Genomic DNA, 50,331 nt, shown 5'->3' with positions numbered 1-50,331 from the left:
GAACACGGAAGTTAAGCTCTCTAGCGCCGATGGTAGTTGGGACCTTGTCCCTGTGAGAGTAGGACGTCGCCAAGCAAAAACCTAAGTCGATTCGACTTAGGTTTTTTTGTGTTTATTTTTATTTACCAAATGTCATAATCCATAAATTGAATGACGCTAAAGAAGAGAAAAGAATGGAATAGAGGCTGTTTAAAGTACTAGCAATGATTTTTTGTTTTCTAGGTTTTCCGAGTGTTCCTAAAATAATCGTTATGATAGGAAACGTTATTTCTACCACAAGTATATATTTAAAAAAGTGGGATGATATAAATAAGTATTCAATCATTACAGCAAAGACTGCGATAAAAAGGAATAAATACGAAAAAAGTGTAGTTCGTTTTTTCATTATTGTCTTCCTTATAAATAAAATGAATATAAATGATATGCTTTATATTAAAGCATACGGAATAAGTATACAAACCGTTACGTGTACAATAGATCTCTAGAAATATAAATTCTAATTTCTTATCCTTCTTGCATATAGTTACAATTATTCTTTTGAATATAACTAAAACACGAACGTTATTGGTGAGTAATAAAAAAACATTCGATTATTTATTGACATTGTTTATGAAATATTGTTAATATAGCCATAGAAAGAATAATATATAAGACCTCATATAATCGCGGGGATATGGCCTGCAAGTCTCTACCTAACGACCGTTATTCGTTAGACTATGAGGGAAAGTCACTCGGTATTTTTCTATTCACAAGGGATACGTATGCCTGAGTAGAGCACTTTCTCTCATAGTAAAAGAGAAACTGTTCTATTTCAGGCTTTTTTTATTTGAATCGGGGGGATTCTAATATGAAATCACTAGTTGGAGTCATAATGGGAAGCACGTCAGACTGGGAAACAATGAAATATGCTTGTGACATTTTAGATGAATTAAATATACCGTATGAGAAAAAAGTTGTATCTGCTCATCGGACTCCGGATTATATGTTTGAATATGCAGAGACGGCTCGTGAACGTGGGTTGAAAGTTATTATTGCTGGAGCTGGTGGAGCAGCGCATTTACCAGGGATGGTTGCAGCGAAGACGAATCTTCCTGTAATCGGAGTTCCAGTTCAATCAAAAGCGTTAAACGGCTTAGATTCATTATTATCCATCGTCCAAATGCCAGGAGGGGTTCCAGTTGCAACTGTTGCAATTGGTAAGGCTGGTTCAACAAATGCTGGTTTACTTGCTGCACAAATACTTGGATCATTCCATGATGATATACATGATGCATTAGAATTGAGAAGAGAAGCAATTAAAAAAGATGTGCGCGAAGGTAGTGAGCTAGTATGACGAGAATCATTTTACCTGGAAAAACAATCGGCATTATTGGAGGCGGCCAGCTAGGAAGAATGATGGCATTGGCAGCTAAGGAGATGGGATATAAAATTGCTGTTTTAGATCCTACAAAAAATTCACCATGTGCACAAGTTGCTGATATTGAAATTGTTGCACCATATGACGATTTAAAAGCAATTCAGCATTTAGCGGAGATCAGTGATGTTGTCACATATGAATTTGAGAATATTGATTATAGATGTTTAAAATGGCTTGAAAAACATGCTTACTTACCGCAAGGCAGTCAGTTGTTAAGTAAAACACAAAATCGTTTTACAGAAAAGAATGCGATTGAGAAAGCTGGGCTACCAGTAGCAACGTATAGAATAGTTCAAAATCAAGATCAGCTTACTGAAGCAATCACTGAGTTATCATATCCTTCCGTCTTGAAAACGACGACAGGCGGATATGATGGGAAAGGTCAAGTTGTTTTAAGAAGTGAGGCTGACGTTGATAAAGCGCGAGAGCTTGCGAATGCAGCAGAGTGTATTTTAGAGAAATGGGTGCCTTTTGAAAAAGAAGTATCAGTTATTGTGATTCGTAGTGTAAGTGGTGAAACGAAAGTATTTCCGGTAGCGGAAAATATTCATGTAAATAACATTTTGCATGAATCTATCGTTCCAGCTCGCATTACAGAAGAACTTTCTCAAAAAGCAATTGCTTATGCAAAAGTGCTCGCGGATGAACTAGAACTTGTGGGAACACTAGCGGTAGAGATGTTTGCTACAGCTGATGGTGAGATTTATATTAATGAATTAGCACCAAGACCTCACAATTCAGGACACTATACACAGGATGCATGTGAAACGAGTCAATTCGGTCAACATATTCGAGCAATCTGTAATTTACCTCTTGGAGAAACAAATTTGTTAAAACCAGTTGTCATGGTAAACATTTTAGGCGAACATATAGAAGGGGTCCTAAGACAAGTGAATAGATTAACCGGGTGCTATTTACACTTGTATGGAAAAGAAGAAGCAAAAGCGCAGCGAAAAATGGGGCATGTTAATATTTTAAATGATAATATTGAAGTCGCTCTAGAAAAAGCGAAGAGTTTGCATATTTGGGACCATCAAGAACAACTGTTGGAGGGAAAAAGATGATTAGTCGTTATACACGCCCAGAAATGGGTGCAATTTGGACGGAAGAGAACAAATTTAAAGCATGGTTAGAAGTTGAGATTTTAGCTTGTGAAGCATGGGCTGAGCTTGGCGATATTCCAAAAGAAGATGTTAAAAAAATCCGTGAGCATGCATCATTTGATATTGATCGTATTTATGAAATTGAAAAAGAGACACGTCATGACGTAGTTGCATTCACTCGTGCTGTATCAGAAACACCAACATTAGGTGAGGAACGTAAATGGGTTCATTACGGTTTAACATCTACAGACGTAGTAGATACAGCGCTATCTTACATCTTAAAACAAGCGAATGAAATCATATTAAAAGACTTAGAAAACTTTGTAAGCATTTTAGCTAACAAAGCGAAAGAGCATAAATACACGATCATGATGGGAAGAACACACGGTGTTCATGCAGAACCAACAACATTTGGTTTAAAACTTGGTCTTTGGTATGAAGAAATGAAACGTAACGTAGAGCGTTTCAAACAAGCTGCTGATACAGTTCGCGTTGGTAAATTATCTGGTGCGGTTGGTACATACGCAAATATCGATCCATTCGTAGAAAAGTATGTTTGTGAAAACTTAGGATTAGAAGCAGCACCAATTTCAACACAAACATTGCAACGTGATCGCCATGCTCATTACATGTCAACACTTGCACTAATCGCAACATCTATCGAAAAGATGGCAGTTGAGATTCGTGGTTTACAAAAGAGTGAAACACGTGAAGTTGAAGAGGCTTTTGCAAAAGGCCAAAAAGGCTCTTCTGCAATGCCACATAAACGTAATCCAATCGGATCAGAAAATATGACTGGTTTAGCTCGTGTTATCCGCGGTTATATGATGACAGCGTATGAGAATGTTCCATTATGGCATGAGCGTGATATTTCTCACTCTTCGGCAGAACGCGTAATTTTACCAGATGCTACAATCGCATTAAATTACATGTTAAATCGTTTCGGTAATATCGTTAAAAACTTAACTGTATACCCAGAGAATATGAAACGCAATATGACAAGAACATACGGCTTAATTTATTCTCAGCGTGTAATGCTTACATTAATCGACAAAGGTATGGTACGTGAAGAAGCTTATGATATCGTACAGCCTAAAGCGATGGAAGCTTGGGAAACACAAGTACAATTTAAAGAGCTTGTAGAAGCTGATGAGCGTATTACGAGCAAGTTATCACAAGAAGAAATTAATGAATGCTTCAACTATGAGCATCATATGCAACACGTTGATACAATCTTTGAACGCCTTGGGTTAAACGAAGCGTAAAATTTCATATGGCACAGAATAGAGTCATTCTGTGCCATTCTTTATAAAAACATTATTCACATTTTTCAAACTACAGGGGGCTTGCGAAATGCAAAAGCTAGAATTGCTGTATGAAGGTAAGGCAAAAAGAATTTATCGTACAGAATCAGCAGATATGGTTTGGGTAGAGTACAAAGATAGTGCGACTGCTTTCAATGGGGAGAAAAAAGAGACGATTACAGGAAAAGGTCGTTTGAACAATGAGATTACAACTTTATTGTTCAGAAAGTTACAAGAAGTAGGAATAAAAACACATTTTGTAGAGAAGTTATCTGAAACAGAGCAACTTGTTAAAAAAGTGAGTATTATTCCTCTAGAAGTTGTCACAAGAAATGTAATTGCAGGAAGTCTTTCAAAACGATTAGGAATGGAAGAGGGAACTGTACTTGCAGAACCGATCGTAGAATTTTACTTCAAAGATGATGATTTAGGAGATCCGCTTGTAACGGAAGATCATATTCGTGTATTAAACGTTGCATCACCAGAGCAAGTAAGCGTATTACGAGATATGGCTCTACAAATCAATCAAGTGTTGATTGATCATTTCGCAAGCTGTCGTGTAAGACTAGTAGATTTCAAATTAGAGTTTGGTGTAACAGATGAAGGAAAAATCATTTTAGCAGATGAAATTTCACCAGATACTTGCCGTTTATGGGATGAAACGAGCAATGAAAAATTTGATAAAGACGTATTCCGTCGTGACCTTGGAAATTTAACAGAAGCTTATGAAGAGATTTTAAAACGTTTAGGGGGAATTTCACATGTATAAAGTTAAGGTATATGTAACGTTAAGAGAAAGCGTATTAGATCCACAAGGAACAGCAGTAAAAGGGGCACTTCATAGTCTTTCGTTCACAGAAGTACAAGACGTTCGAATTGGAAAATATATGGAATTAACAATTGATAAATCAGTATCTGACCTTGACGCAAAGGTAAAAGAAATGTGTGAAAAACTATTAACAAACGTTGTAATGGAAGACTTCCGTTATGAAGTTGAGGAGGTTGTCGCACAGTGAAATTTGCAGTCATAGTATTCCCAGGTTCGAACTGTGATGTCGATATGTTCCATGCAATTAAAGATGAGCTTGGTGAAGAAGTAGATTACGTTTGGCACGATAGAGAGAATTTAGATGAATATGATGCAATTTTACTACCTGGTGGATTCTCTTACGGTGACTATTTACGTTGTGGTGCTATTTCTCGCTTCGCGAATGCAATGAAAGCAGTGCAAAAAGCTGCTGAGCAAGGAAAGCCGATTTTAGGTGTATGTAATGGATTCCAGATTCTTGTTGAATCAGGATTACTACCAGGAGCGTTAATGAGAAACGAAAACTTAAAATTTATGTGCCGAACAGTTCAGCTGCGTGTTGAAAATAATGAAACGATGTTTACATCACAATATGAAAAAGATGAAGTAATCAATATTCCAATCGCGCATGGTGAGGGGAATTACTATTGTGATGAAGAGACTCTTAAACAATTAGAAGAGAATAATCAAATCGCATTCCGTTACGTAGAAAATCCGAATGGAAGCGTTTCAGATATTGCTGGTATTGTAAATGAAAAAGGAAATGTACTTGGTATGATGCCACACCCAGAGCGTGCTGTAGATGAATTACTTGGCGGTGCTGAAGGGTTAAAAGTCTTTCAATCTATCTTAAAACAGTGGAGGGAAACATATGTCGTTAATGCTTGAACCAAATCCAACACAAATTAAAGAAGAGCGCATATATGCGGAAATGGGGCTAACAGACGAAGAGTTTGCCATGGTTGAAAAGATTTTAGGCCGTCTGCCAAATTATACAGAAACAGGATTATTCTCTGTTATGTGGTCTGAACATTGCAGTTATAAAAATTCAAAACCAGTACTTCGAAAATTCCCAACAACAGGTGAGCGCGTTCTGCAAGGACCTGGGGAAGGTGCTGGAATTGTAGATATCGGTGATAATCAAGCGGTTGTATTTAAAATGGAAAGTCATAACCATCCTTCTGCTATTGAACCATATCAAGGAGCAGCAACAGGCGTTGGTGGTATTATCCGTGACGTATTCTCTATGGGAGCACGCCCGGTAGCTCTATTAAACTCACTTCGCTTCGGTGAATTACAGTCACCACGTGTGAAATATTTATTCGAAGAAGTAGTAGCAGGGATTGCAGGATACGGTAACTGTATCGGCATTCCGACTGTTGGCGGCGAAGTACAATTTGATCCATGTTATGAAGGAAATCCACTTGTAAATGCAATGTGCGTAGGCTTAATTAATCATGAAGATATTAAAAAGGGGCAAGCGCACGGTGCTGGAAACACAGTAATGTACGTAGGAGCATCAACTGGTCGTGACGGTATTCACGGTGCAACATTCGCATCTGAAGAGTTATCTGAAAGCTCAGAAGCGAAGCGTCCAGCAGTTCAAGTAGGAGATCCATTTATGGAAAAACTTCTTATTGAAGCTTGCTTAGAACTTATTCAGTCGGATGCACTTGTTGGAATTCAAGATATGGGTGCAGCTGGTTTAACATCATCTTCTGCAGAAATGGCAAGTAAAGCAGGTATGGGTATTGAAATGTACTTAGATGATGTACCACAACGTGAAACAGGAATGACACCATATGAAATGATGCTATCTGAATCACAAGAACGTATGCTAATCGTTGTGAAAAAGGGTAGAGAGCAAGAAATAGTAGATTTATTTGAGAAGTATGGTCTTGCAGCCGTTACGATGGGGAAAGTAACGGAAGACAAAATGCTTCGCTTATTCCATAAAGGTGAAAAGGTAGCTGAAGTACCAGCAGATGCTCTTGCAGAAGAAGCACCAATTTATCATAAGCCATCAAAAGAAGCAGCATACTTTGCTGAATTCCAGGCAATGAAAATGGAAACACCAAAAGTAGAAAATTATAAAGAAACGTTATTCGCTCTATTACAACAACCGACGATTGCAAGTAAAGAGTGGGTTTATGATCAATATGATTATCAAGTTCGCACAAGCACAGTTGTTACACCAGGTTCAGATGCAGCAGTTGTACGTGTACGCGGTACAGAAAAAGGATTAGCAATGACGACAGATTGTAACTCTCGCTACATTTATTTAGATCCAGAAGTGGGCGGTAAAATTGCAGTAGCAGAGGCAGCACGTAATATCGTATGTTCTGGGGGAGAGCCACTTGCAATTACAGATTGCTTAAACTTCGGTAATCCAGAAAAACCAGAAATCTTCTGGCAAATTGAGAAATCAGTAGATGGTATGAGTGAAGCTTGTCGCACATTACAAACGCCAGTTATCGGCGGAAACGTATCAATGTATAACGAACGTAGTGGTGAAGCTGTATACCCAACACCGACAGTTGGGATGGTTGGACTTGTACACGATTTAAAACATGTAACAACACAAGAGTTTAAGCAAGCTGGCGATTTAGTTTATATCATCGGAGAGACGAAAGCTGAGTTTGGTGGAAGTGAATTACAGAAAATGATTCACGGCAAAATTTTCGGTCAATCACCAAGCATCGATCTAGACGTAGAATTAAAACGTCAAAAACAAGTATTAGCAGCAATTCAAGCTGGCCTTGTTCAATCTGCTCATGATGTTGCAGAAGGTGGTTTAGCAGTTGCAATTACTGAGAGTGCAATTGGTGCAAATGGTTTAGGTGCTACTGTGAAATTAGACGGAGAAGCAACAGCGGCATTATTTGCTGAATCACAATCTCGCTTCGTTATAACTGTAAAACGTGAAAATAAAGAAGCGTTTGAGACGGCGGTAGAAGCAATTCAAGTTGGAGAAGTGACAAATACAAATGAAGTAACAATTCATAATGAAGAAAATGAAGTATTACTTACAGCAAATGTAGATGAAATGAGAAAGGCTTGGAAAGGGGCAATCCCATGCTTGCTGAAATAAAGGGGTTAAATGAAGAATGTGGCGTTTTCGGAATTTGGGGGCATGAAAATGCAGCACAAGTTTCGTACTACGGATTGCATAGTTTACAGCACCGTGGACAAGAAGGCGCAGGCATCGTCGTAAATAATGGTGAGAAAATCGTCGGTCACAAGGGGTTAGGTTTAATATCGGAAGTATTTTCAAGAGGTGAGCTAGAAGGCTTAAACGGAAAATCAGCAATTGGACACGTACGATATGCGACAGCTGGCGGAAGTGAAGTTGCTAATGTTCAACCATTATTATTCCGTTTTTCTGATCATAGTATGGCATTAGCTCATAACGGAAATTTAATTAACGCAAAGATGCTTCGTCGTGAATTAGAGGCAGAGGGAAGTATTTTCCAAACAAGTTCAGATACAGAGGTACTTTTACATCTCATTAAACGTAGTACGAAAGATTCTTTAATTGAAAGTGTAAAAGAGGCTCTAAATAAAGTGAAAGGTGCGTTTGCATATCTTTTACTAACTGGAAATGAAATGATCGTTGCGCTAGACCCGAATGGATTCCGTCCTCTTTCAATTGGAAAGATGGGAGATGCTTACGTTGTAGCATCAGAAACATGTGCTTTCGATGTAGTAGGTGCAACATACATTCGTGATGTAGAACCAGGTGAATTACTTATCATCAATGATGAAGGAATTCATGTAGATTGTTTTACAAATGAAGTAGATCATGCAATTTGTAGTATGGAGTACATTTACTTTGCACGTCCGGATTCTAATATTGCAGGTATTAACGTCCATGCAGCACGTAAAAACATGGGAAAACGTTTGGCGGCAGAAGCTCCTATTGAAGCTGATGTTGTTACTGGTGTACCAGACTCTAGTATTTCAGCGGCAATTGGTTATGCGGAGGCGACAGGAATTCCATATGAGTTAGGATTAATTAAAAATCGTTACGTTGGACGTACGTTTATTCAACCTTCTCAAGAACTGCGTGAGCAAGGGGTTAAGATGAAGCTTTCAGCAGTAAGAGGCGTAGTTGAAGGAAAACGAGTTGTGATGATTGACGATTCTATCGTAAGAGGAACGACGAGTAAACGAATTGTTCGTATGCTTCGCGAGGCTGGAGCGACAGAAGTCCATGTAAGAATTGCTTCACCACCTCTTAAGTATCCATGTTTCTATGGCATTGATATTCAAACGAGAAAAGAATTAATCGCAGCAAATAATTCAATAGAAGAAATCCGTCAAATCATCGGAGCAGATTCTTTAACGTTTTTAAGTGAAGATGGATTAGTAGATGCAATTGGACGTCCATATGAAGGGAAATACGGCGGTCTATGTATGGCGTACTTCAATGGAGATTATCCAACAGCTCTTTATGATTATGAGCAAGAGCTTTTAGAAAGTATGAAATAAGAAGAAAAAAGCTTCTACTTCTTTTGATGTAGAAGCTAGCTTCTTTCTTAAAATGGCCCGCCCTGAATAGGGAGAAATTAAAAGACGAGGTGTAGATAACGATGGCGAATGCATATAAGCAAGCAGGAGTAGATATTGAAGCTGGATATGAAGCGGTATCTCGCATGAAAAAACACGTACAAACAACAATGAGAAAAGAAGTACTAGGCGGTCTAGGCGGTTTTGGAGGTATGTTTGATTTATCAAAATTTGCATTAGAAGAACCTGTATTAGTATCTGGAACAGATGGCGTGGGAACAAAATTGATGCTCGCTTTTATGGCAGATAAACATGACACAATTGGTATTGATGCAGTAGCAATGTGTGTAAATGATATTGTTGTCCAAGGAGCAGAGCCGCTTTTCTTCCTTGATTATATTGCTTGTGGTAAAGCTGAACCTAGTAAAATTGAAAACATCGTCAAAGGTATATCAGAGGGCTGTCGCCAAGCTGGTTGTGCATTAATTGGTGGAGAAACAGCTGAAATGCCAGGAATGTATTCTATGGAAGAATACGATTTAGCTGGTTTTACAGTTGGAATTGTTGATAAAAAGAAAATTGTAACAGGTGAAAAAATTGAAGGTGGTCAAGTATTAATTGGCTTAGCATCTAGCGGTATTCATAGTAATGGTTATTCTTTAGTACGAAAAGTATTACTAGAAGATGGAGAACTATCTTTAGATCGCATTTACGGACGCTTAGAACTACCTCTTGGTGAAGAATTATTAAAACCAACGAAAATTTATGTCAAACCTATTTTAGAACTATTGAAGAAATATGAAGTATACGGTATGGCGCATATTACAGGTGGCGGATTCATTGAAAATATTCCACGTATGTTACCAGAAGGAATCGGTGCAGAAATTGAATTAGGATCTTGGAAAATTCAACCGATCTTCAGTTTACTTCAAGAAGTGGGAAAACTAGAAGAGAAAGAAATGTTCAATATTTTTAACATGGGTATTGGTATGGTAGTAGCGGTGAAGGAAGAAGAGGCAAAAGATATCGTTCGTCTTCTTGAAGAGCAAGGAGAAACAGCTCGTATTATTGGACGTACTGTACAAGGAACTGGCGTTACCTTCAATGGGGGCACGGCACTATGAGTAGATTAGCAGTTTTTGCTTCTGGAAGCGGCTCTAACTTTCAATCTCTCGTTAATGCGGTAGAAGAAAAAAGATTGGATGCAGAAATTAGTTTATTAGTATGTGATAAACCAGAAGCACGTGCTGTTGGACGGGCACATTATCATCATATTCCGTGTTTCGCCTTTTCAGCGAAAGCATATGAGTCAAAAGAAGCATTTGAAAAAGAAATATTAAAGAAGCTAGAAGAGTATGAGATTGATTATGTTATTTTAGCTGGATATATGCGTTTAATTGGGCCGACTTTATTAGGAGCGTACGGTGGGAAGATTATTAATATTCATCCGTCACTATTACCGAGTTTTCCTGGTAAAGATGCTGTCGGTCAAGCGTTAGAAGCAGGTGTGAAAGTAACTGGAGTAACAATTCATTATGTAGATGCAGGTATGGATACAGGTCCAATTATTGCGCAAGAAGCAGTAGTTGTTTCTGAAGGGGATACGAGAGAAAGCTTACAAAAGAAAATTCAACAAGTTGAACATAAATTATACGTAAATACAGTGAATCAAATTGTTCAGTCTGCGAAAGAAACAACTGTTAACTAACATACAACCAGGGGTGAAGGATAAATGAAAAAGCGTGCATTAGTAAGTGTTTCAGATAAAACAGGAGTAGTAGAATTTGTTAAAGGTTTACTAGAACAAGGGATTGAAGTTATTTCAACAGGTGGTACGAAAAAATTACTAGAAGAAAACGGCTTACAAGTAATCGGTATTTCTGAAGTAACTGGTTTCCCGGAAATTATGGATGGACGTGTAAAAACATTACACCCAAATATTCATGGTGGTCTATTAGCGGTTCGTGATAATGAAACGCATGTAGCGCAAATGAATGAGTTAGGTATGCAGCCAATTGATTTTGTTGTTGTTAACTTATACCCATTTAAAGAAACAATCGCTAAGCCTGATGTAACATTTGCTGATGCAATTGAAAATATTGATATCGGTGGTCCAACAATGATTCGCTCTGCTGCGAAAAATCATAAATTTGTATCGGTAATTGTAGATCCAGTAGATTACGATGTTGTATTAGCAGAACTGAAAGAGAACGGTGAAGTAAAAGAAGAAACAAAACGTAAATTAGCAGCGAAAGTATTCCGTCATACAGCGGCATATGATGCGTTAATCTCTAACTACTTAACAGAGCAAATGGGTGAAGAAAGCCCAGAAACATTAACAGTGACATTTGAGAAAAAACAAGATTTACGCTATGGAGAAAATCCACATCAAAAAGCAACCTTCTATAAAGCACCATTCGCTGTAACTTCTTCTGTTGCATACGCAGAACAATTACACGGTAAAGAATTATCTTACAACAATATTAATGATGCAGATGCAGCACTTAGTATTGTAAAAGAATTTACAGAGCCAGCAGTAGTAGCAGTAAAACATATGAATCCATGTGGTGTTGGAGTGGGTACTGATATTCATGAAGCATACACACGCGCTTATGAAGCAGATCCAGTATCAATTTTTGGTGGAATTATTGCAGCAAATCGTGAAATTGATAAAGCTACAGCAGAAAAGTTACACGAAATTTTCTTAGAAATCATTATTGCACCTTCTTTCTCAAAAGAAGCTTTAGAAGTATTGCAAAGTAAGAAAAACTTACGTCTACTAACTGTAAATATTGAAAAAGCGACAAGTGCAAGCAAAAAACTAACTTCTGTACAAGGTGGTCTTCTCGTTCAAGAGGAAGATACGTTATCATTAGATGAAAGTACAATTTCAATTCCGACAAAACGTGAACCATCAGAGCAAGAGTGGAAAGATTTAAAACTAGCTTGGAAAGTTGTAAAACATGTGAAATCAAACGCAATTGTTTTAGCGAATGATAACATGACAGTTGGTGTAGGCGCGGGACAGATGAACCGTGTAGGTTCTGCAAAAATCGCAATTACACAAGCTGGCGAAAAGGCACAAGGTAGCGCACTTGCATCTGATGCTTTCTTCCCAATGCCAGATACAGTAGAAGAAGCAGCAAAAGCAGGGATTACAGCAATCATTCAACCAGGCGGATCAATCCGTGACGAAGATTCTATCAAAGTTGCGGATAAGTATGGGATTACGATGGTGTTCACTGGCGTACGTCATTTCAAACACTAATAGAGGATATTTAAAAAGTCCGGTCAAGATAACTGTCGCATGTCGTCGTTGCATTGCCAGTGCGGTACTCATGTAGGAAAGCTACATTCCGTGTCCTCCTGTCAAATGCGCCTCGACCTGCTCGGTTCTCTTGATCCTCTCTTTTAAACTTTTATTGATATGGATATTTAAAAGGTCCGGTCAAGATAACTGTCGCATGTCGTCGTTGCTCTTGATCCTCCCTTTTAAACTTTGATTGATATGAAAACAAACTAGGAGCAGAGCTTCTAGTTTGTACTTATTTAAGTATTGGGGGATGAAATATGAATGTTTTAGTAATTGGCCGCGGTGGGCGTGAGCATGCTTTAGCTTGGAAGTTTGCGCAATCTGAAAAGGTGGAAAAGGTATATGTAGCACCTGGTAATGAAGGTATGCGCGATGTTGCAACACCAGTTGATATTGATGAAAATGATTTTGATGCATTAGTTTTATTTGCTAAAGAGAATAAGGTTGAATTAACTTTCGTTGGACCAGAAATTCCGCTTATGAATGGAATTGTTGATCGATTTAACGAAGAGGGACTTCGTGTGTTTGGCCCAAATAAGGCGGCTGCTGTTATTGAAGGTAGTAAGGCTTTTACGAAAGAATTGATGAAAAAATATGATATTCCAACTGCGGCATATGAAACTTTTACAAACTATGAAGAAGCAGTACAGTATATTCAAAAAGTTGGTGCGCCAATCGTTATTAAAGCTGACGGCCTAGCTGCTGGTAAAGGTGTAACGGTAGCAATGACGCTTGAAGAAGCATTACAAGCTGTGAAAGAGATGCTACAAGATGTGAAGTTCGGCGAAGCGAGCAAGAAGGTCGTTATTGAAGAGTTTTTAGATGGACAAGAATTTTCATTAATGGCATTTGTAAATGGAACAACTGTGCATCCGATGGTAATTGCGCAAGATCATAAACGAGCTTTTGATGGTGATAAAGGTCCAAATACAGGCGGAATGGGTGCGTATTCTCCAGTACCACAAATTTCGGAATCAGCAGTTCAAGAGGCGATAAAAACAGTATTACATCCAACTGCTAAAGCGATGATTGCAGAAAATCGATCGTTTACAGGGATTTTATATGCGGGACTTATTTTAACAAATGATGGCCCAAAGGTAATTGAATTTAATGCACGCTTTGGTGATCCTGAAACGGAAGTAGTATTACCTCGCTTAGAAAATGATTTAGTTGATGTATGTAACGCTGTATTAAATGAAAGTGAATTAACGTTACAGTGGTCAGAGGAAGCGGTAATTGGTGTTGTACTTGCTTCGAAAGGGTATCCGGAAGCATATAAAAAAGGTGACATTATTAAAGGATTAGATGCACTGAACGATGTAATTGTTTTCCATTCAGGTACAGCGATGAAGCATGGTGACTTTGTAACAAATGGTGGCCGTGTACTATTTGTTGCTTGTAAGGCGGACAGTTTACAAGCGGCGAAAGATAAGGTGTATAAAGAAATCGGTAAAATTGAGAGTGATGGTCTATTTTACCGAAGTGATATAGGATATCGTGCAATTGGTCATGAGGTGACGAGAAGCTAATATGTAAAAATCCCGCTGATTTCTCAGCGGGATTTTTTATGCATCTTTATCTTTTTTCAATTTTCCTTTTTGCTTTGCCATTTCTCGAAGTAAATACTCGATGTGTGCATTGACGCTACGAAACTCATCATTCGCCCATTTTTCGATGACTGCGTGTAATTCAGGATCAATACGTAATGGAAAGCTTTTCTTTTTAGCCATAATGATTTACAACCCTTTAGTATAGGCTTCCTGTATTAATAACTGGTTGCGCACCTTTATCTGAAACGATGGCAACTAATAAGTTGTTCACCATATTTGCTTTACGCTCGTCATCTAATTCAAGTACGCCTTCCTCATCTAACATATGGATTGAATCTTTCGCCATCTTCACAGCACCTTCAACAATCTCTTTTCTAGCAGCTAATACTGCTTTTGCTTGTTGACGTTGTAGCATTGCATGGGCAATTTCTGTTGCGTAAGCTAAATGTGTTAAACGAGTTTCTAATACTTCTACGCCAGCGATTTGAAGGCGCGCTTCTAACTCACGTTTTAATTCTTCAGAGATTTCTTCAGTATTTCCGCGTAACGTGATGCAAGTTTCATCTTGGAAATTGTCATAAGGATATTTTGTTGCGACGTGGCGGATTGCTGTTTCACTTTGAATTTCTACAAATCGATCGTAATGTTCAACACCGAACATTGCTTTTGCAGAATCAACTACTTTATATACGATAACGGCTGCAATTTCAATTGGATTTCCCTCAATATCGTTTACTTTTAACTTCTTACTATTAAAGTTTTCAACACGTAACGATACAGTTTGACGGAATGCGAATGGAATTGTTAAAAATAAACCGTTTTGACGAATTGTTCCTAAATAATTACCGAAAAACGTAATAACTTTTGCTTGGTTTGGTTGAACAATACCAATACCTGTAGCAAGAACGGCGGCTAAAATAATAGTTAATGCCGCTCCTATGAAAATTTCTTGTACAAGGAAAAATACACCGATAGCGGCTAAAATTAAAATCCCGATAATACCGAGAAAACCATTTACATAAAAAACTTGTTTTTCTTTCATATGATCGCCTCCTGATATATAAATGATATCACTTTTATATCATTTTATGCAAGGGCTTTACACCTAATTTTCTGAAATTATTGATTAGGTATTTCTTATGTATATTTTGAGGTTTGAAATGAGAATGTATGTTCTATTTTGTGGTAAAATAAAGAAGACTTAACCGCCCACTGCAGCAGCTAAGTCCCTTTGAGAGCATCTTGCATCGTGACAAATGATTCAAAGCGGTTTTGCCAGGATTATATCTTCAATCGCTGACTCAATCTCTTTGTCAGAAGTGTCATAACTTCCATTTGACTTTGGTTTGTCGTGATTGGAAGTTTGGTTCACTTCTTCTTTAGCATGTCCCTTTTCGGAAAAATTCATGCTAGGCATTTTAAATGCCCCCATATTCATGTATTTTCCGAATTTCCACATTTCAACAACGGGGCAGAAGCGAACAATTCCCTCTGCGATTTTCATTGCACCAATCCATAGCAAGACGTTAGACCAAGTGCACCACGGCTTGCGTACAAGTTTAGCACTACTACAGCCGAAGAGGATAAGTCCGAGTGTAATTCGAATTAGGGCATTTATTGTACCGATGTTTTGCTTCATTAGAAAAACACTCCTTTTTATGAAAGTTGAAATAGATAATACTATTTCTCTTATTAGTATCCCGTGTGATTTTGGGGATATGTAATCCAACATTTGACGTTGAAAAAGATGTTGGAATGTGCGTGTGTGTAAGTAGCTTTTTTTGTTATAATGAAAGAATGCACAAAAGGAAGTTCAAAATTAAATCCTCTCGTTTGAAAAACTATGGAAGAGGGAATTCCAAACTTAATTCTCCGTTTTAAACAAATATTTAAGATGAAGTTAAAAAAATCCTGATGAAAATAAACTGTTATTTTGAACAGAAATATATATAACTAGAGAAAAGAAAGGGTGTTTTCATGTACGATATTTCCGGGTGGAAACATGTATTTAAGCTTGATCCAAATAAGGAGTTAAGTGACGAACATTTAGAAATGATTTGTGAGTCTGGAACAGATGCTGTTATTGTAGGCGGAAGTGATGGAGTTACAATTGATAATGTATTACACATGCTAGTTAGCATTCGTAGATATGCAGTTCATTGTGTGTTAGAGGTTTCTGATGTGGAAGCAATTACACCAGGATTTGATTTTTATTATATCCCAAGCGTTTTAAATAGCCGAAAGGTAGAATGGGTAACAGGTGTTCATCACGAGGCTTTGAAAGAATTTGGGGATATTATGGACTGGGACGAAATTTTCATGGAAGGGTATTGTGTTTTAAATCCGGAAGCGAAAGTAGCTCAGCTTACAGATGCGAAATGTGATGTAACAGAAGATGATGTAATTGCATACGCGCGTTTAGCAGACAAGCTATTACGTTTACCGATATTTTATTTAGAATATAGCGGTACGTATGGAGACGTTGAACTTGTTAAAAATGTAAAAGCAGAATTAAAACAAGCGAAGTTATATTATGGCGGCGGTATTTCTAATGCTGAACAAGCGAAGGAAATGGCACAATACGCTGATACAGTAGTGGTTGGGAATATTATTTATGATGATATAAAATCCGCGCTAAAAACAGTTAAAGCAGTAAAAGGAGAGTAGGTGCAGGCGTATATGAGTAAGACAGATAAGTTATTAAATGGTTTAAATCCGCAGCAACAAAAAGCAGTACAAACAACGAACGGACCACTTCTATTAATGGCAGGTGCAGGTAGTGGTAAAACACGTGTGTTAACACATCGTATTGCGTATTTACTTGGTGAAAAAGGTGTAGCGCCATGGAATGTACTAGCTATTACCTTTACAAATAAAGCGGCGCGTGAAATGCGCGAGCGTATTGATACACTTGTCGGACCAGAAGCAGAAGATATTTGGATTTCTACGTTCCACTCTATGTGTGTACGTATTTTACGACGTGATATCGATCGTATTGGTATTAATCGTAACTTTACAATCTTAGATTCAGGCGATCAGTTAACTGTAGTCAAAAAAATTATGAAAGAGCGCAATATTGATCCGAAGAAATTTGAGCCGCGCTCTATTTTAGCTGGTATTAGTAATGCGAAAAATGAATTGTTATCTGCAGATAAATATGCGAAAAAAATTACAATCGCTGATCCATATGAAAAATTAACGAGCGATGTATATACAGAATATCAAAAACGTCTTCTGAAAAATAACTCATTAGACTTTGATGATTTAATTATGACAACGATTCAGCTATTTGAACGTGTTCCAGAAGTACTAGAGTTTTATCAGCGTAAGTTCCAATATATTCACGTGGATGAGTATCAAGATACGAACAAAGCGCAGTACCTTCTTGTAAAACATTTAGCAGCACGTTTTAAAAATTTATGTGTTGTAGGTGACTCAGATCAGTCTATTTACCGCTGGCGCGGGGCTGACATTTCTAACATTTTGTCATTCGAAAAAGACTATGAGAATGCGCAAGTTATTCTGTTAGAACAAAACTATCGTTCGTCACAAAATATTTTAAATGCAGCGAATGCTGTTATTGAAAAAAATTCAAACCGTAAACCGAAAAAATTATGGACAGACAATCAAGTTGGAAGCAAAATCTCATATTACCGTGCTGCGACGGAAAAAGACGAAGCATACTTTGTTGCGAAAAAAATTCGTGATGATATTCAAATGGGAAAACGAAAATATACTGATTTTGCAGTGTTATATCGTACAAATGCGCAGTCTCGTATGGTCGAGGAGATTTTCCTGAAATCTAATATTCCTTACAAAATTGTCGGCGGTACGAAGTTCTACGATCGTAAAGAGATTAAAGACATTTTGGCGTATTTACGTTTAATTGGGAATCCAGATGATGAGATTAGTTTCGCGCGTATTATAAACATGCCAAAGCGCGGGATTGGTGCGACTTCTATCGATAAAATTATTAATTACGGTGTACAAAATGGAATTTCATTAACGGCTGTATTCGATGAGATTGAGCATGTTGGAGTAAGTGCAAAAATTACAAAGGCAGTAAAAGAATTCGCAGGTTTATTACACAACTGGGTAAATATGCAAGAGTATTTATCTGTTACAGAGTTGGTAGAGGAAGTTATTGAAAAAACAGGCTATCGCGATATGTTGAAAAACGAGCGTACTTTAGAAGCGGAAGGTCGTCTAGAGAACTTAGATGAGTTTTTATCTGTTACGCAAACATTTGAATCTCAAAGCGAAGATAAGAGCCTCGTTGCATTCTTAACAGACTTAGCGCTTGTTGCTGATATTGATCGTGTCGATGAAGATCCAACTGCGGGTGAGGAAGTTATTTTAATGACGATGCACTCAGCGAAAGGGTTAGAGTTCCCAGTTGTCTTTATTGTTGGGTTAGAGGAAGGAATATTCCCACATACTCGTTCTCTAATGGAAGAAGATGAAATGCAAGAAGAGCGTCGCCTTGCTTATGTAGGTATTACTCGTGCAGAAGAAGAGTTATATTTATCCAATGCACAAATGCGTACTTTATTTGGTAGAACAAGTATGAACGCTGCTTCTCGATTTATTACAGAAATCCCGGCAGAGCTAGTAGAATCGTTAAATGAAACAGCGCCAAAGCGTGAAACTTCGTTTGGTGCAAAAGGCAGAACGACAAGTACAAGTAGAATGACAACTACAACCACAACACGCTCTCGTTCAGCTTTCGCGCGTCCTGCAGCTAAGACGACAGGCGGCGAGCAAATTGGCTGGGCAGTAGGCGATAAAGCTTCCCACCAAAAATGGGGAGTCGGTACAGTTGTCAGTGTAAAAGGTGAAGGTGATGCAAAAGAATTAGATATTGCGTTCCCAAGCCCAATTGGTGTTAAACGTTTGTTAGCAAAATTTGCACCTGTGACGAAACAATAGGAAAGGAATGAGGATATGTCAAAAGAGATAGCAAAACAACGTATAGAAGAACTGCGTGATTTGTTAAATACATTTAATTATCAGTATCACGTATTAGACAATCCTTCTGTTTCTGATGCGGAGTATGACCGTAATATGCAGGAGCTTATAAAATTAGAAGCAGAGAATCCAGAGTTTATGAGTGAAGACTCTCCCTCCATTCGCGTTGGGGGAACTGTTCTAGATATATTTGAAAAAGTAACACATAAGTCACCGATGTTAAGTTTAGGAAATGCATTTAACGAAGGAGATTTACGTGATTTCGACCGACGAGTACGCCAAGGAATTGATGATGCGAATGTAAGATATATATGCGAATTAAAAATTGACGGACTTGCTGTTTCACTTCATTATGAAAAAGGACGCTTCATTCAAGGGGCAACACGTGGTGATGGTGTAACAGGTGAAGATATTACTCAAAATTTAAAAACGATTAAAGCGATCCCGCTCCGTTTAAATGAAGAAGTAACATTAGAAGCACGAGGCGAAGCTTATATGCCGAAGCGTTCATTCGTTAAGTTAAATGAAGAAAAAGAACAAAATGGTGAAGATGTATTTGCGAATCCGCGTAATGCGGCAGCAGGTTCAATACGCCAACTTGATCCAAAAATTGCAGCGAAGCGTAACTTATCTATGTTTGTGTACGGTCTTGCGAATGTAGAAGAAAAAACAATTCCATCACATAGTGAATCGCTTGATTTCTTAGGTGAACTTGGATTCAAAACAAATCCAAATCGTCGTACATGTGAAACAATCGAAGAAGTTATAGCTTATGTAGAAGAATGGCAAGAAAAACGCCCGCATCTTGATTATGAGATCGATGGAATCGTTATAAAAGTGGATGATGTTGCTCTTCAAGAAAGTTTAGGAACTACAGCAAAGAGTCCAAGATGGGCGATTGCTTATAAATTCCCGGCTGAAGAAGTTGTAACAAGATTAACAGGCATTGAATTAAGTGTTGGTCGCACAGGGGTTGTAACACCGACTGCAGAGCTAGAGGCAGTGCGAGTGGCTGGTACTATCGTTCGTCGTGCCTCTTTACATAACGAAGATTTAATTCGTGAAAAAGACATTCGAATTGGTGACTATGTTGTTGTGAAGAAGGCCGGAGATATTATTCCTGAAGTTGTGAACGTTATTTTTGATAAGCGTACTGGTGAGGAAGAAGAATATCATATGCCAACGCATTGCCCAGCATGTGAGAGTGAACTAGTTCGTTTAGAAGAAGAGGTAGCACTTCGCTGTATAAATCCAACTTGTCCGGCTCAAATTCGAGAAGGATTAATCCATTTCGTTTCAAGAAATGCAATGAATATTGATGGACTTGGAGAACGTGTCATTACACAACTCTTTGATGCTGATTATATTCGTACATTCGCTGATTTATATTCGTTGACGAAAGAGCAATTATTGCAGTTAGAACGATTCGGTGAAAAATCAGCAACGAATTTAGTACAAGCAATTGAGAATTCTAAAGACAACTCATTAGAGCGATTATTATTCGGTCTTGGTATTCGCCATGTCGGAGCGAAAGCAGCCCGTACATTTGCAGAGCATTTTGAAACGATGGATGCGCTTGTGAAAGCAACGGAAGAAGAACTAAAAGCAATTAATGAGATTGGCGAAAAAATGGCTCAATCTGTCGTGACGTATTTTGATAATGAAGACGTATTAGAGTTATTACAACAATTTAAAGAGTATGGCGTGAATATGGCATACAAAGGTATAAAAATGGCTGATTTACAAAATGTTGAATCTTACTTCGCAGGAAAAACTGTCGTTTTAACAGGTAAATTAGAAGTTATGGGACGTAGTGAAGCGAAGAAGAAGATTGAGGCATTAGGTGGAAAAGTCACAGGAAGTGTTAGTAAAAGTACGGATTTAGTTGTTGCAGGTGAAGCGGCAGGTTCGAAATTAGCACAAGCAGAGAAGCATAATGTTGAGGTTTGGAATGAAGAGAGGTTCTTACAAGAGCTAAATAAGTAAGAGGTGCAAACTTACCATGAAAAAAATAGCATTAGCGGTATTAAGCCTTGGCCTACTCGTAAGTGGGTGTAGTGCAGGTGCCGATAAAGATGAAAAAGTGGTTGAGAAATCGGGGAAAGCAAAAGAGCAAGCAATCGTTCCGAAGTACGCTATTTCGGATGAATACTATAAGGCGACTATTCCATTTCAAGCAGGAGCTGCACGTGGTTTAGTTGTACAAGGAGTAAGTAATCGTCTTGATATAGATGAATTTGAAACAGGATTAATGCGTATTGCAAAAGAATCCTTTAGTACGAAAGATCATTTCTTTAAAGGTGGAGATGTTCTAGATACTCAAAATGTGCAGATGCTTGTTAAAAGAAAGCGTACAGATGCTGAACAAAAGGAACTAGAGGACAAATTAAAAAAAGATGCAGTTAAATTTCCAAACATTGGGTTAAACCCAGCGTTAGGTGGAGGATCTGAATCATTAGAGGCAAAAAATAAAAAAAATCCAATATATATTTCAAATATTTTAGAGCATGATTATTATGTGAAAAAAGGCGAAACAGATGAGCGCAAAGGCATAGTAGTTGGTTTAGCGATGAACTCGGTTCATTATTACGAGGAAGAGCATGGTTATCCGCGTGAGGCTAAAATTGAGCAAGAAAAAATGGTAGCTGAAGGGAAAAAAATGGCGCAAGAAGTCTTGAAATTTATGCATCAAAAACAGCCTGAAACAAAAAACCTTCCGATAACATTTGCAATTTATCGTCAGGCTCCAAAGGCTTCACTCGTGCCAGGTAACTTTGTTTCTTATGCGAATGTTGAAAAAGGCAGTGAAACGGTTGAGGATTGGAAACAAATTAATGAGAAATATTATTTGTTCCCATCTGAACAAGCGAAAACAGATAATAAACGTGAAGATCTGGCGAGAGTATCGAACTTTAAATCAAAACTAAGCGATTATTTCCAAGGCGACTACACAGCTGTTATCGGTACTGGTATGTATAGAGATGATGAATTAAGAGAAATAAAGCTTGATATTCCTGTCCAGTTTAATGGGAAAGCAGAAATAATTGGTTTTACACAATATGTAGCTGGGCTTGTTATGGAATACTTCCCGAATTATATGAAAGTACAAGTAACGATTAAATCTGTAGAACGTCCAGAAGCGATTATTATACGTGAAGCGAAGCAAGATGAACCATTTGTGAAAATTTTAGATTAAATAGGAGGGCTGTTCCTTTATGGAACGGCTTTTTTTCTTGAGGAATTTTGTTATAATTTAAAATGTTATAAATAATGGGGGGTAAGGGGTAAAGCACATGGACGAATTAAGTTTTCAAGTCATTATTTTATTAATTGCATTCGGCTTTTTAGCAGCTTTTATTGATTCAGTTGTTGGCGGTGGAGGATTAATTTCGCTTCCAGCACTTATGTTTGTTGGTTTACCACCAGCTTCGGCAATTGCAACGAATAAATTAGCTGCAACGATGGGGACGTTTACGAGTGCAGTTTATTTTATTCGATCAGGAAAGGTCGATTTTAAAATTGTAGGAAAGTTAATCCCGTTAACTGTTATAGGAGCGGTCGCAGGCGCTTTAGTAGTAAAGTTTATTCCGCCGGATATTTTACGTCCGTTAGTGCTTGTGATGTTGGTGTTTATTGCCATTTATATTATTGCAAAAAAGGATTGGGGAAGTGTATCTACCTATAAGAAGATGACGAAAAGAAAAACATTAATATTTTTCTTTGTTATTTTAATGATAGGGTTTTACGATGGATTTTTTGGACCAGGGACAGGATCCTTTTTAATTTTTGCATTTTTATTAGTTGGTTTGGATTTTATTCAAGCGGCAGCATCTGGAAAACTTTTGAACTTTGTTAGTAATATCGTATCTTTAATTACTTTTTTATTTTTAGACGTAATTCATTTTGAATACGGTATTATTATGGGATTGTCGATGATTTTTGGCGCTTATTTTGGATCGAAGTTTGCAGTTCAAAAAGGTGTTGGATATGTAAGAACTTTATTTTTGTTAGTAACTATTTTATTGATTGGAAAAAACATTTTGGAATATACTCATATTTTGTAGAGTTATACGTATGTATAACTCTATTTTTTTATTATATTTTAAAAATTAATTAATTTTTAAAATATAAGTCTAGGAATATTTGAATAAATCTAAATTATCGTGTAGAATAATGTTGTAAAATGTAAAAGTTTTTCTAAGGGGAGGCTAAAAAGAATGGTAGTAGCATACAAACATGAGCCATTTACAGATTTTTCAGTGGAGGCTAACAAATTAGCGTTTGAAGAAGGTTTAAAGAAAGTAGAATCTTATCTTGGACAAGACTATCCATTAATTATTGGGGGAGAAAAAATCACTACAGAAGACAAAATTGTTTCTGTAAACCCTGCAAATAAAGAGGAACTTGTTGGTCGCGTTTCAAAAGCAAGCCGTGAGTTAGCTGAAAAAGCAATGCAAGTAGCGGATGAAACATTCCAAACTTGGAGAAAATCAAAGCCAGAAATGCGTGCAGACATTTTATTCCGTGCTGCAGCAATCGTTCGTCGCAGAAAGCATGAATTCTCTGCTATTCTTGTAAAAGAAGCAGGTAAACCATGGAATGAGGCAGATGCTGATACAGCAGAAGCAATCGACTTTATGGAATATTATGGTCGTCAAATGTTAAAATTAAAAGACGGAATTCCAGTAGAAAGCCGTCCAATTGAATATAATCGTTTCTCTTACATTCCATTAGGAGTAGGTGTTATCATTTCTCCTTGGAACTTCCCATTCGCAATTATGGCAGGTATGACAACAGCTGCTTTAGTTTCTGGTAACACAGTATTACTAAAACCAGCTAGTACAACTCCTGTAGTAGCAGCGAAATTCATGGAAGTGTTAGAAGAAGCTGGCTTACCAGCTGGCGTAGTAAACTTCGTTCCAGGTAATGGTTCTGAAGTTGGTGACTACTTAGTAGATCACCCTCGTACACGTTTCGTGAGCTTCACTGGATCTCGTGATGTAGGTATCCGTATTTATGAGCGTGCAGCGAAAGTAAACCCAGGCCAAATTTGGTTAAAACGCGTTATCGCTGAAATGGGTGGTAAAGATACAATCGTTGTTGATAAAGAAGCAGATCTTGAATTAGCAGCTAAATCTATCGTAGCATCAGCATTCGGATTCTCAGGACAAAAATGTTCTGCATGTTCTCGTGCAGTAATCCATGAAGATGTATACGATTACGTATTAAATCGTGCTGTTGAATTAACGAAAGAATTAACAGTTGCTAATCCAGCTGTTTTAGGTACAAACATGGGTCCTGTTAATGACCAAGCTGCATTTGATAAAGTGATGAGCTATGTTGCAATTGGTAAAGAAGAAGGTAGAATCTTAACAGGTGGCGAAGGAGACGATTCTAAAGGCTGGTTCATCCAACCAACAATCGTTGCTGACGTTGCAGAAGATGCTCGCTTAATGAAAGAAGAAATCTTCGGACCAGTAGTAGCATTCTGTAAAGCAAAAGACTTTGATCATGCACTTGCAATTGCAAACAATACAGAATACGGTTTAACAGGTGCTGTTGTTACTAATAACCGTGACCATATTGAAAAAGCACGTGAAGAATTCCATGTGGGTAACTTATACTTCAACCGTGGATGTACTGGTGCAATCGTAGGTTACCAACCATTCGGTGGCTTTAACATGTCTGGTACAGACTCTAAAGCTGGTGGCCCTGACTACTTAGCACTTCACATGCAAGCAAAAACTACTTCTGAAACTTTATAAGAAATAGTAGAAGAGATCTTCGCAGTCTGCGAAGATCTCTTTTTTTTTTTTTTTTGAAAAAATTTCTATATATGGATTAAGATAGATATAAGTAGAGAAACTAATAATGTAATAAGGTTTACTTCAGTAAATAAGGTATATTATATTTGTTGAATAGATTCTCTTTAAAGACAAGAAAAGTAGGTGAACAAAGTGGGAAAATATCAATTGGATTACAAAAGTCAGGTATCTGTGGCAAAGTTTCATGAAAAACAGACGCCTGCCAAATTTGATAAAAAGCAGCAAATTGAAAAATTGCGTGCGGAGTATTTGAAAAAGAAGCAAAAACAAACAGATAAATAATATGTTACGTTTTTGATAGGAGAAACTAGTTTCAATTACCATATATTACCATTCGGTAATTAGAACTAGCTAAATCCTATTAATATCGGGATAAACATGTAAATAGAAACAAAACAACGAGAAAAGTTGACTTATTAGTCATATTTTTTAGTATTCATTTTAAGGATTTCCTGTATAATACAATTTGAAAGAAAATCTATGGTTTGACAAGAAACACTCTTTTCGGTTTTGCTCACTGAAGGGAGTGTTTTTTTGTAGCCACAAACTCCTCTGTACTCATTACAGTTGCGTATACTCCATTTAAACTAGCCAAAATTGTGTTATGAATATAAACGGCTGGTATAGTAGCATTCTTAAAAGAAAGATCTTTTGTAGCACAAGCATCATGTATAACGGTACATGGAAAGCCGAAATCAAAAGCAGCCCTTACGGTAGCATCAATACACATATGAGTCATCATCCCGCATATGACGACGTGCTCAATGTCTAAACGTTGTAATTGTTCTAGAAGATCAGTTTCGCGAAAACTATTTGGATAATGTTTGAGTATAACGGTTTCTTCTCTAAGTGGACGTACGCTTTCATGAATATGTACACCCTCTGTATTGGGCAGGAAAAAAGTAGCGTCATCTTTTATTGCTACATGTTGGATATGAAAAATAGGTTCGTTTTTCGTTCTAAAGAGTTGTAGCAGCTGACGAGCATATTTGCTTGCTTCTATTGGATTACGCAATTCCATCTTTCCGTGTTGAAAATAATCATTTTGAATATCAACGAGTAAAAGAGCTGTTTTCATATATTTATCTTCCTCCGGTTTCATATTCAAATAATGGTATTCAATTTATAGAGGTGATTCTCCTTTTAAAAAAATATGAAGGAGAAGAATTTTACATAACTTTAAAAAGCAATATTATATTGTGATTTTTTATTTGGAAATTTTAATAGATAAATAATTGATATTTTTCTAAAAAATGTATTGACTCTTATTATTCTGAGTTCTATAATGAGAATTAATTAAACGACAATTAAATCGATACATTCTTATCCAGAGAGGTGGAGGGACTGGCCCTACGATACCTCAGCAACGGTTTTTTTAATACCGTGCTAACTCCAGCAAGCCTTATAAAAGGCTTGGAAGATGAGAAGATGTGACCGAGTACATATAAGTGCTCTCCTTCTTATCTTTACGGTTGATAAGAAGGAGAGCACTTTTTATTTTACCTCGAAAGCTCTACTTCAAGTTTTTACAGCATATAGGAGGGGGAAAAATGATTTCTTTTAACAACGTAAGTAAAGTATATGAATCAGGTGGGCAATCTGTTCATGCGGTGGAGGATGTAACATTATCAGTTGAGAAGGGCGAAATTTTTGGCATTATCGGTTTTAGTGGCGCTGGAAAGAGTACGTTATTACGCCTAGTAAATATGTTAGAGAGACCAACGGCGGGAACGATTTCAATAGATGATAAAGATATTACATCACTATCGACGAAAGAATTACGGAAGCTAAGACAAAGAATCGGGATGATTTTTCAAAGTTTTAATTTATTTAATTCAAGAACAGTGTTTGGGAATATTGCTTATCCATTAAGGTTAGCGAAAGTACCAAAAAATGAGATAAAAGAAAGAGTAAATGAACTGCTAAAGTTTGTAGGATTAGAAGATAAAGCAAACTATTATCCAGAGCAACTATCAGGCGGACAAAAGCAGCGTGTTGGCATTGCAAGAGCACTTGCAACATCGCCAGACATTCTTATATGTGATGAGGCAACATCAGCTTTAGATCCAGAAACAACGACAGAAATTTTGAACTTATTAAAGAAAGTAAATCGAGAATACAATGTAACAATTCTTCTTATTACACATGAAATGCATGTTGTGAAAGAAATTTGTCACCGTGTAGCTGTAATGGAGAAGGGAAAGGTTATTGAAGAAGGAAAACTGTTTGATGTTTTCACACAACCAAAAACAAAGACAACTCAAAACTTTGTACGCTCCATTATTAATGATCATTTACCGGAAAGTGTTCTAGGGAAAATTCAAAATGGTGGACAGATTTATCGCTTAACATTTACTGGGGAAGAGACAGGGCAGCCGGTACTATCATATATCGCGAAAAACTATAACGTCGATGTAAACGTACTGTATGGAAATATTATTGAACTCCAAAATGTGCTATTTGGAAATCTTCTTGTAGAATTGCAAGGTGAACAGAAGGAAATTCAAAAAGCATTACAACATCTAAGACTGCAAGTGCAGCTGAAGGAGGTAGAAGCTCATGCGAGTTGATTGGAGTATATTTTGGCCTCGCATAGTAGATGCGACGGGGGATACCCTCTTAATGGTAATCGTAACCCTTATATTTGCTACAATTCTTGGTATACCCCTAGGTTTACTGTTGTATGTAACGAGGAAAGGAAACTTTTTAGAAAATAAATGGGTCTTTTCTATTCTTAATATCATTATTAATACAATTCGTCCGGTTCCATTCATCATCTTCTTAGTAGCTTTAAGCCCACTAACAAGAAGTGTTATCGGAACGACGATTGGAACAGCAGCAGCAATCTTTCCAATGACGTTAGTTGCGTCAATTGGTATTGCTAGAATGGTTGAAACAAATCTTGTTTCAGTTCCAAAGGGAGTCATTGAAGCAGCTCAAGCGATGGGTGCTTCACCATTTAGAATTGTTTTTGAAATTCTTGTACCAGAAGCGTTAGCGCCATTGATTTTAGGTGTTACGTTTATGACAGTTGGTTTAATTGAATTTTCTGCAGTTGCTGGGCTTGTCGGTGGTGGCGGTCTTGGTGACTTAGCGATGACATATGGTTATCAACGTTTTGATACATCAGTTATGTTCGTAACGGTCGTTTTACTTATTATTCTCGTACAGGTAGCTCAAAATTTAGGAAACTACTTTGCGAAAGTCTTTTTACGTAGATCATAAAAAGGAAGAGGGGAAAAGAAAATGAAGAAAATTTTAGCATTTGCATTATCAGCGATTGTAGGAATTTCAGCGTTAAGCGGCTGCTCAAGTGGAGACACGGGGGCAGGAGCAAAAGAGAAAGTAGTTCGCGTTGGCGTAACCGGAACAGATGGAGACGCTTGGGAAATTTTAAAGAAAAAAGCTGAAAAAGAGGGAATTAAAATTAAACTGGTTGAGTTCTCTGATTACACAACGCCAAATAAAGCGTTAGCTGATGGAGATATTGAACTAAACTCATTCCAGCACGTTGCTTTCTTAGAGCAATTTAAAAAAGAGCATAAGTTAGATATTACAGCTGTCGGTACAACGCAAATTGCACCAATGGGCTTATACTCTGAAAAATATAAGAAGGCAAATGAAATTCCAGATGGTTCAGAAATTGCGATTCCAAATGATCCAACGAACCAAGCTCGTGCATTAAAACTTCTTGATGCAGCTGGATTATTAAAGCTTAAGAAAGACTTTGGCTTATTCGGAGATCCAAGTGGCATTGCTGAAAATCCGAAGAAGTTAAAAATTACACCGGTTATCGCACAGCAAACACCTCGTGTATTAAAAGATGTTGCAGCTTCAGTTATTAATAACGGTGTTGCTGGTCAAGCTGGATTAGATCCAGCGAAGGATCCAATTTTCTTAGAAGATCCAAAGAATGAAAATGCGAAGCCATATATTAATATTTTCGCAGCTCGTACAAAAGATAAAGATGATCCAACACTGAAAAAAGTAATTGAACTATATCATTCAAAAGAAGTAACAGATGCAATTAAGAAAGAAACAAATGATGGTTCCATTTCAGTAGATCTTTCACTTGAGGAGCTTGAAAAAATCGTAAAATAATTATCGGGTTTAACGATTAACAGTAGGAACCCCTCCGCTGTTAGCTCGTTCAACATATAATCTACTTAACAAACAAAACCCTAATTCTGTACCTTCCAATTCTGTACCTTCCAATTCTGTATAACGTAGAATCCAATGTTTGTTAAGTAGAGTGATGGACCAGGAGTTTTCCTGGTCTTTTTTTATGAATGAAAGTAGCTAGCGAATAGTAAGGTAATCCAAATTATAAAAGGGTAAGCAAATAAGCTAAAAATGAGTGTAATTACGAATTGTTTTTTATGAATGAGGTGTTTTTCGAATGAAAAAAAGAAAATAGAAAAAATCATAATGAAAACGGCTGATATTACGCCAGGATTATATGAACGATAAATGAAAAACAAAATAATATGTTGAACAGAGTTGAAGAATATCGCCCCCTGTATAAAAATAATCCAGTATATAGAAGACAAGAAGTTTAGTTGATATAGAAAGACTATAAGTAAGACAAAGATTGTTAATACGAAAATCGCAATGAAAAATTGTCGGCTTGTTATAAAATAAATTGAAAATTGATTAGCAAGATATTGTGGCATTTGAAAAGATTCTTCAAGGTTATGAACGAAAAATAATAAAGGAATGATCCAGGGTATAATAGTTGAATGTTTTTTCATCAACTGACATCACTCCAATAAAATATAGAAAGCCTAAAAAAGGCCCTCTATACAGGGATAGCTATTCAATTATGATACTTTTTAAATTATCCTCATGATGCTCTTGTTTTTTCGGATAAGTAGCTAGTTCCTCTTGCAAAATGTTTAGTGCTTGCTTAGCTGATTGCTGGATTGGGGCAGGTAACTCTTCTAATATATTCATACCGACTTTTATTTTTGTACGAATTACCTTCCTTAGTAGTTCCTCACGCATGCACTACACCTCCAAATCGAATGTTTAGTACATCATCTTCGAATTTTGCTCCTTGAATAGAAAGGTGTGTTAACGTTTTTGGTAATGTGATGTTCCGTTTCACAGAACCTGAACGAATGATAAGTTCATCACCTTTTTGATTTAATGAAAGTTCACTTTTGTTTGAGAAGGGAATGGAGAGAACGAAAATATACTCATCGCCATCTTTTTTTACATATTGAGTGCGACCGTTAAATTTCACTTCCGTAGGAGAAGAATCTGATTTAAATAAAGCATCTCCTACACGCTCTAACATAGACAAACCGACAACCTCTTGTTCAAACATAGGAGCTTCGTAAATAGGAAGCGGCTGAAAACTATCTTGAATCAATGTTTTATATTTCTTTTGAGTATCTTTCCATGCTTGAAAATAAGGATCGGTGACAGTGTTAGGGATGACGCGATTAATCATAATGGCATCCACGTTATAATCGTATAAGTTTAAATACGTAAAGCTGCGCTGAGCTTCTTTAATGACCATCTTTTCAGGATTTACAACGATGCGGATACTTGTTATGTCTCGGTTTGATAAAATATCTCTCATTTCTCCAAGTTGTTCAAGTGTATTCGTTAATTCGTCCATAATATCATCGGTTGGAAGGGGGACACCAAGAAGTGGTTGAGCTACAGGACGAACAACTTTTAAAACTTTTCTTTTAATAGGAAAGAGTTTTTCCATCCACCAGCCGAGCATATCTGGAAAGCTGAGCATTGCTAATGTTTCTCCTGTTGGAGCGCAATCAATGATGATAACATCATATGTGTTTTGTTTATAATAATCGAGTACGCGAAGTAAGCTAATTAAATCTTCCATACCAGGAAACATTGTTAATTCTTCTGTTGTAATATCATCAGCTGCTTTGGAAGTGAAGAGTAGTGTAATATATTTCTGTAATTTCCCCCAGCCTTTTTCCATCTCATAAATCGTATTAATTTCTTGTGCCCACAAATTTTCACGAATTGCTAATGGCTCAGAAGATAGCTTTATACCAAATGAATCTCCTAAACTATGAGCAGGATCTGTACTCATTACTAATGTTTTTAATCCTTGTTTTGCGCTTTGAAGTGCTGTTGCTGCTGAAATGCTAGTTTTTCCTACGCCGCCTTTACCTGTATACAAAATAATTCTCATTATTCTATCCCCTTTGTTTCGAGTATCGAATATTACGAGTACCGAAATAAAATGTTGAATAAAAACCCAACTAGGGTTTTATTCAATCGGAATGTTTTTCATTTTAGGTGTAGAAACCTTTTCTTCTGTTTTTTGCTGTGACGTAGCAATGTGATTCATGATCTTTTGGAAGATTTGTAGTAAGAATGCTTTTTCTGCTTCTGATAATGCTTCTGTCACTAGGCTAAAGTAATGGGCTGCATTTTGTTTTACTTCTTGAACGAGCATTACGCCGTTTTCTGTTAAACGAATTAATACAATGCGTCGGTCGTTTTCATCACGGTACCTTTCAACATATCCCTTTTTTACGAGGCGATTTACAACACCTGTCGTTGTACTCATCGGTATATCAAGAAGGTCAGCGATTTTTGTCATTGTAATATCTGTATTTCGCTCCATCCAAAGTAAACAAAATACTTCTGTTTTAGAAAGTGTTAAATCTAGGCTTACCCATTCTTCAGGATAAAAAAGTTTCTTGGCGTTATCTAGCAGTAAGTCTAAAAAATGTTCGTATTGCAACAATTATTTCCACTCCCGTATATTTCGAGGTTCGTAATATTTGTTTTTATTTTATGCAGAATTGAAATAAATGTCAATATTTTTAACTGTTTTTTCAGATTAGACAGAAAACTAACTTTAAAATAGTATTCTTTTATGATAGATTTATAAATATAAAACTAGAATTTACATAAAAATCCATCATAGTAAATATACTTATCTATAATGGATGTACAGCTAACGAGGGGGAGAACAATGAGAAGACGTAATACGCAAGCGTTCACGTTTTTAGCATGGACTTCATTTGTTTGTGCGGAATGAGTTATATCAAGGGTCTATGTATTTACGGTAATGATTTGGAAACAATTATATCAAATCATCCTCCATAAACGCAACTGCTTCCGCTTGTTTTGATGGGTATAAGTGACTATAAGTATTTAAAGTGGTTGCCACATCTGAATGACCTAGGCGTTGGGCTACTACAAGTGGACTGACTCCTTTGTTAATTAAATAAGATGCATGAGAATGCCTGAATTCATGCAACACAATATTTTTAACCTGAGCTATGTTTATATATTTTTTAAAGTTTTGCTGTAGTGTGCTTGTAGCAAGACTAGTATGAAATGTACCGAAAATTACATAATTATTTTTTACTGGTGCTGTTAATGTAGCTTGTTCTCTTAAATTTTTCAATAATCTAATGACAAGGGTTGGTAACATAATAATTCGATTAGACGCTTTTGTTTTTGGTTGTGTAATTTGCCTATTAAAGTCTGTTTTATTAATATTAATTGTTTTTCCTTCAAAATTGACATCTTCCCAAGTCAGTGCTAAAAGTTCGCCCTTTCTAGCCCCGCTGTAGTAAAGTGTTGAAAAGAATGCTTTATACATCGGATCATCCACAACTGCAATAAACTGTTTAAACTCTGCGAACTCCCAAAAATTCATGCGTTTATTTGATTCTTTTTCAAAATTGCCTGCAATACGTGCAGGATTATGAGTTAAGCCATGAAATTTTATGGCAAAGTTAAATATAGCAGAAAGTGTAGTGTGAATTTTCTTTAAAAACTCAGCCGAATAATTATTAATAATTTTATTTTGATAAATCATTACATGCTTAGCGGTAATATAATCGACTTTTATTTTCTGGAACTCTGGCATTAAGTGATTATAAATAACATTTTGAATTGTTAGGATCGAAGATTGCTTTCTCCTCTGACAATACCAATCAAAATAACTATCCGCAACTTGAGCAAACGTTAAGCTGGAATGCGTTTCTTTTTCAACTAACATTTTGGCTTCTGCTTCACGTGCTTCCTTTTTCGTTTTAAATCCACGACGTTTTACTTGTTTTTGAGTGCCATCAAACTGACGGACTCTGACAACGAAGAAATAGGTGCCTCGTTCTTTATCTTTGTAGATCACCATAGGGAATCCTCCTGTGTATATAAAGATTGATAATTCAATTTATTGAGTCGATTATAACTGGTTTGTTATCAAAAGAAAAGACTCTCAAAATAATTTGAGAGCCATTCTTCGACTTGAATCACTTTGATTTTAATAACATACAGTTTAAGAAACTCCCCCCCACTATTAGTAGGGGGGGAAGATTGGTTAGGGACACCAATCAGAATAACATATAAGTAAGGATAAAGTAATTGTAGCATATTAACGAATGACAATTATTGAGAAAGTTCGACATCTAGTTCTTTTCATAATTGTAATGTAATTTGAAATTGGTGGGGTGCAGTCATCGGGAATTGGCTGGTTTCTACATTGATTTTAGTGGAATATAATAAAAAATGAACCAATATTCATTCGAAGTATAAAATATATGAAATAGCAGTCGGATAATTTTGATGTTTTTTTTCGAAGTTATATTGAGAAATAAAATAGGGGATAGAATGGAATGTTAGCTCGTGCTAAAATTGGTTGCGTATACAGTATACGGATTTCTGATGATTAAATAGACAGAATAATTTTAAAAGTAAATTAAATGAAAACGTAAAAACTCGCAGAGCGTGTGTAAGAGGTGATTCCTGCAAAGCCTCTCACACCGTTCACCTAAAGCTACCTTAGGATAAACACTTGCATCATACGAGTTCCTCGTCAGTTTAACACACACCTAGTAATTTTAGAATGTGTCCTGAGCTGAGAAAGTTAAGGCTGGGGGCTTTTTATGTTATTGGATGGAGGGAAGATTACTTTGAAGTCGCTACATGTTGAAATTTGTGAATTAATTGACAATAGACCTGAGTTAACATATGCGAGTGTTGCTGAGGCTATTGGAGTAAGCGCACAATACATGTCCAAATTTAAGAAAAATGGAACCATTAATTTTGAGAGTCTTTTAAAGTTGGCAAAAGTATTAAGCTTACCTGATCAGAACTTTAGAATGACCATGAGTAATTTTTGTTTAAAAGTTGATACAACAGAATTGATTAAACAAAGCTTTGAATATGCGGCAATTACCAGGGATATTGAATTGTTAAAAAAGCTGATTGAGAAATATCGAGATGACCGAGGCAGTATTAAAGAGTATGTAGATGTATATGAAATCTTGTATAAATATATAGTAAATGAGATTGGCGGTAAATCATTGATTAAAAGCTTGCAAACACTACGCCAACCTACTGATTGTTGTTTGCGGATACTAATGGATATAATGAAATGCTATAATTATTATTTTTCTAAAGATTTTCCCATGATGATTGGGCTTGGCAGAGAAGTAGAACAGAGTTTGAAACATCTAAGTGGCGGGCGGAAAGATTTTATTCTGCATTGCTATTTTCACAGAGTGTATGAGATTTTAGCGCCTGTATACTTGCGATTAAATAATCGTGATTTGACAAGAAAGTATGCTGCTGTGCTCAAAAGTTCAAATTTTTGTGCGAAAACTGTCTCTGATGCAACATATTTAATGGGTATGTCCTATTTACTTGAAGATAAACAAAAATGTTTGTCGTTATTAAAAGAAAGCTATGAATTATCAAAAGCGATTGGAGAGAAAATATTAGAAACTGAGGCACTATATAATTTAAAATTGGTTGGATTGTACTATGAATTAGAAAATAATCAGGCAACTAGTAATTTGGATGGAATAGAAAGGTTGGCTTCGAGGTTCTATCAAAAAGAAAACGAAGATTTTATTGTATTATTTAAGGCGATGAAAGATAATTCTAATAAAAGTTTGCATAATTGTCTAAAGCAATTCTTTAGTCAAGGTAATTACTTTTTTTCTAGTTTAAGTGCAAGAGAATTATATAAGCGAGGAGAAGATTCTGCTATAATTGAATGGATGATGGATTATCAACAAGAGGTAGGGGGGAAGGACTTTGAAGAAATCAATATTGATAATTTCGCTAATGATGACTTTAATGACAATGCCGTCTGTTACTAATCAAGGATTTGCAATGAAGGGCATTTATGCACCTTCTTATGTGGATATTAAACCTGGTGGATAAAATAAAAAAGGAGCTACTTAGCAAATTTATCTAAGTAACTCCTTTTTTATTTGTCAATATTTTTTGCGAAAAAAATTGAAAACGATTTTTGGCTAGTCTTGAGACATGTGTAAGAATTAGTAATAAAATTATAGAAAAGGGGCTAATTTACAGTAGGTGTTGAGATAATCGTTTATAGAGGAGATTAGATAATATGAATAAAGTAAAAGGGGAAAAAGTTCAACAGGAATGGAAAAACGTAGAAGGGAAAATTAAAACGATGTTAATACTGGAACAGATTTTCAGTGAGGATGAGGAGTTTATACATATGGTCAATAAAATTAAAACCATGATTAATACTCAATAATCATGGCTTATTTTTCGTGTATTTTAAGTAAGTCATCAATTAAATTTATAATCGTTTGTTTTGTTTCTGATGGCATATTATCAAGACGTTTCATGAGTTGGGCAGTTTCAGAATTGATATTTTCAGTTTGAAGAGAAGGCTCAGTTTGTAAACCTAATAAATAATCTATGGATACACCTAATACGGTAGCTATTTTATAGGTATTTTCTCTCGAAGGGCTTTTTCTATTGGTTTCGTATAAGGATATTGCAGAACGATTAACATGTAAAGCGTCCGCTAACTCTTGTTGTGAGATATTTTTTTTTGTACGAATCGATTTTATACGGTTTCCTAATGTTACCATTACTAACACCCTCCGGTTAACTGAATTAAACATTTCTACGATTATAATAACTAAAATAAGTAAATGAAGCAATGCTTTTTTAACAAAACCATTAAAGTACATAAAAAAGGTTTGCAGAAGAAAGAATTTTGTTATATGATGTTAACACAAGTAACTAAGGAGGGTGAAGATGAAAAGATTTGATGGTAAGAAACTTTATTTATTAAGGAAAAATAGGGGGTTTTCACAGAGAGAATTAGGGGAGTTATTAGATTGTAGTCATTCTTTAGTTAACCTGATGGAAAATGGTAAATTGCAACCGACAACTGCGAAGTTATTGGGGATCTCAAGTATCTTTAAGGTTTCTATAGATGAGTTGTTTATTGATTTTTTTTAACTATATAGTTAACACAGGTAACTATATATAGAATCTAAAAACCACTTTTAAAGGGAGCGATACCCATGCACAAAAACTTATACATCGCCAGGAAAGAGAAACGTATGACACAAGTAGCAGCAGCGAAATTGATAAACATAGGTCAAAGAACGTATCAATCAAAGGAGCAAGGCAAACATGATTTCACCCTAAAGGAAGCTCAAAAACTAGCAACATACTTTCATGCAACAGTGGACGAGCTGTTTGCCCCAGAAAATAGGGAGATACCTACTACAACTACTATCTCGTCATACGAATTGGATACGAGTCATTCCGGATGCGTAAAGTTGAGTGAGGGAAGGTATGTAGAGAAGACGAGTGGAGTAAAACACCATGAGCTGGAAGTAAGGGAGAAAAGACATGTAAATATCTCAATTGCAAATTATGAAATTAGTAATCCGGCAGGAAGAGAAGAAAGTCGCCTAACGCTTAGTTTATTGTTCAACAGTAATGACTACTCGTTAGATAAATTCACACGATTTTTAAAGGTGCTTACTATATGTATTGAAGAATTTAATGCGAAAAATTAACTGAATCCGAATTTTTGTTTTAAAAAAGTGTAGGAGGCATAAGTAACATTGTGTTTGGAAACGGTATTTCGATTTTGGAATTGTGTCAATAAAAAATGTTGATTAGGTGTTAAAAAGAAAAAGGAGAGAATTCACTATGCATAAAGCAGTTCTAAAAAAGGACTTACAAAAGAAACAAATATTCGATGAATTCTTGCAATATTGTGAACAAAAGCAAGTGGAAGCGCTACAAAAGACTGATCCCTATCAATTTTGCATCTGGATGAAAGAAGCTCGATTAGCCCGAAGGGAATTGACAATACTTTATCATGCGAAAGAGAAGCAAGATGAAGAACGTACACATATTCAAGGGATTGTTCGAAAGACAATCCTATGTAAGAACAAATAGTGAAGGTGAATTCGAGACTACATATACTTCAAAAACAACGGGGAAAGGACAAGTATATTTTATGAATAAGATCTTGGGTCATTCTCAAATGGCGTAATCGAAAAAATCCACGATTTATTAACAGGTTATCCACAAATTTCACATCAGAATAAGAAGGAAACAATCGAGAGGAACTGATAGTAGAAAGTTTACATCTGATAATCAATTTAAATTTATAAATGGATCAATGGTAAAAAACAAAGAAATAGGGATTTGGTGAAGAGAAAAAGATTCAAAGATGGTGTAGAGATCATGGATTTAAAAGTGGGTGGGTTTGAGCCACTGAGTTTTGAGAACTTGGGGGTATAACAAGCACAAGAGGTGATGAGGTGGAAGACAAATACGAAATACGGATATTAAAGAAGCAAATGGAAATAGTGGTAATGAACTTGAAACGTATGTCTAAGCAGGAAATAGATGCATGTAAAAAGCTAGATATTGATTATCTTATTACCGTGCTAACGGATTAACAACTTGGCAGGTCGCTATTGCTAAGAGATTAAAAAATGAGAGAACAGTGAATGACATGGCTGTTCGAGAGTGAAGGGAAGTAAAAAAGCCCTAAAAAATAGGGCTCCTTCATAGAAACTACTTGAAAGGTGCAGATAAGTAAGGCTCACCTGTACCTGAGAACAAATTGCCTTCATCTTACTATAACAGAAACATGTTTCATGTAAAACAAAAAAATACGACGTGGAAAGACAAAAAAAAGAAAGAGGGGGAATCGAAAATGATAGAAAACCCAATGATTATGAGGAATGGATACGGCATTCCGGATCCGCAAGAATATGAACCTATGCTTCAAAAGGATGTATGTGGATGTGAAATTTTACCGGATGATGATCTATTAGTCTCGCCTGATGGAGAGGTATTGTTACGCGAAAATGCAGCCCGCTATATAATCTCGATGTTGGGATTTCAACAGAAAAGGGGAGGATTCTAAATTGTCTATGCGACAGGTGCAAAACAAGTTAGAAGATGAGATATCCATTTTAAGGTGTCTTATCGACCGATATAAACATTTTAGTGATTCCGAATCCAATTTGTATGGTTCTTGCCTATGAATATGGTCTACAGGTGCTGATAGAAATTTATGAATTAAGTAAGAAGAAAGAAGTGATTCCGTTTTGAATGCAGGGATTGAAGAATTAGAGAAATCATTATCTGTGGAACAACGAAGATTACGTGAATATAGACGAGATCTAGAAAGGTTAATAGAAAAGAAACCCATTGTGGAGCAAAATATTTGGGACACCGAAAGTAAAATCTTTGATTTGGAAGCTTCTATTTTTGTTCTAAAAAGCATGGGTGAGGGAGTGGATTTATTTGGAAATCACAAACGGTGCTGATATTACCAAAAGTAAGAAAGCAAAAATCATGATCTACTCCAAACCTGGTAATGGAAAAACAACGGTTGCTGGATTATTACCAGGTAAAACATTGGTCCTTGATATCGATGGGACAAGCCAAGTGTTAGCGGGTTATGACAATGTAGACGTAGCGAAAATAGATGGAAATCATCCACATGATAGTATTCTGCAGTTCTTTGCCATCGCAAAAGCAAACATAGATAAGTACGACAATATTTTTATCGATAATGTAACGCATTATCAAAAGTTATGGCTGCTTAAGAAAGGCGAAAATACCAAAAGTGGTATGCCGGAATTAAAGGACTACGCTTTACTAGATAACCATCTTTTAAAAGTAGTAGAAACATTCAATTCGTTAGATGCGAATGTTATTTTCACAGCCTGGGAAACAACAAGAAATATAACTCATGATGATGGGCAACAATATACGCAATTCATTCCGGATATTCGGGATAAGATTGTGAATCACATTATGGGAATCGTGCATGTTGTTGGTCAATTGGTTAAAAAGGCAGATGGTACAAGAGGATTTGTTTTAGAGGGCAATCAAAGCGTGTTTGCTAAGAACCATTTAGACACACGTTTAGGGTGCGTACAAAGCGAGCTGTTACATTCCAATGTTTCAGCTACATGATTATCAAAATAAATTAGTTGAGAAGACAAGGCAAGCTTATATGGGAGGGTTTAAATCGCCTTGTGTTGTTGCACCATGTGGGGCTGGGAAATCTGTAATTATTTCAGATATCGCCAGAATGACTACAAGTAATGGGAAACGGGTTTTATTTTTAGTCCACAGGAGAGAATTAATTGATCAGATTCGGAACACATTTAGAAAAAATAAAGTGAATATGGACTTTGTGGAATTTGGAATGGTTCAAACAGTAGTGAGGCGATTGGATAAAATACAGAAGCCGGCATTAATTATTACGGATGAATCCCATCATGGTTTAGCAGCTTCTTATCGTAAGATTTATGACTATTTTGACGATGTTTTACGTCTTAGTTTTACCGCTACACCGATTCGTCTAAATGGAAGTGGGTTAGGAGACATAAACGATATTCTGATTGAAGAGGTTGATGCTGAATGGCTCATACAAAATGGTTTTTTATCTCCATATAAATATTATGCGCCAAAATTGATAGATACATCTTTACTCAAATTGAATAACCTACATGAATTTTCAAGTACCTCTATTGATAAAGCAATGGAAAGCAAAACAATTTACGGTGATGTGGTTGAACATTATCAAAAATTAGCATTAGGAGAGCAAGCAATATGTTATTGCCACAATATTGAATCTAGCAAAATGGTAAAACAGGAATTTCTAAATTATGGCATTGTATCAGAACATATTGATGCAAAGACGCCGAAGGTGGAACGGGAAGAAATCATTAGGAAATTTAGGAATAAAGAAATCAACGTGTTAACAAATGTGGATTTGATAGGTGAAGGTTTTGATGTACCAGACTGTTCTACAGTTATTATGCTTAGACCGACACAATCCCTTTCCCTCTATATTCAACAAAGTATGAGGGGGATGAGATACAAACTTAATAAAACATCAATCATTATAGATCACGTAGATAATGTAAGAAGGTTTGGATTACCAGACCAAAAGAGGTACTGGAGTTTATCAAGTAAAAAAAAATCCTCCGCTGAATCAGAAGTGAAAATAAAACAATGTGGAAACTGTTTTGCGGTTTATTCATCAAGTGAAAAAGAATGTCCTGAATGTGGGGATAAACCGGAAATAAAACCTGTAACAGAATATGAAATAGATAAAAATGCAGAACTTGAAGAAATTTCGAAAGAAGATGTTCACATAACACTTGATTTTAGAGAACCGAAGGATTGTAAGGATATGAAGGAATTATATGAATTAGCAAAATCGCGTAATTATAAGCGGGGATGGGCGTACCATCAAGGAAAGTTATTAGGATTTATTTAAAATAAAACAGAATGGAGAATGAACATGGGATTCACTTTAGATTTTAATGAGGTATTTGAAAGTAATGGACGTATTGCAGACGGTAATTATGAGGTAGTTATGAATCAATGTAACGAAGATGCTACACCAGGTGGAGCTGAATTTATCCAATTTGATTTAATTATTCGTAATGATGTAGAACAGGCATATAAAAATTGTCATATCTTCCATCGTGTTTGGAAAACGAAAGATACTGGGAAGTATAATATGAAAACTTTTAATACCATCGGTAAAGCGTGCCAGTTACAAAATGGTAAAAGTTATAAATCATTAGAAGAATTATTGAATGACTTCATTAAAAAAACTGTCATGGTAACTGTGAAAAATGAACAATCTGAATACAACGGAAAAACATATGACAATACAAACGTGAAAAATTGGTCTCCATCAAAAGTTACAGGTCCTTTAAATCATACTTTTAAAAATGATAGTAAAAATCAAACATTTTCCGAAATGCAGAAAAGTGGAATGACAATTAAGGATGAGGATCTTCCATTCTAAGGGGGTTAACACATGTATGAGGCAATACCAGAAGAGTTACAAGAACTAAAGCAATGGTGCTGTTTTAGGTTGCAACAACGCGGAGAGAAAATGACTAAAATCCCTATAGATGCGAATACGGGAGGGTTAGGTAAATCAAACGATGAAAGCACATGGGCGACTTTCGAAGTCGCCATGACTGCTATCGATACATTTAATTGCGATGGTGTAGGGTTTTACTTTAAACCACCTTACTTTGGAATTGATATTGATAATGTGCGTGAGGAAATTGAACGTTATCAATCAGGAGATCATGAGGACAATATTGTATCTGAATGTATTGAAATGATGTGTAGTTATACCGAATACTCGGTGAGTGGAAATGGTATTCATATTATCGCTAAAGGTGATTTGCCTAAAGGTGGTAGACGCAAAGGGAATGTAGAAATGTATGATAGTGGTCGCTTCTTTGCAATGACGGGAAACGTTATCAGTAATTATTCACGAGTTGAAGATGATGATTATGGAAAAGTAGGGTACCTCCACAATAAATACATTGCAAAAAGTGAAGTGACTGAAAGTAGCGTTTCGCATAGTACACCACAAGGTGTAGATATTCCAGAACCAGAAATCATTCAGATTGCTTGTAATAGTAAAAACGGAATGCGTTTCAAATTATTCATGAATGGTGGATGGGAACAATTTTATGACTCACAATCAGAAGCGGATATGGCTTTTGCAAATGACTTAGCCTTTTGGACAAACCGTGATTTTAATAAGATGGATAGTATTTTCCGGCATTCTTCTCTTTATCGTGAAAAATGGGATAGGAAACAAAACAATTCTACATACGGTGCTGAAACATTAACTAAAGCAATTACGGATTGTACAAACGTTTTTATTCCAAGAGAACGTGATGAAGAATTTAATTTATATGTACTTGAAGATGATGTAAAAACAATTGAAAAGAAATTTTATAGTTACGATGATACGGGTAATGCAAAGCGATTTACAGATGCATATGGCGAGGTTATTCGATATAGCTACATCCGTAAGAATTGGTACTTTTATGACGGTAAGATATGGTTGATTGACCAACAAGGGATGATTAAAAATATCGTTGATAAAGTAATTGAAAAGATGAAAAATGAACCAATCCATGTAATTGATGGTGTAGACGAAGAAGAAGCAAAAAAAGCATTTAATAAACATTTGAAATCATCACGAGGTAGTAATGGAAAAACGAACATGATTAAAGAGAGTGAGCACTTGCTACCTATTAAGCCACATGAATTTGATAATGAAACAGATTTATTTAATGTTCAAAATGGTTACTTGGATTTACGAACAGGAAAACTACAAGATCATGATAAAACCAAGTTCTTTACAAAAATATCTTCAGTTGAATATACAGACAAAATTGATTGTCCATTATGGATTGATTTTTTAAATCAAATATTCGATGGTAATCAAGATCTGATTGAATACATGCAAAGGGCAGTTGGTTATTCTCTTTCTGGATCTACAGAAGAACAAATGATGTTTATTCTATATGGAAATGGTCGGAATGGTAAGTCGGTATTTTTAGATATAATTACCGAAATATTCGGAAACTACGCCACTAACATTCAACCGCAAACGATTATGGTCAAACAACAAAGTTCTGGAGCAAATTCAGATATTGCTAGATTAGATGGAGCACGTCTAGTGACTACCACAGAGCCAAACGAAGGTGTGCGATTAGATGAAGGATTAGTTAAACAGCTTACAGGTGGCGATAAGGTAACAGCTCGCTTCTTATACGAAAATGAATTTGATTTTATGCCACAGTTTAAATTATGGATGGCAACAAACCACAAACCAATTATACGAGGTACTGATGATGGTATTTGGAGGCGTATGGCGATTATTCCATTTACAGTACAGATACCAAAAGAGAAGGTAGATAAGCGCTTAAAACATAAGCTAAGACGTGAATTAAAAGCGATCTTACATTGGGCTGTGGAAGGCTATATAAAGTGGCGCGAAAACGGCTTGCCAGAACCACAAGTTATTCAGGATCAACGTGATGAGTACCGCACAGAAATGGATGCAGTAGAAGCATTTATTGAAGAATGTTGCAATCGAGGTGCGAATTTAGAAGTACAAGCCAAAGACCTCTATCAATCATATAGAGAGTGGGCGAGCGATAATGGTCAATATATGATGAGTAGTACAAAATTTGGTCGTGAGATGGGAAAGAAATTTGTGAAATTTAAAAGTGGAACAATTCATTATAAGGGAATCGACTTGTTAGAAGACAGTAAAAAGTCATTTTTTAAATTAGGGTATTAAAATTCTGGAGAGTTTAGGAAGGTTTACGGACAGTTCTTCTAAAACTGTCCAAACTCTTAAATCCTTGATATATCTATTCTTTTATTACTTTATTTATTCTTTTTTGGATAGTTGGATAGTTGAAAGGAATAAAGAGTAAATAAAAAATTAATTTTATTATATATAAAGCTTTTGAAAAAACGGTAGTATCCGTCCAAAGTGTCCAAGTGTGATTAGGAGTTGATTGTTATTAAAGAAATAGATGTGCAAAATTCTATTCGATTGGCATTACATCCATATGCTATTGTCTTTAGAGCGAATGTGGGGACATTTAAAACGGCAGATGGTCGAACCGTATCAACTGGATTACCTAAAGGGTTTAGTGATTTATTCGGTTATCGTAAATCAGATGGGAAGATGTTTTTTATTGAAGTGAAAAATGAAAAAGGCAGATTAAGACCAGATCAGAAACATTTTATTGAAACGATGCATAAAAATGGTGCGATTGCTGGTGTTGCATGTTCACCAGAAGACGCAATTGAATTGATAAGGAAATAGCAATGGACAGGAAACAAATTTACATCGATGTCCTGATACATAAGGGAATTTACAAAGAAGAAAAAACAGGACGTCAGCTTTATGAAATGGATGAAAAAGAGTTATGGAAATTAAAAAGGGAGACAGAATCGCTCAAGGCGTCATAGCGCCAGTGGTAACAGCTCATTTTGTGGAAGTAGACAAGCTACCGGACAGCGAACGTGGCGTTGGTGGATTTGGATCGAGAAGGTAAATAAACAATGGCATATCCTCGTGAAGAACGAGAAACAACTCTAGTTTTTGAGACAAGTACAGGACAGTGGATGTTTTACTCTACTGTTCTTAAACACATTTGAAAACTTAGTAATCTATGTGAATTACAGACTTTAGAAGAAGAGGATAGGCAACCGATAGTGGTAAAAGGTGTATGGGATGAAAAACAGGTGAGTATGAAAAAGCTTCGTGTGATGTCTGAGGAACAAAGGCAAAAGGCTGCGGAACGTTTGGCGAAGGTTAGAGGAAAATAAGTAGAAACAAAAGAGATATTTGATAAGTATGTTTATACAAAAAAATAAAATAACCCGCTAGTTATAACGGGTTATTCCCACAAGGTGTGCAAGAAATTCAAGGTAACTGGACCAGAGAAACCTGTAGAATTCCCTGTGATAATAATATATGCGAAAGAACTTTTGAATAGGTCAATTTAACCAAAAAAAGGGGCAACTAACAAAAGTTAGATGCCCAAGTATAAAGAAGAAGTAAATCGGAAGGTAACTCAAGTGACCGTATGTATAGTATGAACAAGCACAATTATTTTATACATGAATAGAACTTAAAAATGGTTATAAAAACCAATAATAGTTAAGACTGTTTTTAAGAAAAGCTGGACAAAATCGTTATTTTATTAGAGAAGGGAAATGAATATGAAAAAATACAAACCCAATATGGGAAAAGCGAACGTGGTTGAAGGTGAAACGTTACTATTTCCGTTTAGAACATTATCAAATGAAATTTCAAAAGTAATAGGTGAAGTAGTGGCGTTTGGTGAAACAAATGATGGTATTGAATATATAGAGGTGAATGTGGGTACTAAAGGGAACAAACGATATGTAATTTAACCAAAAATTCATTTCTTGCGAAAAAACAGCTCTATATAATCAGGAAATTTACCGTTTAAATCTTGTTCGAATGACATAGGTCTTGTGAACGGTAGAACGTCTAAAAACGTGTAATAATAGCGTATAAAACGATGTATCAGTTTTGAGAATCTAAGGTGTTTTCTGGATGGTTTATCTGTAACCTGCCTTGGCATCGTGAAAAGCAGAGAAACTCGAGGAGTCCGCATTATGAATGCAAAAGAAATAAGAATGTATATATTAGATTTGCAAGACCAGCATTGCGCAACGTGTGAGCATCGGACAAATCAGTCTCCTAAGTATTGTGTAGAGAATTGTAAGGTTGGAGAAGATTTATATAGACTAGGAGAAAAATTAGCTCCGCGTGTAGAACAAGTCAGAGAAAATCCTAAACGAAAAAATTGGGAAGAATTGATGCCCAAAATTCTAGAGATGTTACAAAAAGAGATGCCGATGTATGTAATTGCTGTAGAGATAGACTGTGAAGTGAACACGTTACAAAAGCAACTCAAAAAAAAGGGACTATGGCAGCCGACAAGTAGAAAACAAATACAAGAAAACGCTCATAAAAGATGGGATGAGCGATGTAAACAAGCTGTCATGTTACGTGAAAAAGGACTTACTTATCAAGCAATCTGTAAGCAATTAGGGTGTAGTCGGAACGGTTTGTATCAGCATCTCAAAAAAAGAGGGCTAAAGTAAATGTGAAATAGGTTTAGTTATAGATCCACAAAATCATAAAAGTGTAGATGTGGTGGGATAGAAATAACAGTAACGAGAGTAGGTGCATCGTCATTGTTCAATTGGCTGAAAGAATATCAAAGATTAGAAGAGAGTATTTCATATTTAGAATATAACCTAGACAAAACAAAATCGGAATTAAAGCGTTGGATCTATGGTGATTTACAAGGCATACGCTTATCTGCAGCATCGGAAGGTGCGAAGGTAGAGAAGCGTGTGGGGGCAATTGAATATGAATTAGCTCATAAAATGAATGATAGGCATACATTAAAAATCTTAATGAACAAATTTAAAGGGCTGGATAATCAAATACTAAGAATGAAGTATGTGGATGGAATGACGTTAGAAAAAATTGCTTGTGAGTTACATTATCATCCCAACTATATCAGGAGGCGACATGCAGAAATGATGCGGATAGTCAAGTTTAAATATGCGTGAAAATGTAACGTTTTTGTACACAACATTTTGTGTATAGTATCTCTTGCAAAAATGATTTATAGTAATAACATAGACATGTAATGAAAGAGAAGCTAATGCCTGACTGTTCATGTTGTAAAGAAAAAAGATAGCGTACCAATAGGCGAATAAACAGAGCCAGCCGATTGGTAAGGCGATGTATTTGATTACTTTCAAGAGAGGCTCCTTTCGCAGTAGTAGGTTGTATGTAAGGTGTGAAATAGCGGGGGTTAGCTGTAAAATATTATGGCGTATACTATGCACGAAAAAATGAGAAAGATGAAAAGAAGAACCAGATAATGAATAAATTTCATGACAGCTTCCTTTTTTGATGGCATGGATGAAGGAATGAAGAATGCAAGCATATATAAGTGTGATGGGGTATTCTAGTTGAAAGATATTCTATGCATTCTTCAACCTTCTGAAAGAAATGGAAGGTTGAAGAATGAGTCTCATTTGGTGCGGTACACGAGTGGGTAAAGGCACATGCAGTGCACCAATTTGATGGTAGGTTCTTCCTCTATTTGTATTATGAATTTAAATTTGGTTTTTAATACCAATGAAATGTGGATTTTCGTCACACTTTACATTGGATTGTGTATGTTAAAGTGTTGGGGAACATAGAAATACCTTCTGAGGGCACGTTGATTATGTGCTTATGTGTTGCTTTATTTACCAAAGATACAGAACCTTTTTGATGAGATAAGCATATATTGAAGTGTGGACCAGCTTTTAGGGATGGGGATTGGTCCGCAGAACCTCCTTTCTAATAGAGGAATAGTCGATATGAGGGTAACCTTTTGGTTGCCCTTTTTTGTATGAACAGGGGTTATTCATATGTGTTCTTTGTATAAATGGGGCATATATATGAGAAATAGACATATAAAGTATATAGAAAATATATGATGAATTGGTTATTTTGACAAAGTAAGGATGGGATATGGATGGATAGCTTTTCTAAAATTATTTTATCAAACGGGAAAGAATATATTGTATCGTTTCAGGTTGGTACCTTGATTGGAAAGATACTTGTAAATGGGGAAGGTGAACTCCTTACTACATTGATTTTGGTTTCTCATATAGATGTGGAAACAGGAAGCAAAATGCAGGTTGCTTTAAATCCACAGTACATAGTAGCAATTGAAGAATCTAGTATAAAAATACAACCGCATATACCTTCCGTATTTAGAATTGAAAAAATAAATAAAGATGTAGAGTGAAAGTATCCATTCGGATGCTTTTATTTATTTTGTAGGAGGTATGTATGAAAGTAACAAAACAAGAACAAGCAGTCATCATCGGTACATTCATTTCCGTAGTAGGAGAAGATCTTGTAAACGAACATATCGATAAAAAGAAATTAGAAAGTGTAATTCCGATCTTTAACGAGATGGAAGATCATACAACACCGAAGCAAAGAAGAGAAGCGATGGTTAGCTTGTTAGGTAAAACCATGGATGAATTTTTAAAGGAGTAGAAAGAAATAAAAAGCACAGCTGCTTCATCATCTGTGGACGACACGCAACTGTGCTTAGGGTAGAGATAGATAAAAGGGTAACTCCAAATATGTTTTAGTCTTGATGGCAAGAGAGGTTTAACTCGTTTTTACTATAACAGGAAACGAAGGTACAGAGAATGATAAAAATGACCTCTTCCAAGAGTAAAAAGAATAGTAAATAAGTAGAGATGAAAAAATACACAGCTACATCATCTGTGGGAGACAAGTAGCTGTGCGCATGAAGAGTAGAAAAAGGTCCTTTATAACGTAATCGTTACAAGGAACATGATTAGGGTACCTTTACTATAACAGGAAATATGAAGACAGAAGATCATAAAAATACCCTTTTGCAAATGTAAAAAGGAAAGAATAAGCGTAAAGATGGTTAGGATTCTATGTATTGTTAGGAGAGGTAAATCGGAATATATACAACAAAAATATATAGGAGTGAAGGAATAAAGAACGACTGTATAACTGTTACAAAAGAAAGTATGGTTTAATTTTAATTTGAATTATACAGTACGTTCCTCATCCTTCGTGAAGTGACTGAAGGGATGAAGCGCATATATTCATACATTTCAAAGATGTAGAATGGCTAGTTGGGTCATACAATGTACAAATCACAGCGAATGTTCTTCATCCACTTTTATTATTTGTTGATTTTGGTTTTGTATACCAAATAAATGAATATAAATTAGTAAACACCTATTAGGTATTATTAATGAAGAAAGATAAGGGGGGAGAGGATGAAACTAACAAAGCTCGAAAAAGCGGTAATGATTGGTACATTTATAACGGCACTAGGCAAGGAAGAACTTGATTTCTGCACAGATGAATTCTCATTAGAACATTTAGAGGTAGAACTGGAAGAGATATTGGATGATTGTACACTCAAACAGATAATGGCGGCTGGAAGAAGTGGAATGAATAAAATGATTCAGGAGTTATTAGAAGAAAGTTGATGGATGTAAATGAAAGAATACAAAACCAAACAACAGAAGCGTAAGTTCTATGACAGTGGTGAGTGGAAGAGGATACGAGAACAAGTAAAGAAGCGTGACAACTATGAGTGCCAAGAGTGTAAGCGCAATGGTAGTGTTCGTGTGGACACCAATGAGTACAGTGAGAGTGCGAAGCGTAAGAAGATTCAACTCGTTGTCCATCATATAAAAGAACTTGAGAATCATCCTGATCTTGCATTAGAAATAGATAACTTAGAAACAATCTGTGTGGATTGCCATAATAAAGAACACGGTAGAACATTCAAAAAGAAAATTAACAAATGGGAAAATGATGAAAAGTGGTAAAAAAGATTCAAAAACAATACCTCCCCCCTAAAATATTTCACTCTTTTTTCGTCTAAGGGGCACCGGAGGAGGGGGTCGATTTTCTAAATTTATAAGCAAATTCGCGCGTTATGTCAAATTGGAAAACGATGTAAATTAGAAGGGAGGGATATTGTGGCTAGAGTTAAGCGTGAAACAATGAGAAAAAGGATTGAAAAAGACTTAACAAATCAATTGAAAGAAAAAAAGATTGTAGGTAATCATTATACTGACTTAATTCAGGACTATTTATCGTTGTGGGATTTAAAGTGTATTCTTGTTGATGATATTGAAGAAACAGGAATAAAAGTATCTGGTATGCATGGCCCGAAATCCAATCCTTCTATCAACGATTTACATAAAACCAATGATCGAATGATAAAGATTTTAGGCGCGCTTGGTTTGGAAGCATCCGCTGAAGTAATTGTTGTTCCTCAAAAAACTAAGCGCTCAGCTAAAGATTTAACATGATTCAAAATCAATACGTTGATGAATATATCGAAATGTATAAGACAGGGAAAATTAAGCTAAATAAAGAGCGCATCATGCTAATTGAGTACCTGGAGAAATACATCTTCATACGTGATGATTTGTATTTCGATAATGAAATGCATGAGGACTATATAAAATTCACTGAGAAATGGTATTTTGAATTGCAGCCATTTCAAAAATTTCTAACAGCATTTGTTTTCCTTTTCTATAAAGAAGATGATTCTGTTTTTTACGAGCAATTCTTAATTATGATGGCTCGTGGTGGTGGTAAAAATGGTTTAATTTCATCGTTATGCCATTTCTTTATTAGTCCGCTGCACGGAATAGATCGATACAACGTTTCAATTGTGGCCAACAACGAGAAGCAAGCCAAAGTTTCTTTTCGTGAAGTCTATGATGCAATTGAAGGTAAAGAAGTATTGGAAGATATGTTTTATCGTACGAAGGTTGAAATCCTTGGTAATGATACAAAAAGTGTGATGCAATATCACACATCCAATGCGAGTTCTAAAGATGGACTTCGTGATGGTTGTGTGATTTATGATGAAATACATCGATATGAAAATTTTGATGTAGTAAATGTATTCTCTAGTGGACTTGGAAAAGTGCCAAATGCTAGAGAATTTTTTATTGGTACAGATGGCTTTGTTCGTGATGGCTTCCTGGACAAGATGAAAGAACGAGCGATGAATATTCTGAAAGGAAAAGATTTAGAAGATCCATTGTTCCCCTTCATCTGTAAGATTGATAACCCAGAAGAAATGGATCATCCTGATGTGTGGGAGAAGGCAAATCCGATGTTTAGTGAGCCGAGAAGTTCTTATGCGAAAGGGTTATTCAAAAAGGTATTAACCCAATATAAACAGTTAGCAAATAATCCATCTAATCGTGAAGAATTCATAACAAAACGTATGAACTACCCCGAAACAGATTTAACAAAGTCTGTAGCTTCATGGGAAGA

At 36.1% G+C, this 50,331-nt stretch carries 56 protein-coding genes, 2 pseudogenes and 2 riboswitches; of the genes and pseudogenes, 47 read left to right on the top strand and 11 right to left on the bottom strand.

Annotated features, from left to right (window positions below):
- Window positions 1-118 precede the first annotated feature (118 nt).
- Complete coding sequence (locus JDS99_RS22730) at window positions 119-385, bottom strand: hypothetical protein (protein ID WP_199695759.1); 267 nt, start codon at window positions 383-385, stop codon at window positions 119-121.
- A gap of 250 nt (window positions 386-635) precedes the next feature.
- Window positions 636-737: riboswitch (purine riboswitch) on the top strand.
- Between the two features lie 110 nt (window positions 738-847).
- On the opposite strand from JDS99_RS22730, the gene purE reads away from it, so the two are divergent.
- From purE to purD, 12 genes are all read left to right on the top strand, one after another.
- The gene (purE, locus tag JDS99_RS22725; protein WP_000839368.1) at window positions 848-1,333 is read left to right on the top strand and encodes a 5-(carboxyamino)imidazole ribonucleotide mutase; all 486 of its coding nucleotides are present in this window, start codon (window positions 848-850) and stop codon (window positions 1,331-1,333) included.
- Complete coding sequence (gene purK / locus JDS99_RS22720) at window positions 1,330-2,481, top strand: 5-(carboxyamino)imidazole ribonucleotide synthase (RefSeq protein ID WP_088061521.1); 1,152 nt, start codon at window positions 1,330-1,332, stop codon at window positions 2,479-2,481. The genes purE and purK overlap by 4 nt, the downstream gene beginning before the upstream one ends.
- Window positions 2,478-3,785 carry an adenylosuccinate lyase gene (purB, locus tag JDS99_RS22715; protein WP_000625686.1) on the top strand — a complete coding sequence of 436 codons (1,308 nt, stop codon included), beginning with the start codon at window positions 2,478-2,480 and terminating at the stop codon, window positions 3,783-3,785. The genes purK and purB overlap by 4 nt, the downstream gene beginning before the upstream one ends.
- A gap of 88 nt (window positions 3,786-3,873) precedes the next feature.
- Window positions 3,874-4,593 (top strand): phosphoribosylaminoimidazolesuccinocarboxamide synthase, encoded by a 720-nt coding sequence (gene purC / locus JDS99_RS22710; protein ID WP_087982204.1) that lies wholly within the window; start codon window positions 3,874-3,876, stop codon window positions 4,591-4,593.
- Entirely contained in the window at window positions 4,586-4,840 is a 255-nt protein-coding gene (gene purS, locus JDS99_RS22705) for a phosphoribosylformylglycinamidine synthase subunit PurS (protein ID WP_000278821.1), read from the top strand. The genes purC and purS overlap by 8 nt, the downstream gene beginning before the upstream one ends.
- Entirely contained in the window at window positions 4,837-5,520 is a 684-nt protein-coding gene (gene purQ / locus JDS99_RS22700) for a phosphoribosylformylglycinamidine synthase subunit PurQ (RefSeq protein WP_000666772.1), read from the top strand. Before purS ends, purQ begins: the two co-directional genes overlap by 4 nt.
- The gene (purL, locus tag JDS99_RS22695) at window positions 5,504-7,723 is read left to right on the top strand and encodes a phosphoribosylformylglycinamidine synthase II (RefSeq protein ID WP_046958904.1); all 2,220 of its coding nucleotides are present in this window, start codon (window positions 5,504-5,506) and stop codon (window positions 7,721-7,723) included. Before purQ ends, purL begins: the two co-directional genes overlap by 17 nt.
- Complete coding sequence (gene purF / locus JDS99_RS22690) at window positions 7,708-9,123, top strand: amidophosphoribosyltransferase (RefSeq protein WP_199695758.1); 1,416 nt, start codon at window positions 7,708-7,710, stop codon at window positions 9,121-9,123. The genes purL and purF overlap by 16 nt, the downstream gene beginning before the upstream one ends.
- Window positions 9,124-9,224: 101 nt before the next feature.
- The gene (gene purM / locus JDS99_RS22685; RefSeq protein ID WP_088061523.1) at window positions 9,225-10,265 is read left to right on the top strand and encodes a phosphoribosylformylglycinamidine cyclo-ligase; all 1,041 of its coding nucleotides are present in this window, start codon (window positions 9,225-9,227) and stop codon (window positions 10,263-10,265) included.
- A complete protein-coding gene (purN, locus tag JDS99_RS22680; protein ID WP_000088583.1) occupies window positions 10,262-10,849 on the top strand; it encodes a phosphoribosylglycinamide formyltransferase in 588 nt (195 codons plus the stop codon). The genes purM and purN overlap by 4 nt, the downstream gene beginning before the upstream one ends.
- 24 nt (window positions 10,850-10,873) lie before the next feature.
- Window positions 10,874-12,409 carry a bifunctional phosphoribosylaminoimidazolecarboxamide formyltransferase/IMP cyclohydrolase gene (purH, locus tag JDS99_RS22675; RefSeq protein WP_000745429.1) on the top strand — a complete coding sequence of 512 codons (1,536 nt, stop codon included), beginning with the start codon at window positions 10,874-10,876 and terminating at the stop codon, window positions 12,407-12,409.
- Window positions 12,410-12,711: 302 nt separating this feature from the next.
- The gene (gene purD / locus JDS99_RS22670) at window positions 12,712-13,983 is read left to right on the top strand and encodes a phosphoribosylamine--glycine ligase (RefSeq protein WP_199695757.1); all 1,272 of its coding nucleotides are present in this window, start codon (window positions 12,712-12,714) and stop codon (window positions 13,981-13,983) included.
- 36 nt (window positions 13,984-14,019) lie between these two features.
- On the opposite strand, the gene JDS99_RS22665 is transcribed toward purD, so the two are convergent.
- From JDS99_RS22665 to JDS99_RS22655, 3 genes are all read right to left on the bottom strand, one after another.
- Entirely contained in the window at window positions 14,020-14,184 is a 165-nt protein-coding gene (locus JDS99_RS22665) for a type II toxin-antitoxin system antitoxin (RefSeq protein ID WP_001085171.1), read from the bottom strand.
- A 16-nt stretch (window positions 14,185-14,200) separates the two neighbouring features.
- Window positions 14,201-15,046 carry an SPFH domain-containing protein gene (locus JDS99_RS22660; protein ID WP_199695756.1) on the bottom strand — a complete coding sequence of 282 codons (846 nt, stop codon included), beginning with the start codon at window positions 15,044-15,046 and terminating at the stop codon, window positions 14,201-14,203.
- Between the two features lie 219 nt (window positions 15,047-15,265).
- The gene (locus tag JDS99_RS22655) at window positions 15,266-15,643 is read right to left on the bottom strand and encodes a YgaP family membrane protein (protein WP_199695755.1); all 378 of its coding nucleotides are present in this window, start codon (window positions 15,641-15,643) and stop codon (window positions 15,266-15,268) included.
- A gap of 338 nt (window positions 15,644-15,981) precedes the next feature.
- Here JDS99_RS22655 and pcrB point away from each other — a divergent pair, with 338 nt between their 5' ends.
- The 7 genes from pcrB to JDS99_RS22620 all read left to right on the top strand — a co-directional run bounded on the left by pcrB (window position 15,982) and on the right by JDS99_RS22620 (window position 25,079).
- Window positions 15,982-16,671, top strand: a complete 690-nt coding sequence (gene pcrB / locus JDS99_RS22650) for a heptaprenylglyceryl phosphate synthase (RefSeq protein ID WP_199695754.1) — start codon at window positions 15,982-15,984, stop codon at window positions 16,669-16,671.
- Window positions 16,672-16,683: 12 nt separating this feature from the next.
- Window positions 16,684-18,933 carry a DNA helicase PcrA gene (gene pcrA, locus JDS99_RS22645; RefSeq protein WP_002108861.1) on the top strand — a complete coding sequence of 750 codons (2,250 nt, stop codon included), beginning with the start codon at window positions 16,684-16,686 and terminating at the stop codon, window positions 18,931-18,933.
- 15 nt (window positions 18,934-18,948) lie between these two features.
- Window positions 18,949-20,958: an NAD-dependent DNA ligase LigA gene (ligA, locus tag JDS99_RS22640; protein ID WP_199695753.1), complete on the top strand. Its 2,010-nt coding sequence runs from the start codon at window positions 18,949-18,951 to the stop codon at window positions 20,956-20,958.
- A gap of 16 nt (window positions 20,959-20,974) precedes the next feature.
- Window positions 20,975-22,168: a CamS family sex pheromone protein gene (locus JDS99_RS22635; protein WP_098133542.1), complete on the top strand. Its 1,194-nt coding sequence runs from the start codon at window positions 20,975-20,977 to the stop codon at window positions 22,166-22,168.
- A 97-nt stretch (window positions 22,169-22,265) separates the two neighbouring features.
- A complete protein-coding gene (locus JDS99_RS22630) occupies window positions 22,266-23,036 on the top strand; it encodes a TSUP family transporter (RefSeq protein ID WP_048567196.1) in 771 nt (256 codons plus the stop codon).
- 153 nt (window positions 23,037-23,189) lie between these two features.
- Window positions 23,190-24,737 carry an L-glutamate gamma-semialdehyde dehydrogenase gene (gene pruA, locus JDS99_RS22625; protein ID WP_087982225.1) on the top strand — a complete coding sequence of 516 codons (1,548 nt, stop codon included), beginning with the start codon at window positions 23,190-23,192 and terminating at the stop codon, window positions 24,735-24,737.
- A 192-nt stretch (window positions 24,738-24,929) separates the two neighbouring features.
- Entirely contained in the window at window positions 24,930-25,079 is a 150-nt protein-coding gene (locus JDS99_RS22620) for a hypothetical protein (RefSeq protein WP_000521654.1), read from the top strand.
- A 232-nt stretch (window positions 25,080-25,311) separates the two neighbouring features.
- Here the strand turns inward: JDS99_RS22620 and JDS99_RS22615 are convergent, their stop codons facing one another.
- Window positions 25,312-25,875 (bottom strand): cysteine hydrolase family protein, encoded by a 564-nt coding sequence (locus JDS99_RS22615; protein ID WP_088061531.1) that lies wholly within the window; start codon window positions 25,873-25,875, stop codon window positions 25,312-25,314.
- Window positions 25,876-26,117: 242 nt separating this feature from the next.
- Window positions 26,118-26,224, top strand: a riboswitch (SAM riboswitch).
- Window positions 26,225-26,347: 123 nt separating this feature from the next.
- On the opposite strand from JDS99_RS22615, the gene JDS99_RS22610 reads away from it, so the two are divergent.
- The 3 genes from JDS99_RS22610 to JDS99_RS22600 are packed head-to-tail and all read left to right on the top strand — an operon-like array spanning window position 26,348 to window position 28,898.
- A complete protein-coding gene (locus JDS99_RS22610) occupies window positions 26,348-27,367 on the top strand; it encodes a methionine ABC transporter ATP-binding protein (RefSeq protein WP_046953719.1) in 1,020 nt (339 codons plus the stop codon).
- Complete coding sequence (locus JDS99_RS22605; protein ID WP_001261880.1) at window positions 27,357-28,022, top strand: methionine ABC transporter permease; 666 nt, start codon at window positions 27,357-27,359, stop codon at window positions 28,020-28,022. The genes JDS99_RS22610 and JDS99_RS22605 overlap by 11 nt, the downstream gene beginning before the upstream one ends.
- Before the next feature lie 21 nt (window positions 28,023-28,043).
- Window positions 28,044-28,898, top strand: a complete 855-nt coding sequence (locus JDS99_RS22600) for a MetQ/NlpA family ABC transporter substrate-binding protein (RefSeq protein WP_000721587.1) — start codon at window positions 28,044-28,046, stop codon at window positions 28,896-28,898.
- A 182-nt stretch (window positions 28,899-29,080) separates the two neighbouring features.
- Here JDS99_RS22600 and JDS99_RS22595 read toward each other — a convergent pair whose 3' ends face one another.
- From JDS99_RS22595 to JDS99_RS22575, 5 genes are all read right to left on the bottom strand, one after another.
- Complete coding sequence (locus tag JDS99_RS22595) at window positions 29,081-29,548, bottom strand: HXXEE domain-containing protein (protein ID WP_141542816.1); 468 nt, start codon at window positions 29,546-29,548, stop codon at window positions 29,081-29,083.
- A 61-nt stretch (window positions 29,549-29,609) separates the two neighbouring features.
- The gene (locus JDS99_RS22590; protein ID WP_087982231.1) at window positions 29,610-29,801 is read right to left on the bottom strand and encodes a DUF3926 domain-containing protein; all 192 of its coding nucleotides are present in this window, start codon (window positions 29,799-29,801) and stop codon (window positions 29,610-29,612) included.
- Window positions 29,794-30,975, bottom strand: coding sequence for an ArsA family ATPase (locus JDS99_RS22585; protein ID WP_088061535.1), 1,182 nt, complete (start codon window positions 30,973-30,975; stop codon window positions 29,794-29,796). Before JDS99_RS22585 ends, JDS99_RS22590 begins: the two co-directional genes overlap by 8 nt.
- A gap of 75 nt (window positions 30,976-31,050) precedes the next feature.
- Window positions 31,051-31,533 carry a MarR family winged helix-turn-helix transcriptional regulator gene (locus JDS99_RS22580; RefSeq protein WP_098133545.1) on the bottom strand — a complete coding sequence of 161 codons (483 nt, stop codon included), beginning with the start codon at window positions 31,531-31,533 and terminating at the stop codon, window positions 31,051-31,053.
- Window positions 31,534-31,875: 342 nt separating this feature from the next.
- Window positions 31,876-32,937 carry a tyrosine-type recombinase/integrase gene (locus tag JDS99_RS22575; protein WP_199695752.1) on the bottom strand — a complete coding sequence of 354 codons (1,062 nt, stop codon included), beginning with the start codon at window positions 32,935-32,937 and terminating at the stop codon, window positions 31,876-31,878.
- 751 nt (window positions 32,938-33,688) lie between these two features.
- Here JDS99_RS22575 and JDS99_RS22570 point away from each other — a divergent pair.
- Together JDS99_RS22570 and JDS99_RS22565 are read left to right on the top strand one after the other, a co-directional pair.
- Window positions 33,689-34,909 carry an AimR family lysis-lysogeny pheromone receptor gene (locus tag JDS99_RS22570; RefSeq protein WP_199695751.1) on the top strand — a complete coding sequence of 407 codons (1,221 nt, stop codon included), beginning with the start codon at window positions 33,689-33,691 and terminating at the stop codon, window positions 34,907-34,909.
- Window positions 34,910-35,166: 257 nt separating this feature from the next.
- The gene (locus tag JDS99_RS22565) at window positions 35,167-35,319 is read left to right on the top strand and encodes a hypothetical protein (RefSeq protein ID WP_199695750.1); all 153 of its coding nucleotides are present in this window, start codon (window positions 35,167-35,169) and stop codon (window positions 35,317-35,319) included.
- 7 nt (window positions 35,320-35,326) lie between these two features.
- On the opposite strand, the gene JDS99_RS22560 is transcribed toward JDS99_RS22565, so the two are convergent.
- Window positions 35,327-35,662, bottom strand: a complete 336-nt coding sequence (locus JDS99_RS22560) for a helix-turn-helix domain-containing protein (RefSeq protein ID WP_199695749.1) — start codon at window positions 35,660-35,662, stop codon at window positions 35,327-35,329.
- A 169-nt stretch (window positions 35,663-35,831) separates the two neighbouring features.
- On the opposite strand from JDS99_RS22560, the gene JDS99_RS22555 reads away from it, so the two are divergent.
- The 23 genes and pseudogenes from JDS99_RS22555 to JDS99_RS22445 form a co-directional block, all read left to right on the top strand.
- Window positions 35,832-36,038: a helix-turn-helix domain-containing protein gene (locus JDS99_RS22555; RefSeq protein ID WP_199695748.1), complete on the top strand. Its 207-nt coding sequence runs from the start codon at window positions 35,832-35,834 to the stop codon at window positions 36,036-36,038.
- 65 nt (window positions 36,039-36,103) lie between these two features.
- Window positions 36,104-36,283, top strand: a pseudogene (locus JDS99_RS22550) (helix-turn-helix transcriptional regulator); the annotation flags it as partial.
- A 460-nt stretch (window positions 36,284-36,743) separates the two neighbouring features.
- On the top strand, window positions 36,744-36,995 hold the full coding sequence (locus JDS99_RS22540) for a hypothetical protein (RefSeq protein ID WP_199695747.1): 252 nt from the start codon (window positions 36,744-36,746) through the stop codon (window positions 36,993-36,995).
- A complete protein-coding gene (locus JDS99_RS32595) occupies window positions 36,916-37,092 on the top strand; it encodes a phage antirepressor KilAC domain-containing protein (RefSeq protein WP_472926337.1) in 177 nt (58 codons plus the stop codon). The genes JDS99_RS22540 and JDS99_RS32595 overlap by 80 nt, the downstream gene beginning before the upstream one ends.
- A 271-nt stretch (window positions 37,093-37,363) precedes the next feature.
- Window positions 37,364-37,504 carry a hypothetical protein gene (locus JDS99_RS22535; RefSeq protein WP_199695746.1) on the top strand — a complete coding sequence of 47 codons (141 nt, stop codon included), beginning with the start codon at window positions 37,364-37,366 and terminating at the stop codon, window positions 37,502-37,504.
- Window positions 37,505-37,764: 260 nt separating this feature from the next.
- Window positions 37,765-37,977, top strand: coding sequence for a YqaI family protein (locus JDS99_RS22530; protein ID WP_472926336.1), 213 nt, complete (start codon window positions 37,765-37,767; stop codon window positions 37,975-37,977).
- Window positions 37,978-38,161: 184 nt separating this feature from the next.
- A complete protein-coding gene (locus JDS99_RS22525; RefSeq protein ID WP_199695744.1) occupies window positions 38,162-38,383 on the top strand; it encodes a hypothetical protein in 222 nt (73 codons plus the stop codon).
- Window positions 38,361-39,038 (top strand): AAA family ATPase, encoded by a 678-nt coding sequence (locus JDS99_RS22520; RefSeq protein WP_199695761.1) that lies wholly within the window; start codon window positions 38,361-38,363, stop codon window positions 39,036-39,038. Before JDS99_RS22525 ends, JDS99_RS22520 begins: the two co-directional genes overlap by 23 nt.
- On the top strand, window positions 39,022-40,353 hold the full coding sequence (locus JDS99_RS22515) for a DEAD/DEAH box helicase (RefSeq protein WP_199695743.1): 1,332 nt from the start codon (window positions 39,022-39,024) through the stop codon (window positions 40,351-40,353). Before JDS99_RS22520 ends, JDS99_RS22515 begins: the two co-directional genes overlap by 17 nt.
- A gap of 24 nt (window positions 40,354-40,377) precedes the next feature.
- On the top strand, window positions 40,378-40,893 hold the full coding sequence (locus tag JDS99_RS22510; protein ID WP_199695742.1) for a DUF669 domain-containing protein: 516 nt from the start codon (window positions 40,378-40,380) through the stop codon (window positions 40,891-40,893).
- Between the two features lie 12 nt (window positions 40,894-40,905).
- Complete coding sequence (locus JDS99_RS22505; protein WP_199695741.1) at window positions 40,906-43,206, top strand: phage/plasmid primase, P4 family; 2,301 nt, start codon at window positions 40,906-40,908, stop codon at window positions 43,204-43,206.
- A gap of 219 nt (window positions 43,207-43,425) precedes the next feature.
- Entirely contained in the window at window positions 43,426-43,743 is a 318-nt protein-coding gene (locus tag JDS99_RS22500) for a VRR-NUC domain-containing protein (RefSeq protein WP_206773282.1), read from the top strand.
- A 2-nt stretch (window positions 43,744-43,745) separates the two neighbouring features.
- Window positions 43,746-43,889 carry a Fur-regulated basic protein FbpA gene (gene fbpA, locus JDS99_RS22495; RefSeq protein ID WP_199695740.1) on the top strand — a complete coding sequence of 48 codons (144 nt, stop codon included), beginning with the start codon at window positions 43,746-43,748 and terminating at the stop codon, window positions 43,887-43,889.
- Window positions 43,853-43,975: pseudogene (locus JDS99_RS22490) on the top strand (dUTP diphosphatase); the annotation flags it as partial. The gene fbpA and the pseudogene JDS99_RS22490, both read left to right, overlap by 37 nt.
- A gap of 670 nt (window positions 43,976-44,645) precedes the next feature.
- Entirely contained in the window at window positions 44,646-44,840 is a 195-nt protein-coding gene (locus JDS99_RS22485) for a hypothetical protein (RefSeq protein ID WP_097908849.1), read from the top strand.
- 228 nt (window positions 44,841-45,068) lie between these two features.
- Window positions 45,069-45,560 carry a zinc-finger domain-containing protein gene (locus tag JDS99_RS22480; protein WP_199695739.1) on the top strand — a complete coding sequence of 164 codons (492 nt, stop codon included), beginning with the start codon at window positions 45,069-45,071 and terminating at the stop codon, window positions 45,558-45,560.
- 93 nt (window positions 45,561-45,653) lie between these two features.
- Window positions 45,654-46,037 (top strand): hypothetical protein, encoded by a 384-nt coding sequence (locus JDS99_RS22475; protein WP_199695738.1) that lies wholly within the window; start codon window positions 45,654-45,656, stop codon window positions 46,035-46,037.
- A gap of 962 nt (window positions 46,038-46,999) precedes the next feature.
- Complete coding sequence (locus tag JDS99_RS22470; protein ID WP_097908843.1) at window positions 47,000-47,275, top strand: hypothetical protein; 276 nt, start codon at window positions 47,000-47,002, stop codon at window positions 47,273-47,275.
- A gap of 44 nt (window positions 47,276-47,319) precedes the next feature.
- Window positions 47,320-47,532 (top strand): hypothetical protein, encoded by a 213-nt coding sequence (locus JDS99_RS22465; protein ID WP_199695737.1) that lies wholly within the window; start codon window positions 47,320-47,322, stop codon window positions 47,530-47,532.
- 767 nt (window positions 47,533-48,299) lie between these two features.
- The gene (locus tag JDS99_RS22460; RefSeq protein WP_097908839.1) at window positions 48,300-48,515 is read left to right on the top strand and encodes a hypothetical protein; all 216 of its coding nucleotides are present in this window, start codon (window positions 48,300-48,302) and stop codon (window positions 48,513-48,515) included.
- A 9-nt stretch (window positions 48,516-48,524) separates the two neighbouring features.
- A complete protein-coding gene (locus JDS99_RS22455) occupies window positions 48,525-48,860 on the top strand; it encodes an HNH endonuclease (protein ID WP_097907895.1) in 336 nt (111 codons plus the stop codon).
- A gap of 153 nt (window positions 48,861-49,013) precedes the next feature.
- Window positions 49,014-49,349: a P27 family phage terminase small subunit gene (locus JDS99_RS22450; protein WP_098138216.1), complete on the top strand. Its 336-nt coding sequence runs from the start codon at window positions 49,014-49,016 to the stop codon at window positions 49,347-49,349.
- On the top strand, window positions 49,346-50,331 hold a 986-nt coding region (locus JDS99_RS22445; protein WP_242475751.1), incomplete at its 3' end, for a terminase large subunit domain-containing protein. The genes JDS99_RS22450 and JDS99_RS22445, both read left to right, overlap by 4 nt.

The sequence above is a fragment of the Bacillus cereus group sp. N6 genome (assembly GCF_016483705.1).
Classification (GTDB): Bacteria; Bacillota; Bacilli; order Bacillales; family Bacillaceae_G; genus Bacillus_A; species Bacillus_A wiedmannii.
The sequence above is the reverse complement of the archived record's forward strand: the minus strand, read 5'-3'. Positions and strand labels throughout refer to the sequence as shown.

What these genes read in the sequence shown, in the direction of transcription:
- JDS99_RS22730 (WP_199695759.1), bottom strand. Translation starts at nt 385, where the DNA reads ATGAAAAAACGAACTACACTTTTTTCGTATTTATTCCTTTTTATCGCA.
- purE (WP_000839368.1), top strand. Translation starts at nt 848, where the DNA reads ATGAAATCACTAGTTGGAGTCATAATGGGAAGCACGTCAGACTGGGAA.
- purK (WP_088061521.1), top strand. Translation starts at nt 1,330, where the DNA reads ATGACGAGAATCATTTTACCTGGAAAAACAATCGGCATTATTGGAGGC.
- purB (WP_000625686.1), top strand. Translation starts at nt 2,478, where the DNA reads ATGATTAGTCGTTATACACGCCCAGAAATGGGTGCAATTTGGACGGAA.
- purC (WP_087982204.1), top strand. Translation starts at nt 3,874, where the DNA reads ATGCAAAAGCTAGAATTGCTGTATGAAGGTAAGGCAAAAAGAATTTAT.
- purS (WP_000278821.1), top strand. Translation starts at nt 4,586, where the DNA reads ATGTATAAAGTTAAGGTATATGTAACGTTAAGAGAAAGCGTATTAGAT.
- purL (WP_046958904.1), top strand. Translation starts at nt 5,504, where the DNA reads ATGTCGTTAATGCTTGAACCAAATCCAACACAAATTAAAGAAGAGCGC.
- purF (WP_199695758.1), top strand. Translation starts at nt 7,708, where the DNA reads ATGCTTGCTGAAATAAAGGGGTTAAATGAAGAATGTGGCGTTTTCGGA.
- purM (WP_088061523.1), top strand. Translation starts at nt 9,225, where the DNA reads ATGGCGAATGCATATAAGCAAGCAGGAGTAGATATTGAAGCTGGATAT.
- purN (WP_000088583.1), top strand. Translation starts at nt 10,262, where the DNA reads ATGAGTAGATTAGCAGTTTTTGCTTCTGGAAGCGGCTCTAACTTTCAA.
- purH (WP_000745429.1), top strand. Translation starts at nt 10,874, where the DNA reads ATGAAAAAGCGTGCATTAGTAAGTGTTTCAGATAAAACAGGAGTAGTA.
- purD (WP_199695757.1), top strand. Translation starts at nt 12,712, where the DNA reads ATGAATGTTTTAGTAATTGGCCGCGGTGGGCGTGAGCATGCTTTAGCT.
- JDS99_RS22665 (WP_001085171.1), bottom strand. Translation starts at nt 14,184, where the DNA reads ATGGCTAAAAAGAAAAGCTTTCCATTACGTATTGATCCTGAATTACAC.
- JDS99_RS22660 (WP_199695756.1), bottom strand. Translation starts at nt 15,046, where the DNA reads ATGAAAGAAAAACAAGTTTTTTATGTAAATGGTTTTCTCGGTATTATC.
- JDS99_RS22655 (WP_199695755.1), bottom strand. Translation starts at nt 15,643, where the DNA reads ATGAAGCAAAACATCGGTACAATAAATGCCCTAATTCGAATTACACTC.
- pcrB (WP_199695754.1), top strand. Translation starts at nt 15,982, where the DNA reads ATGTACGATATTTCCGGGTGGAAACATGTATTTAAGCTTGATCCAAAT.
- pcrA (WP_002108861.1), top strand. Translation starts at nt 16,684, where the DNA reads ATGAGTAAGACAGATAAGTTATTAAATGGTTTAAATCCGCAGCAACAA.
- ligA (WP_199695753.1), top strand. Translation starts at nt 18,949, where the DNA reads ATGTCAAAAGAGATAGCAAAACAACGTATAGAAGAACTGCGTGATTTG.
- JDS99_RS22635 (WP_098133542.1), top strand. Translation starts at nt 20,975, where the DNA reads ATGAAAAAAATAGCATTAGCGGTATTAAGCCTTGGCCTACTCGTAAGT.
- JDS99_RS22630 (WP_048567196.1), top strand. Translation starts at nt 22,266, where the DNA reads ATGGACGAATTAAGTTTTCAAGTCATTATTTTATTAATTGCATTCGGC.
- pruA (WP_087982225.1), top strand. Translation starts at nt 23,190, where the DNA reads ATGGTAGTAGCATACAAACATGAGCCATTTACAGATTTTTCAGTGGAG.
- JDS99_RS22615 (WP_088061531.1), bottom strand. Translation starts at nt 25,875, where the DNA reads ATGAAAACAGCTCTTTTACTCGTTGATATTCAAAATGATTATTTTCAA.
- JDS99_RS22610 (WP_046953719.1), top strand. Translation starts at nt 26,348, where the DNA reads ATGATTTCTTTTAACAACGTAAGTAAAGTATATGAATCAGGTGGGCAA.
- JDS99_RS22605 (WP_001261880.1), top strand. Translation starts at nt 27,357, where the DNA reads ATGCGAGTTGATTGGAGTATATTTTGGCCTCGCATAGTAGATGCGACG.
- JDS99_RS22600 (WP_000721587.1), top strand. Translation starts at nt 28,044, where the DNA reads ATGAAGAAAATTTTAGCATTTGCATTATCAGCGATTGTAGGAATTTCA.
- JDS99_RS22595 (WP_141542816.1), bottom strand. Translation starts at nt 29,548, where the DNA reads ATGAAAAAACATTCAACTATTATACCCTGGATCATTCCTTTATTATTT.
- JDS99_RS22590 (WP_087982231.1), bottom strand. Translation starts at nt 29,801, where the DNA reads ATGCGTGAGGAACTACTAAGGAAGGTAATTCGTACAAAAATAAAAGTC.
- JDS99_RS22575 (WP_199695752.1), bottom strand. Translation starts at nt 32,937, where the DNA reads ATGGTGATCTACAAAGATAAAGAACGAGGCACCTATTTCTTCGTTGTC.
- JDS99_RS22570 (WP_199695751.1), top strand. Translation starts at nt 33,689, where the DNA reads ATGTTATTGGATGGAGGGAAGATTACTTTGAAGTCGCTACATGTTGAA.
- JDS99_RS22565 (WP_199695750.1), top strand. Translation starts at nt 35,167, where the DNA reads ATGAATAAAGTAAAAGGGGAAAAAGTTCAACAGGAATGGAAAAACGTA.
- JDS99_RS22560 (WP_199695749.1), bottom strand. Translation starts at nt 35,662, where the DNA reads ATGGTAACATTAGGAAACCGTATAAAATCGATTCGTACAAAAAAAAAT.
- JDS99_RS22555 (WP_199695748.1), top strand. Translation starts at nt 35,832, where the DNA reads ATGAAAAGATTTGATGGTAAGAAACTTTATTTATTAAGGAAAAATAGG.
- JDS99_RS22540 (WP_199695747.1), top strand. Translation starts at nt 36,744, where the DNA reads ATGCATAAAGCAGTTCTAAAAAAGGACTTACAAAAGAAACAAATATTC.
- JDS99_RS32595 (WP_472926337.1), top strand. Translation starts at nt 36,916, where the DNA reads ATGCGAAAGAGAAGCAAGATGAAGAACGTACACATATTCAAGGGATTG.
- JDS99_RS22530 (WP_472926336.1), top strand. Translation starts at nt 37,765, where the DNA reads ATGATAGAAAACCCAATGATTATGAGGAATGGATACGGCATTCCGGAT.
- JDS99_RS22515 (WP_199695743.1), top strand. Translation starts at nt 39,022, where the DNA reads ATGTTTCAGCTACATGATTATCAAAATAAATTAGTTGAGAAGACAAGG.
- JDS99_RS22510 (WP_199695742.1), top strand. Translation starts at nt 40,378, where the DNA reads ATGGGATTCACTTTAGATTTTAATGAGGTATTTGAAAGTAATGGACGT.
- JDS99_RS22505 (WP_199695741.1), top strand. Translation starts at nt 40,906, where the DNA reads ATGTATGAGGCAATACCAGAAGAGTTACAAGAACTAAAGCAATGGTGC.
- fbpA (WP_199695740.1), top strand. Translation starts at nt 43,746, where the DNA reads ATGGACAGGAAACAAATTTACATCGATGTCCTGATACATAAGGGAATT.
- JDS99_RS22485 (WP_097908849.1), top strand. Translation starts at nt 44,646, where the DNA reads ATGAAAAAATACAAACCCAATATGGGAAAAGCGAACGTGGTTGAAGGT.
- JDS99_RS22480 (WP_199695739.1), top strand. Translation starts at nt 45,069, where the DNA reads ATGAATGCAAAAGAAATAAGAATGTATATATTAGATTTGCAAGACCAG.
- JDS99_RS22470 (WP_097908843.1), top strand. Translation starts at nt 47,000, where the DNA reads ATGGATAGCTTTTCTAAAATTATTTTATCAAACGGGAAAGAATATATT.
- JDS99_RS22465 (WP_199695737.1), top strand. Translation starts at nt 47,320, where the DNA reads ATGAAAGTAACAAAACAAGAACAAGCAGTCATCATCGGTACATTCATT.
- JDS99_RS22460 (WP_097908839.1), top strand. Translation starts at nt 48,300, where the DNA reads ATGAAACTAACAAAGCTCGAAAAAGCGGTAATGATTGGTACATTTATA.
- JDS99_RS22455 (WP_097907895.1), top strand. Translation starts at nt 48,525, where the DNA reads ATGAAAGAATACAAAACCAAACAACAGAAGCGTAAGTTCTATGACAGT.